The sequence below is a fragment of the Microbacterium sp. LMI1x-1-1.1 genome, from assembly GCF_040676205.1.
Classification (GTDB): domain Bacteria; phylum Actinomycetota; class Actinomycetes; order Actinomycetales; family Microbacteriaceae; genus Microbacterium; species Microbacterium aquilitoris.
This window is the reverse complement of record NZ_JBEGHM010000002.1, coordinates 1176011-1233681: the sequence shown is the minus strand read 5'-3', so window position 1 is coordinate 1233681 and position 57671 is coordinate 1176011. Positions and strand designations below refer to the sequence as shown.

Genomic DNA, 57671 nt, shown 5'->3' with positions numbered 1-57671 from the left:
GGAGTACGGCGCCATCCAGATGGCACGTCTGGTCGCGCAGGGCGTCAGCGCCCTCGACATCCCGCTTGCCGACGAGGTCACCGACACGGAGCCCCCGGCCGAGGTCCCCGAAGCCCCGCAGAGGCTCGTGGCCGGAGCCGTCAGCAACGCCGGGGCCACCCTGAAGTGGGACGCCGTGCCCACCGCGGACATCTACAAGGTGTTCCGTCAGACGGCCGGTGAGGACGCCTGGACCCTGGTGGGTACCGTGACTCAGCCGACGACAATCGTGCAGGGCTTGAACGAGGGCGCGACGGTCCGCTATCGCGTCGTCGCCGTCAACGGTCGCGGCGAATCCGAGCCGTCGGCGCCGGTGGAGTTCACCACCAAGCAGGCCGCGTACCGGTTCGACTTCCAGCTCGCCGGCAACCCCCTCGCCGCCGGGTACACCGAGGTCACGCCCAACCTCGCGTACACGAAGGACCGCGGGTACGGCTTCACGAACACCCTCCCCGCCAACGCGGGCCGAGACCGTGGAGCCGCCGAGGGATCGAACGACCTGCTCCGCGACTTCGTCCTGCCGGGCGACAGCTCGACCTTCGCCCTAGACGTGCCGAACGGCACCTACTCGGTCAAGACGTTCTCGGGCGACTGGATCGGATCGACCCGCACGAGCTTCCGCATCGAAGGGAAGGAAGCGGGCACGGGCAACGCCGGCCGCGGCTCGGTCGCGGCGGTCCTCCGCGGGCCCTTCCTCGTGACCGACGGCCAGCTGAACATCGAGGCCTACGGCGCCGCTGCCGGGACGCGTCTGAACGGACTCGAGATCACGCCGATCCTCCTCGGCCCCACGGGCCTGACGGTGACGGGTGTCGAAGCCGATCCGGCCGATCCCGAGATCGACCTGGCGTGGGATGCCGAATCCGGTCTCACCTGGAATGTGTACCGCTCGTCCGCCTTCGACACCGTCCCGACGCTCGTGGGAAGCAGCACCGAGCCGGCGTACACCGACCGCACGGCGCGCGTGGGACTCGACTACAGCTATCACGTGACCGCCGTGGACCGGACGGGCCTCGAGTCCGTGCCGTCGGCGAAGGTCGAGACGAGTCTGACCGACCCGGACGTCGCTGCCCCCGGCTCGCCGACGGATGTCGACGCCGTCCGCATCGACCCGCGCGAGGTGGAGCTCGCCTGGACCGCGGCGGAGGACAGCGTCTTCTTCCTCGTTTTCCGCTCGGAGGTCGAGGGGGAGCGCGGCGCGCTCGTGGGAACGAGCGACGTGCCGCGTTTCGTCGACGACGACGTGCTGACCACCGTGCCGTACTTCTACACGGTCGTTCCGGTCGGTGTGGGCGGTGCCGGTGCGGCATCCGACCCGTACGAGACGGCGGCGCCGACGGTGTTGCAGCGTCAGGCGGAGTACCTGGACCGTGGCGTCGCCGCGGTCCGGACCGATGGCGGCGTGCTCGTGTCGTGGCGACTGCTGGGCACGGACCCTGCCGACGCGGGTTTCCACGTGTACCGTGACGGCCGGCGCATCACGACGACGCCGATCACCGCCTCGACCAACCTGCTCGACACCGACGGGACGGATGCCTCGGAGTACTTCGTCACCCGGTTGAGCGGCTCGGGCGACGAGACCGTCGAGACGACCGAGTCCGAGCCGGTAGGAGTGCAGACCGCTGCATACCGCGCGCTTCCCCTGCAGAAGCCGGCGGACGCGTACACGAAGGACGGGCAGCCCTACTCGTACTCGGCCAACGACACCACCGTCGGCGACGTCGACGGGGACGGGCAGTACGAGCTCATCGTGAAGTGGTACCCGTCGAACGCGAAGGACAACTCGCAGGGCGGCTACACCGGCAACGTCTACGTCGACGCCTACCGGCTGGACGGCGAACGTCTCTGGCGCATCGACCTGGGCGTGAACGTCCGAGCGGGTGCCCACTACACCGACCTCATGGTCTACGACTTCGACGGCAACGGCCGTGCCGAGCTGATCACACGGACCGCGGACGGCACGGTCGACGGGGCCGGACGGGTGATCGGCGACGCGAGCGCAGACCACCGCAACAGCTCGGGGTACGTCCTGCAGGGCCCGGAGTTCCTGACGGTCTTCGACGGGCTGACGGGCGCGGCGGTCGACACGATCGACTACATCCCGCAGCGCGGCGACGTCGGATCGTGGGGCGACACGTACGGCAACCGGGTCGACCGGTTCCTCGCATCCGTCGCGTACCTCGACGGTGAGCACCCGAGCGCGATCTTCAGCCGCGGGTACTACACGCGTGCCGTCGTCGCGGCCGTCGACTTCGACGGCGGGGAGCTGACGACGCGCTGGGTCGCCGATTCGAACGAGGACGGTGCGGAGGCCCTCTACGGGCAGGGCAACCACTCCATGTCGGTCGCCGATGTGGACGGTGACGCGAAGGACGAGATCATCTTCGGCTCGGCCGCGATCGACGACGACGGGGAGCTGCTGTACTCGACCGGACTCGGCCACGGCGACGCCCTCCATGTCGGTGACTTCGACCCGTCGCGCCCCGGACTCGAAGCCTTCGCGGCTCACGAGAACATGGCGGCGTCCGGCAACCGCGGGGCGACGTTCCGCGACGCGAAGACCGGCGAGGTGCTCTGGAGCATCCCCGCCACCGTCGACACCGGACGTGCCGCCGTCGGAGACATCGACCCGCGGCATCCCGGCGCAGAGGGCTGGGCCGTCGGCGGTGACGCCGCGTGGAACTCTCGGACCGGCAGGCTCGTCGCCGCAGACGGTGAGGTCATCGGTGACACGATCCCGGCCGCGAACTTCCTCGCCTGGTTCGACGGCGATCCGTTGCGCGAGATCGTCGATCACGACTGGGATGCGGCGACCTCTCAAGGCACGCCGGTCGTCGCGAAGTGGGATTGGGGGGCGGGGGAGCAGAAGACGATCCTGTCGGATGCCGGAGCCCGGTCGAACAACGGCACGAAAGGCACGCCCAACCTCCAGGCCGACCTGTTCGGCGACTGGCGCGAGGAGATCGTGTGGCGCTCGGCGGACTCGTCGGAGCTGCGCATCTACTCGACCGGCGACGAGACCGACATCCGCATCCCGACGCTCATGCACGACATGCAGTACCGGGTCGCGGTCGCCTGGCAGAACACCGGCTACAACCAGCCGCCCCACCCGAGCTTCTTCATCGGCGACGGGATGGAGCCGGCTCCGATGCCGCGCATCGCGGTGACGGGTGGTCCCTCGGGCGGCGACGACGAGTCCGCTCCGGTGATCTCGGGTCTGCCGAAGGACGGTGCGCTCCTGGCCGACAGCGACGAGCTCGCGCTTGCGGTGACGGCGGCGGACACCGAGTCCGGCGTGCGGAACCTCGACGTCGCCCTGGACGGGGAGCCGGTCGCGGCCGACGCCGTCATCGACCTCACCGGCAAGGCGGGCGAGCACCTGCTGACCGTGCGGGCCGTCAACCACGACGGTCTCATCGCGACGGCGGAGCCCCGGTTCACGGTCTTCGCCGACGAGGGCGCGACGGCGGCGCCCGGTCGGGGGGCTCTCAGCAGCGACAGCGGCTGGGGCACTGGCCTCCGCGACGGATCGTTCACGGTCACCATGAACCTGTGGTGGGGCGTCAACGGCTCCGTGTTCCGGCTGTACGAGAACGGCGAGCTCCTCGACACCCGCCTTCTGACTCCCCAATCGCCGGGGGCGCAGCAGGTCGCCGTGCCCATCGCCGGCCGCTCGAACGGCACGTATGTCTACACGGGCGAGCTGGTCAATGCGGCGGGAGCAACGAAGACGACGTCGATCACCGTCACGGTGACGGATGCCGCTCCCGGTATGCCCGTGCTCTCGCACGACAACCACGACCGCGACGGTGCTTACACGGTCACCTCGAACCTCTGGTGGGGGACCAACGCGACCTCGTACGCGCTGTACGAGAACGGCAAGATCATCGACGAGCAGAGCCTCGAAGCGGCGTCGCCGAACGCGCAGCGCACCCGCACGGCGGTGACGGGTCGTGGCCCGGGTACATATGAGTACGTCGTGGAGTACCGCAACGGGGCGGGCGCGACCCGCTCGACTCCGCTGACGGTCGTCGTCCGCTGAGACGGATGCCGCGGGTCGCCCTCACGCGGGGTGCGACCTGCGGCATCCCTCCGCCACTGTCGGGCGATCGCGTCTGTGGGGACTCAGAGTTCCGCGACGCGGATGAGCACCTTGCCGACCGTTGCGGCCTCGACCGCGTCGTGAGCGGCGGCGGTCTCCTCGAGCGGGAACCAGGTCAGCGGGAGCCCGGCGTCTTCGCCCACCGGCAGCGCTCCGTCTTCGAGTGCGCGCGTGATGTCGGCGACGGCGGCATCGAGGGCAGGTTCTCCGACGGTGTAGAGCAGGACGCCCTGCACCCGGATGTTCTTCGCGAAGGTCGGACGGATCGGCATGCTGAAGGTGTCGCCGTTGTCGTCCGCGTAGAACGCGACGACCGCGTGCCCGGCGGCGACCTCCGCGTCTACCGCCGCGTTCGTGGCGAGAGACACCTCGACGATCTGATCGACGCCGTCGGGCGCGACCTCGCGGATGTTCTCGACGAGGTCACCCTGCGTGTAGTCGATGATGTGGTGCGCGCCGGCCGCCCGCGCGAGTGCCGCCTTCGCGTCGGAGCTGACGGTGGTGATGACCGTCGCGCCCGCCCAGCGGGCCAGCTGGATCGCGGCGTGACCGACGGCGCCGGCGCCTCCCGCGACGAGCACGGTGCGTCCGGTGAGCGCTCCGGGGGCCAGGCGAGCCGGCCCGTCCTCGTGGACCGTGAGGGCGCGGTGCGCCGTCACGGCGGGAACGCCGAGGCTCGCAGCGGTCGCGAAGTCGATGCCCTCGGGGAGTCGGATGGCGCGGGATGCCGGCACCACCGTGTACTCCTGCGCGGTGCCCGTGGGGCGCTGGTGCTGCGCGAGGTGCACCCACACGCGGTCGCCGACGGCGAGTCCCTCCACATCGTCGCCGAGCGCGTCGACGATTCCGCTGCCGTCCTGGTTCGGGACGGTCTCGGCGAACGTCGCCCGCGCCGTGCCGCCGGCGCGGCACTTCCAGTCGGTCGGGTTCACGCCCGACACGGCGATGCGCACGCGCACCTCGCCGGCGCCGGGGTCGGCGATTTCTCGCTCGACGACGGACAGGACGTCGGAGGCGCCCGGGGTGCGGTAGACGATGGCCTTCATGTGGAGCATGAACCGACCGTAGCGCGCGGGCATTCCGAGACCGGGGGATTGCCAGGCGCGCTGTGAGAGGCTCGACGCAGCGGCATGAGTTTCATGCCGCGTGCAGGAAGGGGGCCTCGTGCCCACCTGGCTCGAACATCTCTGTCACGCTCTCATCGGCCGGACGCGATCGCACGACGATCTCCCGGACCTCCGTGACCTCCCGACGTCGCGTGTGGACGTCGAACGGACCTACTACCTCGTCGACGACCCCGAACGCCGCACCCGGGACGATCGGCTGTACGTGCTGCGGATGGGGCGCGGGCGCACCCGTCGCGCTGCGGACATCTCCGTCCACTCGAACGGACGCGTCGTCGGCTACCTGCCGGCGGCAGCCTCGGCCGCGCTCGCCGCCCCCTTGGCGGGTCTGGGCGGCGCGGCGATCGTCAACGGGGCCGGTCCCCGTCCCGGGACCACTCGTCTGCGCGTCGATCTCCCCAGCGCGGACGCGATGCGGTCGCTCCGCGCGACGACGGAGCTCGCCGCGGCCTGACGGGCGTCACTGGGCGACGACGTCGCCCGATCCGTCGGCGTTCACCCGGAACGAGACGCTCTTGTATTCGGTCCGGAGCGAGATGAACATCTCGGGGTTCTCGACGGACGCTCCGAAGGTCTCGCTGTCGATGTCGCTGTCGGTGCCCCGCGAGACGACGGCGCTCGCGTCGCCGACGGGGAGGCCCGACTCCGCCGACGCCTTCTCCATCAGCGCCCACACGGTCGAGAGGGCGATGTCCTTCCAGGAGAACTGCTCGGCCGCGAGGTCGGGCTGTGACGGCGCCGGGCCCTCGTGATCGACGACACCGCCCCGGTACATCCACACATCGGTCTCGGTCCTGCCCGGGGTGAGGGGTGCCTCGACCCGGATGAAATCAGACGTGATGAGGACGGTGCTGACCCGGTCGTGCCCGATCTCGTCCTCGAGGGCCCGCACCGCGACGGCCAGTTCGTCGGGCCGCCGCAGGTCCACGCCGATGCGCCCCTCCTGCGCCGCCTGCGCGGTCATCACGACGGCGCGGCCGTATGGAGCGACGACGGCGGCCGCCACGGCGAGCGCGATGACGACGAAGAGGATGCCGCGGAGCACCCTCCCGCGCGGACCGATGCCGAGGAGCGGGCCGCGCCGCGCGCCGTTCACCACGCGCTGCGCCTTCGGCCAGGAGATCATCGGGACCGACCCCGGCGGTGGGACGACGAGCCCGTCGATCTCCTGCGGCGAGACCTGGCCGTCGACGAAGCCGAACTCGGGGCCGCCCTCGATCAGGATCGCGACCGGCCGGGTCGCGTCGGGCCTGAGGGCTCCGAGCTCGATCAGCGGGACGACACTGCGGAGGGTGGTGGCGTACGCGGCGCCCCGGCGCGGCTGCACCGTGACGTCGATCTCGCACACGGGCTGGTCGTTGATCTGCGTTCCCGTCTGACGGACGGCGTCGATGCGTGCCACGCCCAGGCGATCCTCGGCCCGCGCGCGGGTCAGATCCTCCTGAGAGACCGATGTCGAGGCGAGTCCCGACGCACCCAGCCGGAGGAAGACGACGCTGAGGATGCCGATGGGCAGCGCGACCGCGAGGACCCAGATGCCGGCTCCGGGAGGACCGACCACCGCGGCGACGGCACCGCCGACGAGAGCGCCCACAGCTGCGGAGAAGATCAGGCGAAGCACGATCCGGGAGCCTATCGGCAGGTGACGAACTGCCCGAAATCGGCCGCATCGACGGGGATGCTCTGACAGGCTTTCGGTGTGATCGAGACACTCCTGGGCCTCGTGGTCGCGCTCCTCGTCGTCGCCCTCACCACGGTCGTCGGCCGGTGGGCGGGGATCGCGGCGCCGATCCTCATGGTGGCCGTCGGGGTCGGGGGGAGCTTCCTGCCGGTGTTCGACGACTTCGTCCTCGACCCGGAGTGGATCCTCCTCGGCATCCTGCCGCCCTTGCTCTACTCGGCGGCGGTGTCGATGCCGGCCATGCACTTCCGCCGCGAGTTCGGCGCGATCGCCGGGCTGTCGGTCTTCCTCGTCATCGGGACCGCGCTCGCCCTCGGACTGTTCTTCATGATCGTGCTCCCCGACCTCGGTTTCGCGTGGGGCGTCGCGCTCGGCGCGATCGTCAGCCCGACCGACGCGGTCGCGACGTCGATCATCAAACGCACCCCGGTTTCCAAACGCGTCGTCGCGATCCTCGAGGGCGAGAGCCTGCTCAACGACGCCACGGCGCTCGTGCTGCTGCGGACGGCGATCGCGGCGGCCGCGGCATCCTTCTCGTTCTGGGGGGCGGTGGGAACGTTCGCCTACGCCGTCGTCGTCGCCGTACTCATCGGCGCGTTCGTCGGCTGGCTGAACCTGACCGTCCGTCGCCGCGCGACGGATCCGACCGTCAACACCGTCCTGTCCTTCACCGTCCCGTTCCTCGCCGCCATCCCCGCCGAGCTCCTCGGGGCCTCGGGGCTCGTCGCCGCCGTCGTCGCGGGCATCATCACGGGTGTCGGGGGCCCCCGCGTGTTCTCGGCGCGCAATCGGCTCTCGGACGCGCAGAACTGGCGCACGATCGAGCTCGTCCTCGAAGGTCTCGTGTTCCTGTTCATGGGACTGCAGCTCACGACGATCATCTCGGACGTGCAAGCCGTGCACGCCGGCGTGGCGCCCGCTCTCCTCATCGCGGCGGGGGCGTGGCTGCTCACCGTCGTCGTCCGCGCCGCGTACGTCGCACCGCTCCTGGCGCTCCTGTCCGCGAGCGCGCGCCGCGTGCGCCGACTGCAGCCACGACTCGAGACCATCGCCCAGCGGCTCGAGAGCGAAGAAGGCGAGAAGAAGCTCGTCGACGCCTTCGCGCGCCGGGGCAGAACGGTCTCGCGTGACACGGTCCGCCGCTTCGGCCCGCGCGTGACCCGTGGGCTCGCGGACATCCGCTACTTCCAAGAGGCTCCCCTCGGATGGCGGGAGGGCGCGCTCGTGGTGTGGGCGGGCATGCGGGGCGCGATCACGCTCGCTGCCGCGCAGACGCTGCCCGCGGACACACCGCAGCGCTCGGTCCTCATCCTCGTGGCCTTCGGGGTGGCCGTCCTCTCCCTCGTCGGGCAGGGCTCCACCGTCGCCCCCATGGTCACCGCCCTGACCGCCGCAGATTCCGAGGAGGAGACCCGTCAGCGCGAACGGGAGGAGCGCCGGCACATCCTCGACCTCCTCCGCGACAGCGCAGCGACCGTTCCGGCCGCCGAGCGCCCGGCGGACGCGGACCGCTCCCGGATCTTCGAGATCGAGAGCGCCCGACGACTCGAGGTGCTGGCGGTGCAACGGCGGGTGCTCCTCGATGCGCGCGACAGCGGGACCTTCGACGCCGACGTCCTCGCGCACGAGCTCGCCGTCATCGACGCGTCGCAGATCGCGATCGAGCTCCGCTCCGATCGGGGGTGACCCGGGTCAGCGGCCGAGCGCGCGGGCGATGTCGTCGACATCCCGCAGGTCGTTGAAGATGTGCAGGGCGACCCGGGCGTTGCCGGCGCGGCGGGATGCCACGATCCCCGCCGCTCGCAGGCGGTCGACGTCGTCCCCGTCCACATCCGGCCAGGTGACGATGGGCGTCGCGCGCTCGGGGGTCGGCAGGTCGAGACGCTCCCGGAGCGCGGCCGCCAGCCCCGTCACCTCATCGCGCAATGCGTCGGCGTCGGCGTCGGCGAACAGGGCCAGCGCGGGCTCCGCGCCGACGAACGCCTGCCACGCCGGCGACACGTCGAACCGTCGAGCGGATGCCGCCAGTGCCGCATCCGGGCCGTAGCACGAGGCCCACGGGTCCGATCCGGCGTACCAGCCCGCCTGGCGGGGTGCGATCGAGGCGGCGAAGTCCTCGTCGAGCGTGAGGAAGGCCACGCCGCGAGGGGCGCACAACCACTTGTAGGCGTGGCAGACGAGAGCATCGAACGAAGCGGCGGCCACCGGCATCCATCCGACGGCCTGCGTCGCGTCGCAGAGCGTCCGGACACCGTGGTCCCGAGCCGCTGCGACGATGGCGTCGGCGTCGGCCACGGCTCCCGTCGCGGACTGGACGATCGAGAAAGCGACCAGCGCGTCGCCGTCCCGGAGCGACTCGGCGAGCGCCGTCAGAGGGACGGTGCGCACGGTGATGCCGCGACCGGCGTGGACGAAGGGCAGGACGAGCGAGGAGAACTCGCCGTCGGGGCAGACGACGACCGCTCCGTCGGGCAGGGCTGCCGCGATGAGGCTGACCATCGCCGAGGTCTGCGCGCCGAGTGCGACGGCCCCGGGATCGACGCCCACCAGACGAGCGAAGGCGGCACGGCACCGTTCGGCGACCGCGGCGTAGCGGATCGGGTCGGGCAGGACGTCGAGGTCGGCGCGGACGGCGTCCCGCGTCGCGAGGGAGGGGATGCCGGAGGTGCACGCCGCAACGTAGCCGCGGGCGTCGGGGAAGGACGCCCGGACGGCAGCGGGGGAGAGGGCCATGCATCCATGGTCCCGGCCACCGGAGGATTGCACCACGGCAGGTATTGCATCGTGGACATGACGTCGCGTTATATGTCTTCGTGCCCACCTCTCTTCCCGACCTCTCCGTCGCCGAACTCCGGATCGTGAAAGCCATCGGAGACGCAGGGTCGGTGACCGCGGCCGCCGTCGCTCTCGGCTACAGCCAACCCGCCGTCAGCCAGCAGATCCGCCGCCTCGAATCCCGCCTCGGCATGCCCGTGGTGGAGCGGGTCGGCAGACGGATGCGGTTGACCGAGGCCGGGCGCATCCTCGCCCGGCACGCCGCCTCGATCACCACCGCCCTGGGCGCGGTGGCGGGGGAGCTCGCCGACCTCAGCGGTGGACGGAGCGGGACGGTGCGCCTGGTCGGCTTCCCCTCCGCATCCCCGACCGTCCTTCCCCGCCTCATGCGGCGCCTCGCCGAGACCGATCCCGGTGTCTCCCTGACCTACGTCGAGGCCGAGCCCCCCGAAGCGGTCGCCGCCGTCCGCGCCGATCGTGCGGACATCGCCCTCACCTTCAGCCACCCCGGCGACGGTACGGATGCCCACGGCGACAGCATCCGCGGGCTCGACGCTCGTCGCATCGGCGCAGAGGACCTGCTGCTGATCCTCCCCGAAGGGCATCGGCAGGCCTCCGACGACGTCGTCGAGCTCGAAGCGCTCGCGGGCGACGACTGGATCGCCGGCTGTCCGCGCTGCCGCAGCCATCTGCTCGACTCGTGCGCGCGGGCGGGGTTCCTTCCCCGCATCCGGTTCGAGACGGACAACGTCGCGGCCGTCGAGCAGCTCGTCGCGCAGCAGGTCGGCGTCGCGACCCTTCCGCGGTTGGCGGTGGCCTCCTTCCCGCTCGTGGCCGGCGTCCGCACGCGCCCTCTCGCCTCGGGCGACCGGCGGGAGCTCCACGCGGTGTCGGCGCGCGGCGCCGCACGGGTCCCCGCGGTCGCCACGGTGCTCGGCCACCTCGAAGCCGCTGTCGCCGAGATGACATCGGCTCCCCGCGCCGCCTCGCGGGCGAAGTAGGGTGAGCCCCATGCATCAGCGTCCCCTCGCCGCCACCGGTCGTTCCGTCTCCGCCATCGGCCTCGGTACCTGGCAATTGGGGGCGGACTGGGGCGATGTGTCCGAGGCCGACGCCCTCGGCGTGCTCGCGACGTCCGTCGAGGCCGGGGTCACCCTCTTCGATACCGCAGACGTCTACGGCGACGGGCGGAGTGAGACGCTGATCGGGCGCTTCCTGGCGGAGCATCCCGGCCACGGCGTGACGGTCGCGACCAAGATGGGGCGCCGACTGCCGCAGGAGCCCGGCAACTACACGGCCGAGAACTTCCGCGCCTGGACCGATCGGTCGCGCCGGAACCTCCGCGTCGACACCCTCGATCTCGTTCAGCTGCACTGTCCGCCGTCTGCGGTCATCGACGCCGATGAGACGTACGACGCCCTCGATGCGCTCGTCGCCGACGGGGCGATCGCCGCCTACGGCGTCTCGGTGGAGACCTGCGCGCAGGCGCTCTCGGCCATCTCGCGACCCGGCGTGACAAACGTGCAGATCATCTTCAACCCGTTCCGCCTCAAGCCGCTCGACGAGGTCCTGCCCGCCGCCGCCGCCGCGGGCGTCGCCGTGTTCGCTCGGGTCCCTCTCGCGTCCGGTCTCCTCAGCGGCCGGTACACGACGTCCACGTCCTTCGCCGGCGACGACCACCGGTCGTACAACCGCAACGGCGAGGCGTTCGACCGGGGCGAGACGTTCTCGGGGGTCGATTACGAGACCGGTCTCGTCGCGGCCGAAGAACTCGGCGCGGCCCTGCCCGACGGTGTCTCGCTGCCCGCGGCATCCCTCGCCTGGATCTCATCGCAGACCGGTGTCACCTCCGTGATCCCCGGAGCACGGACGACCGCTCAGGCGACATCCAACGCCGCGGCGGGACTCATCGACCCCGCAGTCCTCGACACCTTCGCCGCGGCGGTCGTCGACGTCTACGACCGCCGTCTCCGGGCGGACATCCACCCGCAGTGGTGACACCGGGGGTGGGGATGCCGCCCGCCGCCGCCCCGCTGCACTCGCTACCGTGAGCGCATGATCGTCGATGTCGCTGGGGTCCTGTTCCGCTGGGAATCGCGGAGGGACGACTGGTACTTCGTGCCGTTGCCCGAAGAGGTGAGCGCCGACATCCGCGAGGTCCCGCGTCCCGGGCGCGGTTTCGGTTCCGTGCCGGTGAGGGCCACGGTCGGCGCGACGAGCTGGCGGACGTCGATCTTCCCGGACGCCGGCCGCGGGGTCTACGTCCTTCCGCTCAAGCGGTCGGTGCGTGAGCGCGAGGGGATCTCCGACGGCGACACCGTCCGCGTCCGGCTCGACGTTCTCGACGGCTGAGAGCGCGTCCGCCGTGTTCGCAGGCACCACGGATCCACTCGCTGTCACCCTGATCACCCTCGCGTACCTCTGGGTGGCCGTGGCATCCGTCGCACTCACCGTCATCGACGTCAGGACGCACCGGCTCCCCAATGCGTGGGTTGTCCCGGGTTATCCCATCGTCGGCGGCCTGATGCTCCTCGCGTGCCTCGCCGGAGCGCCGTGGGCGTCACTCCTGCGCGCGGCGATCGGCGGCGCGGCACTGTTCGTGTTCTACCTCCTCCTGCGCGCGGCCGGCGGTGGCATGGGCGGTGGGGACGTCAAGCTCGCCGGGGTGCTCGGCATCGCGCTGGGATGGGTGGGCTGGTCCGCGCTCGCCGTCGGCGCCGTCGCGGGCTTCGTCTTCGGGGGGCTCTACGGCATGCTCCTGCTCGCGACGCGCCGCGCCGGCCGACGCACCGCCGTCGCCTTCGGCCCGTGGATGCTGCTGGGCGCGTGGACGGGCATCGTGTGGGGCGCGTCGCTCGTCGACCGCCTCGGTCTGTGACGCGTCGCCGCTGGCAGATCCTTGCCCCGTACGCAAGGGGAGGTCGGCCAGCGCGGGTGCCTCGGTAGCGTGAGGGGATGGCCGATAGTACGAAGACCCCGCTGATCCCGCGCCTCATCGCACGGGCGCTGTCCCTGCGGATCGTCCGTGCCTACCTGCGGTACAGCGAACGGCGGGGACCGATGCTCGCCGACAGCGTGACCTACCGCACCCTCTTCAGCGTGTTCGCGGGCGTCCTCCTCGGGTTCTCGGTCGCCGCGCTCTGGCTGTCGGGCAACCCGCAGGCGTGGCAGGGACTCCTCGACGCGGTCGACCGTGTGATCCCGGGACTCGTCGGCGAGGGCGGCCTCATCGACACCGAGAACCTCAGTCAGCCGGTCGCCTTCTCTCTGGCGGGCGTGCTGTCCCTCATCGGTCTGATCATGGCCGCGATCGGGGCCATCGGATCGCTCCGCACGGCCCTGCGGATCGTCGCCGACAAGGTGCACGACGACACGCTCTTCCTCATCGTCCTCGCGCGGAACCTCCTTCTCGCCATCGTCATCGGCGTCGGACTGGCGGCCGCGGCGGTGGCGACGGTGCTCGGCACGGCGGGAGTCGGCCTCGTGGCCGGCTTCGTCGGCGTCTCGCCCGAGAACCCGCTCACGGTCGGCGTGAGCGCCACGGTCGGCATCCTCGTCACGTTCCTCCTCGACACCGCCGTCGTCGCGCTGCTGTTCCGCACCCTCTCGGGCGTCCGTGCTCCGGCACGGGCACTGTGGACCGGGGCGCTCATCGGCGGCGTCGGACTCACCGTGCTGCAGCAGCTGTCGAGCCTCTTCGTCGGCGGTGCCGGGTCCAACCCGCTGCTCGCATCGTTCGCGTCGCTGATCGCCCTGCTTCTGTGGATCAACCTCTCGTGCCAGGTGATCCTCATCGCCTCGTCCTACATCGTGGCGGCCACACTCGAGAGCGAGGATCGCGTCCGCCGCGTCCACGGCGCGAGGACCCTGATCGAGCGACGGGTGCAGACCGCGGAAGACCAGGTGAAGGCGGCGGCCGACGAACTCCACGCCGCTCGCGCGGCGCTCGCCGAGGAACGCGACGACTGAGCGGCATCCGTCACATCCGGATCACCGCCGTGTGAACTCTGACGCATCCGCTCGGCGCTGCCGGGCGAGGGTGTGTACCGTCGAACCGTGAAGAACCCGCGCCTTCAACCGACTCACCCGATCGCCCTCGCGCCCGTGCAGGCACCCGAGCCCACCGTCGACGGCTTCGTGACCCAGTTCCTCCGGAACCTCAACAACGGGCGCGGCGTCGCGCTGTCGACGTCGACGGCCAACGATCGGTACTTCGCGCTCGCCGCGACGGTGCGCGACTACCTCATGGCACGGTGGCTCGAGGATGTCCGGCGTCAGCGCACGATCCAGTCGAAGGGTGTCGCGTACCTCTCGGCCGAGTACCTGCTCGGTCGGCAGCTCGACAACAACCTGCTCGCCACGGGCCTCACCGACATCGCCGACGAGGCGCTCGTGGCGTGCGGCCTCGACCTCGACGACGTCCGAGCGATGGAGGTCGAGCCGGGTCTCGGCAACGGCGGACTGGGACGGCTCGCGGCGTGCTTCATCGACTCTCTGGCGACCCTCGGTGTCCCGAGCGTCGGGTACGGCATCCGATACGAGTACGGCATCTTCCGGCAGACCTTCGTCGACGGGCAGCAGGTCGAGCAGGCCGACTCCTGGCTCGCGCTCGGCTCGCCCTGGGAGTTCCCGCACCCCGAGGCGGCGCGGACCGTCTCCTTCGGCGGCCACACCGAGACCTACGACGACGGGGGAGTGACGCGGACGCGCTGGGTCCCCGCGTGGAACGTCCTCGCCGTGCCTTACAACTACATGGTCCCCGGCTACCACAACGGCCGCGTCAACACGCTCCGGCTCTGGAGTGCGCAGGCGACGCAGGGCTTCGACCTCCGCGTCTTCAACGCCGGCGACTACCAGGAGGCGGTGCGGGCGCAGACCTACGCCGAGAACATCTCCAAGGTGCTCTACCCCGAGGACTCCACGCCGCAGGGCAAGGAACTGCGTCTGCAGCAGCAGTACTTCTTCGTCGCGGCATCCATCAGCGACTTCGTCAATCTCATCCTGCCGGCCGACTTCGACCTCGCGAATCTTCCCGACCGGGTCATCTTCCAGCTCAACGACACGCATCCCGTCATCGGTGTCCCCGAGCTCATGCGCGTGCTCGTCGACGAGAAGGGGCTCGAGTGGGATGCCGCGTGGCAGATCACCCAGCAGTGCTTCGCCTACACGTGCCACACCCTGCTGCCCGAGGCGCTCGAGGTGTGGCCGGCTGACCTGCTCGGTCGCCTGCTTCCGCGGCATCTGGAGATCATCTACCGGATCAACGACGAGTTCCTCGAGGCGGTCCGCGAGCGGTTCGGCGACGATTCGGAGCGGATCCGCCGCATGTCGATCGTCTCGCCCGACGGGGCGATCCGGATGGCCTACCTCGCCACCGTCGCCGGGTCGAAGGTCAACGGCGTCGCGGAGCTGCACTCCCAGCTGCTCCGCGAGAAGGTCCTGCCGGACTTCGACGAGTTCTACCCCGGCAAGTTCACGAACGTCACGAACGGCGTGACGCCTCGGCGCTTCGTGCGTCTCGCCAACCCGGGGCTCTCGCGCCTGATCACCGACACGATCGGAGCGGGCTGGCTCACCGACCTCGACCGTCTGCGCGAGCTCGAGGAGTACGCCGACGATGCCGAGTTCCGCTCCGCCTTCCGTGCGGTCAAGGCGGCGAACAAGCGAGTGCTCGCCCGCACGCTCGCCGAGCGCGACGGGCTCACGGTCGCCGACGACCACCTGCTCGACGTGATGGTGAAGAGGCTCCACGAGTACAAGCGTCAGACGCTCAAGCTCCTCCACATCATCACGGAGTACGACGCCATCGTCTCGGGCCGCGTGACGCCCGACCAGGTGACTCCGCGGACCTTCGTGTTCGGCGCGAAGGCGGCGCCCGGCTACGCGATGGCCAAGCGCATCATCCACCTCATCAACGCTGTGGGATCCGTCGTCAACGACGACCCGCGCGTCGAGGGTCGACTGAAGGTGCTGTTCCCGCCGAACTACAACGTGACCCTCGCGGAGCGCATCGTCCCGGCCGCCGACCTGTCCGAGCAGATCTCGCTCGCAGGCAAAGAGGCCTCCGGCACCGGCAACATGAAGTTCGCCCTCAACGGTGCCCTCACGATCGGCACGGACGACGGTGCGAACGTCGAGATCCGCGAGCTCGTCGGCGACGACAACTTCTTCCTCTTCGGCATGGCCGAGCCCGAGGTCGCCGACCTGCAGGCGCGGGGCTACCACCCCATCGACTTCGTCCGCGCCGACGAGAACCTGTCGCGCGCTCTCGAGCTGATCTCCTCCGGTGCGTTCTCCGGCGGGGACGCCTCGGTGTTCGAGCCGGTCGTGTCTAACCTGACGCACCACGATCCCTTCATGGCGCTCGCGGACTACACCGACTACATCGCCGCGCAGAAGCGCGTCGACGCCCTGTACGCCGACCAGGATGCGTGGACCCGCGCCGCGATCCTCAACGTCGCACGGTGCGGCTTCTTCTCGTCGGATCGGTCGATGCGCGATTACATCGACCGCATCTGGCACACCCCGCCGATCCTCTGAGTCGCCGGGATATCACCGCCTGGGCCCGCTGACAAGGCATCGGGTCGAGCTGCATCCGCCCGATTAGAGTCGGTAGCGGAGGTTCATCATGGCTATTGCACGACTTCACGGCGGTCCGCTCGACGGACAGGTCATCCCGCTCGAAGAGGACACGGATCGGCTGATCCTGCCCTACAGCGAGACGCAGATCACGTACGAGCGCTCGGGCGCCGACGAGAACACGGGAGAAGACGACGGACCCACGTCCGCCGACTTCCATTTCATCGCCGCTCAAGACGACATCGACCCGTCCGCGGACGAGCGCGACGACCGTTCGACCCTTGACGACTGAGCCGGAGCACTCGCTCGAGATCGAGCGGACCTACGACGTCGACGCCGGGACGCCGCTGCCCGATTGGGCACGGCTTCCCGGCGTCGCCGTCGTCGGCGCGCCCGAGCCCCGCGAACTCGACGCGCACTATCTCGACACGGCGGACGGAGCGCTCGGCCGCGCACGCGTCGCCCTGCGTCGCCGGAGCGGCGGCCCCGACGAGGGGTGGCACATCAAGCGCGTGACCCCCGAGGGCAAGGCCGAGTCGCGCTGGCCGCTCGACGACGGCGACCCGGAGCACATCGTCGTCCCGGCTGAGATCGAGAGCGTCCTTTCCGAGATCGCAGCGCCCCCGTTCGCGCCCCTCGCCCGGATCCGGAACTCGCGCACCGCTTACGCGCTCCTCGACGCCGGGGGAGGCCTCCTCGCCGAATTCGTCGACGACCGCGTCACCGCGACGGATGTCCGCCGGGGCGTCGAGACGGCCTGGCGCGAGTGGGAACTCGAGCTCGGGCCTGCGGCGCCCGCGGATGCCGCCGCCCGCGACGCGCTCTTCGATGCGGCCGACGAGTTGGTCCGTGCCGCCGGCGGAGACGTGTCGGCGTCGGGCTCCAAGCTCGAACGCGCACTCGGTCTCTGAGCCGCCGCACCCGTTAACGCACTGACGCCGCCCCCGGCTTCGTTCGGGGCGGCGTCAGTCGTGATCGTCAGGTTACTGAAGACCCCATCGATCCGATAGGTCTTCCCGCTGCGATCAGAGGTTGATCATGTGGCCCGCGAGGCCGTGGAACGCCTCCTGCAGGCCTTCCGAGAGGGTCGGGTGCGTGTGCACGTTGCGCGCGGCCTCGAGGGCGGTGAGGTCCCACTTCTGGGCGAGCGTGAGCTCGGGGAGGAGCTCGGACACGTCCGGACCGATGAGGTGGCCGCCGAGCAGCTCGAGGTGCTCGGCATCTGCGATCAGCTTCACGAAGCCGACCGGCTCTCCCAGGCCGTTGGCCTTGCCGTTGGCCGAGAAGGGGAACTTCGCGACCTTGATGTCGTAGCCGGCATCGCGGGCCTGCTGCTCGGTGAGGCCGAACGAGGCGACCTGCGGCGAGCAGAACGTGGCGCGGGGCATGTTGCGGTAGTCGCCCAGCGTCTGGGTCTCGGCCTTGCCGATCGTCTCGGCGGCGACGACGCCCTGCGCCTCGGCCACGTGCGCGAGCTGCAGCTTGGCGGTGACGTCGCCGATGGCGTAGACGCCGTCGACGTTCGTGCGCATGTAGTCGTCGATCTCGATCGCACCGCGCTCGGTGAGCTTCACGCCGGTCTTGTCGAGACCGAAGCCCTCGACGCGCGGAGCGAAGCCGATCGACATGAGCACCTTGTCGGCCTCGATCTGCCCCTTCGCGCCGTCGGCGTTCGCCGAGTACGACACGGTGACCTTGTCGCCGGAGTCGACGACGGACTCGACCTTGGTCGAGGTGAGGATGTCGATGCCGTACTTCTTGTACTGGCGCTGGATCTCCTTCGAGATCTCGACGTCTTCATTGGGCAGCGCGCGATCGAGGAACTCGATGATCGTCACCTTCACGCCGTAGTTGCTCATGAAGAACGCGAACTCCATGCCGATGGCGCCGGCGCCCACGATGACGATCGAGTTCGGCAGTTCACGGGTGAGGATCTGCTCCTCGTAGGTGACGACGTTCTCACTCAGGGTGACGCCGGGCAGGAGGCGCACGGTCGAGCCGGTCGAGATGATGACGTTGTCGGCGGTGACGGTCTCGGTGGAGCCGTCGGACTTCGCGACCTCGATGGTCTTCGCGTCGAGGAACGTGCCGCGACCGTCGTACTCGGTCACCTTGTTCTTCTTCATCAGGAAGTGGATGCCCTTGACGTGGGTGTCGGCGACCTTGCGGCTGCGGTCCCACGCGACGCCGAAGTCGAAGCTCACGTCACCGCTGATGCCGAACAGATCGGCTTTGTGGGTGAAGGTGTGCGCGAGGTCGGCGTTCTTCAGAAGAGCCTTCGAAGGGATGCAGCCCACGTTGAGGCAGACACCGCCCCAGTACTTCTCTTCGATGATGGCGGTGGACAGTCCGAGCTGTGCTGAGCGGACGGCCGCGACATAGCCGCCGGGGCCGGCACCGAGGATGACGACGTCGTAGTGAGGCATACGTCAAGCCTAGCCCGCTGCGGGTGCCGTCACTCCTTCGTGGCGCCCCGCCGTCCACGCACGATCGCGACGGCGAGGACCACGCCCACAGCCGCGAAGATGATGGCTCCGCCGACGGCGTAGGGCACGGCGTTGAAGCCTTCCGACGACCCTTCGGTCTGCTCGCCGACCGACTCGCCGCATTCCTCGGCGGCAGCCACCTTCCCGTCCTCTCCGACCGAGAAGGTGTACTCGTCGGAGATGGGGTGACCGTCGCTCGAGACCACCCGCCACTGCACGAGGACAGCGCCCTCGACCGGTCCGCGGATCGCTTGCGAGACGGTGTTGCCGTCTACGACGGGGTCGCCCTCGCCGATCGAGTCGCACTCCTCGTCGTAGACGGCGAACTCCGTCGAGCCCGTTTCGGTCGACGGCGCGTCGCTGAGCGTCAGCGTGATCGCGGCGGGAGTCGTCCCGAGCACCGTGTCGGGTGCGGGATCGGAGGAGAGCAGTTCGTCGTGGGCGGCGGCGGAGGCGGCCGGGGCGAACAAGAGGAGTGCGGCGATCGCCGCGCCGGCCATCGCGGTGACCGGGCGCCGAGCGGAAGCTGTCGTGATCGTGGACATGCGCGCGACGATAGTGGAAGAGGGAGGGGTGCCCACGACCCTGTTCTCGCGCGGGTCCCATCGCTACCATGCGACAGCCGACCACGGAGAGGCCGGCCGGTGCCATCTGCTCCTTGTGAGAAGGGGACGATGTGCGTCAGGCTACCCAGGCGGGGAGCGGCTCGTCGTGCCCGACGACATCCAGGACAACGCCCCTCCGCGCGCCCCGATCCGGGGTGCCCGGCAACCGGGAGCGTGACCGATCGGTTACTGTGGAAGAAGGAGGACATCGTGGACGACAATCAGCGACCGGGCGGCGACATCCATCGTGGTGCCGAGACCTCGGCGCACCCGCGTCTCGTGGATTCGACGCAGACGTTCGGGCACGACTCGGACCTTTCCTTCGTGCCCTTCGGCGCGGAGTTGACGGCGGCGGAGGTCGAGGCGATCAACGCCCTTCCGGCGCGTGCCGCGCTCCTGATCGTGCGTTCGGGCCCGACTGCGGGTGCCCGCTACCTGCTCGACACCGACGTCACGACCGTGGGTCGTCACCCCGAGGCCGACATCTTCTTCGACGACGTGACCGTGTCGCGTCGTCACGCCGAGATCACCCGCACGGGTGCAACGTTCGAGCTGATCGACCAGCGGTCGCTGAACGGCACCTACGTCAACGGTGAGCGCGTCGATCGCGCGACCCTGACGGACGGCGCGGAGGTCCGCGTGGGCAAGTTCCGTCTCAACTTCTTCGTGGCTCCTGCCGAGCGGGCGATCAGCGCGTGAGCCCGGCCGCCGCGACCCGGGGACGAGCAGCGTCCTCGGGCTCCTTGAGCATCGGTCAGGTCCTCGCCCGGTTGAGTCCCGAATTCCCCGCGCTCACGGCCAGCAAGCTCCGCTTCCTCGAAGTCCAGGGCATCGTCACGCCCGTACGCACCGACTCGGGGTACCGGAAGTTCTCCCCGGCTGACGTCGAGCGGCTGCGGACGGCTCTCACGATGCAGCGTGATTTCGGCCTCCCGCTCGCCCGCATCCGCGAGTACCTCGAAGAACACGGCGACGACGTCGCTCCCGCTCCTCCCGCCTCCATCGTGCAGACGTCGCGACGCTACCGACGCGACGAGCTCCTGAGCACGGCCGGCGCCTCCACGACACTGCTCAACGAAGCAGTCTCCGCGGGGATCATCGCTCCAGCCGACACCTTCGACGAGCGGGCACTGGGAGTCCTGCGGTCGCTTGTCGCGCTGAACGCTCACGGCATCCAGCCTCGCCACATCCGCACCATCCGTCAGAGCGCCGAGCGCGAGGTCTCGTTGATCGAGAGCGCCATCGCCCCGCTGCTGCGCCGGACGGATGCCGGTTCCCGCGCGCAGGCCAGTGAGGTGGCGCCCGAGCTGGCACGGCGTCTCGAAGAGATCCGGCAGGTGTTCGTCAGCGCCGCGCTCGAGCGCTTGACGCCGTGAGTCCCTTCCGCGACACGCCGAGGCCCGGGAGTCGGATGTCATTGCCCGAGGCCCCTCCCTCCTCTAGCGTTGAAGAACCGATCACCTGCAGGAGGCCTCGATGACTGCGCACGACGCGCTGGGCGAGCAGAAGTTCTCGACAGAGCTCCTGTTCACCGACGGCCTCCCCGAGATGGACGACGAAGTCGGTTACCGCGGTGCCCAAGCGGCTCGCGCAGCAGGTATCACCTACCGCCAGCTGGACTACTGGGCGCGCACCGAACTGGTGGAGCCCACGGTCCGTGGGGCGAGCGGGTCGGGATCGCAGCGACTGTACGGCTTCCGCGACATCCTCGTCCTGAAGCTCGTGAAGCGTCTTCTCGACACCGGTATCTCGCTGCAGCAGATCCGCATCGCCGTCGACCAGCTGCGCGCTGCCGGCATCCGCGACCTCGCCGGGACCACGCTCATGAGCGATGGAGCCTCTGTGTATCTGTGCACCTCGAACGACGAGGTCATCGATCTGGTCAGTCGGGGCCAGGGCGTCTTCGGCATCGCCGTCGGAAAGGTGCTCCGCGAGGTCGAGACCACGCTGGTCGACTTCGACGCTCAGCAGCCCGAGCAGATGGACGAGCTCGCGGCTCGTCGCTCAGCCCGCTCGGCCTGACACTTCGGCGACGCCGGCGCACGACGCGCGTCGCCCGTTGTCGTGCGCCCGGAGGTCAGGCGGGGGAGACGGCTCCGGAGACGGGGATCCTGCCGGTGCGGACGATCCGGTCGAGCAGCGAGTCGAAGTCCGCGGCGAGCTCCTGTGCGGAGTCGCCCGGCCAGATGTGCAGGGGCTTCGCCGCGCCCTGAGCCTGCTGCAGCGAGGTGCGCTCGGGCAGCTGAGGGGTGAGGACGAGCGGACCGAACATGTCGCGGAGTTCCTTGATGCGGAACTGGTGCTCGATCGACTGCGGGCGCACACGGTTGACGACGATCCCGAGGGGCTGCAGGCGCGGCGAGAGGCCGCGACGGATCTCCTCGATGGCGCGGAGCGCGCGGTCGGCGGCGGCGACCGAGAAGAGACCCGGTTCGGTCACGACGACGACGCGATCGGATGCCGCCCACGCCGTGCGGGTGAGGGCGTTCAGCGACGGCGCGCAGTCGATGAGGACCAGGTCGTAGTCCGCCTCGATGGTCGCGAGCGCTTCTTCGAGCTTCCAGACGTCGCGGACGCTCGGGTGCGGTCCGTCGAAGTTGATGGCGGAGGGGCTGCCGATCATGACGTCGATCGTCCCGGGGTGGACCTTCGCCCAGCCGCTCGAGGTGATCGCCTGTCGGACGACCTTCTCCTTGGGATTCGCGAGGACGTCGGCGACGTTGAGACGCCCCGCCACCTGGATGTCCATCCCCGTCGACACGTCGGACTGCGGGTCCAGGTCGACGACAAGGGTCCGCACCCCGCGCGCGAACGCCGCGGAGGCGAGGCCCAGGGTCACGGTCGTCTTGCCGACGCCACCTTTGAGGGAGCTGACGGAGAGTACGTGCACAAGCGACCACGTTACCGTCCCCTAGGCTGTGAGGGTACTCAGCCCGTACCTCGGCGGCCCCGACGCAGCGGCCCCGCACCCTGTAGAGGGGAAGAGCATGTTTCGGAAGATTCTGGTCGCAAACCGCGGAGAGATCGCCATCCGCGCATTCCGCGCGGCGTATGAGCTGGGGGCCCGCACGGTGGCGGTCTTCCCGTACGAGGATCGGTACTCGCTTCATCGGCTGAAAGCGGATGAGGCCTACCAGATCGGCGAGGTGGGGCATCCGGTCCGCGCGTACCTCGACGTCGACGAGATCATCCGCGTCGCCCTCGAGAGCGGTGCGGACGCGATCTACCCCGGCTACGGGTTCCTGTCGGAGAATCCCGAGCTGTCCGCGAAGGCCGCGGCCAACGGCATCGCGTTCATCGGCCCGTCCTCGACCGTCCTCGAGATGGCCGGGAACAAGGTCACCGCGAAGCAGCACGCCATCGCGGCAGGTGTGCCCGTCCTCCGCTCGACCGAGGCATCCGACGACATCGATCACCTGGTCGCGCAGGCGGGCGACATCGGCTTCCCCATCTTCGTGAAGGCCGTCGCCGGTGGCGGCGGGCGAGGGATGCGTCGCGTCGAGCACCCGGATGCGCTCCCGCCTGCACTGTCCGAGGCGATGCGTGAGGCGGGCAGCGCGTTCGGCGACGCCCGCGTCTTCCTCGAGCAGGCCGTCCAGCGCCCCCGTCACGTCGAGGTACAGATCCTCGCCGACAAGGCAGGCACCACCGTCCACCTCTTCGAGCGGGACTGCTCGGTGCAGCGCCGCCACCAGAAGGTCGTCGAGATCGCGCCGGCGCCCAACCTCGACGACGAGATCCGCCGGAGCCTGCACGCGTACGCCGTCGCCTTCGCCGAATCGATCGCCTACGAGAACGCCGGCACCGTCGAGTTCCTCCTCGAGACGGCGGGCCCGCGCACCGGCGAGGTCGTCTTCATCGAGATGAACCCTCGCATCCAGGTGGAGCACACCGTGACCGAGGAGGTCACGGATGTCGATCTCGTCCAATCTCAGATGCGCATCGCGTCGGGGGAGACCCTGGCCGACCTGGGGCTCCGTCAGGAGCAGATCCAGCTGCGCGGAGCCGCGCTGCAGTGCCGCATCACGACCGAGGACCCCGCGCACGGCTTCCGCCCCGACACCGGCAAGATCACGACCTATCGCTCGCCGGGTGGTGCCGGCATCCGTCTCGACGGCGGTACGACCGCAGCCGGGTCGCAGATCAGCCCGCACTTCGATTCGATGCTCTCGAAGCTGACCTGCCGTGGTCGCGACTTCGAGGCGGCCGTCATCCGGTCCCGGCGCGCCCTGGCGGAGTTCCGCATCCGCGGCGTCTCGACCAACATCCCTTTCCTGCAGCGCGTCCTCGACGACCCCGCCTTCGTCGCGGGCGACCTCAGCACGGCCTTCATCGACGAGCGCCCTGACCTCGTCCTCGGCCGCGAGTCGAAGGACCGGGGATCCAAGATCGTCTCGTGGCTCGCCGACGTCACGGTGAACCGACCGAACGGCGACAGCCCGGTCCACACCGACCCCGCCGCGAAGCTCCCCGCGGTCGATCTGGACGCGGAACCGGCACCGGGATCGCGGCAGCGGCTGCTCGAGCTGGGGCCGAAGCGGTTCGCCGAGGCGCTCCGTGCGCAGCCCGGCCTCGCCGTCACCGAGACGACGTTCCGCGACGCGCACCAGTCGCTCCTGGCGACCCGGGTGCGGACGAAGGACCTCGTCCGCGTGGCGCCGCACGTCGCCCGGCTGACGCCGCAGCTGCTGTCGGTGGAGGCGTGGGGCGGCGCGACGTACGACGTGGCACTCCGCTTCCTCGGCGAGGACCCGTGGGAGCGGCTCGACGCGTTGCGTACCGCGCTCCCGAACGTCGCGATCCAGATGCTCCTACGCGGTCGCAACACGGTGGGGTACACGCCGTACCCGACGAGCGTGACCGACGCGTTCGTGGCCGAAGCCGCCGCATCCGGGGTCGACATCTTCCGCATCTTCGACGCGCTGAACGACGTCAGTCAGATGCGCCCCGCGATCGAGGCCGTGCTGGCGACGGGGACGGCGGTCGCGGAGACGGCCGTCTGCTACACGGGAAACCTGCTCGACCCGGCGGAGGACCTCTACACGCTCGACTACTACCTCCGTCTCGCGGAGCAGATGGTCGAGGCCGGGGCCCACGTCCTCGCGATCAAGGACATGGCTGGTCTGCTCCGGCCCGCTGCCGCGACGAAGCTCGTGACGGCGCTCCGCGAGCGATTCGACCTTCCGGTTCACGTCCACACGCACGACACCGCCGGCGGACAGCTGGCGACGCTCCTGGCCGCCAGTGCGGCGGGGGCGGATGCCGTCGACGCCGCCGCCGCGCCGATGTCGGGCACCACGAGTCAGCCCTCCCTCTCGGCGCTCGTCGCCGCGATGGCCGACACCGAGCGCGACACGGGCCTCGACCTGCAGGCGGTCGCGGACCTGGAGCCGTACTGGGAGGCGGTGCGCAATCTGTACGCACCGTTCGAGTCCGGGCTGCCCGGCCCCACCGGACGCGTCTACCATCACGAGATCCCCGGCGGGCAGCTGTCGAACCTTCGTCAGCAGGCCATCGCACTGGGGCTGGCGGAGGACTTCGAGCTGATCGAGGACATGTACGCCGCGGCGGATCGCATGCTCGGCCGCATCCCCAAGGTGACGCCGTCGTCGAAGGTCGTGGGCGACCTCGCGCTGCACCTGACGGCGGTGAAGGCCGACCCCGCGGACTTCGAGGCGAACCCCGAGAAGTACGACGTCCCCGATTCGGTGGTCGCGTTCATGGCGGGCGAACTCGGTGACCTGCCGGGCGGGTGGCCGGAACCGTTCCGTTCGAAGGTTCTCGCCGGTCGGTCGAGGAGGGTGGGCGGGACGGAGATCTCGGCAGAGAACGCGGCGGCGTTGAACGCCGACTCGGCGACCCGACGTCATACGCTCAACCGGCTGTTGTTCCCTGCGCCGACGAAGGCCTACCACGAGGTGCGGGAGACCTTCGGCGACCTCAGCGTCCTCGACACGATCGACTACCTCTACGGCATGCGACCCGGCCAGGAGCACGTCGTCGAGATCGAGCGCGGCGTTCAGCTCTACGTGGGGCTCGAGGCGATCGGCGAGGTCGACGACAAGGGGATGCGGACGGTGATGGCGACCCTCAATGGTCAGCTCCGTCCGGTCACCGTGCGCGATCGCGCCGTCTCGGTCGAGGCCCGGCAGGCCGAGAAGGCCGACACGTCGAAGCCTGGCCAGGTGGCAGCACCCTTCTCGGGCGTCGTCACCGTCAAGGCCGAGGAGGGGACGAAGGTCCGGGCGGGTGAGCCCGTGGCATCCATCGAGGCCATGAAGATGGAGGCGGCGATCGCCGCCCCCGTCGACGGCGTCGTGGAGCGGATCGTCATCGCGACGACGGCGCAGGTCGAGGCCGGCGACCTTTTGCTCGTGGTCCGTCCCGCGGACTAACCTGGTGCGTCGGGCTTTTCGAGCCCCGAGAACCACCAGGAGTGACCCCCGTGATGCGCGAGCACGACAACGAAACGTCGGACGACGTCGACAACGGTGTGCTCGAGCGCACCGACAACCTCGAGACCACCGGCATCGGCATCGTCGAGGGGGCGACGGCGCAGATCGATCTCGCGCTGCCGCCGCTCTCCGACGATGACGACGACTACGTCGACGACGAGGATGTCGCGACCACGACGATGTCCACCGATCAGGGCGACCTCACGGCTCAGGAGACGACACCCGAGGAGCCGGCCCCGGTCGAAGAACCCGCCGCCGACGGATTGCCCGCCGAGGTGACCGAAGACGTGGTCGACGCCGAGGTGGTGCCCCCCACGACGACCGCCGTGTCGACGCAGACGGGCACCACCCGCCGCGCGGCTCACCACGCAGTCGCGACGGACAAGCACGCCCTCGAACGCGTGCGCGGTGCCCGCATCGACGAGGAGCCGCTGCAGTCGCGCCGCCTCGACCAGCTCGGTGCCGATCGCGAGAGTCCGGACCTCCTCACCGCCGACCGGCTCATCGACCGCGCGCGCGTCGCTCCGTCCGAGCCCGAGGGCCTGTGGCAGCGATTGGTCTACACCGCCACGGGCCGCCGGGTCGTCCTGGCGGACAATCCTCGCGTCCGCGCGCGGAAGGAACTCGGCCGTCGTATCGCGGCTCCCCTCGTCGGCGGTGCGAAGTTCGTGCCCGTCCTGTCCCGGAAGGGCGGTGTGGGCAAGACCAGCGTCACCACCCTCCTCGGCATGGCCCTCGCAGACGCCCGCGAGGACCGGGTGATCGCGATCGACGCCAACCCTGATCGCGGCACGCTCGCCGAACGGATCGAGCGTTCCAGCGGCAAGACGGTGCGCGACCTGGTGCGCTCGCGTGCCGAGGTGCACGGCTTCAACGACCTGTCCGCCCTCGTGGCCCGCGACGAGACCCGCCTCGACATCCTCGCGTCCGACGCCGACCCGCACCTCTCCGAAGCGTTCAGCGATCGGGACTATCACGATGTGGCGGCCATCGCGGCTCACTACTACTCCATCGTCCTGACCGACAGCGGGACCGGCATCGTTCACTCCGTGATGGATGCCACGCTCGAGTTGGCGGACCAGCTTCTCATCGTCGCGGGGCGGAGCGTCGACGAGGCGAAGCTCGCCTCCGAGACGCTGTCGTGGCTCGAGTCCAACGGCTACGCCGACCTCGCCCGCGATGCCGTCGTCGTGCTGAACACCTCGCGTCCCGGCGCGAGCCTCATCCGACCCAGCGAGCTGGAAGCCCACTTCCGGTCGCGGGTGCGCGCGGTCGTGACGATCCCGTACGACTCGCACATCGCCACGGGGGGACCGATCACCTTCCGCGACCTCGACCCCGCCACGCGACTCGCTGCGCGGGAGCTTGCTGCGGTCGTCGTCGAAGGGCTCCGTGCGGCGGGGACGGTCCGCTGATGGCCGTCCGTCCCATCCGCATCTTCGGCGACCCCGTGCTCCGAGGAACATGTGCACCCATCGACGACATCGACGACGGTGTCCGGAGTCTGGTCACCGATCTCGTCGATTCGGTCGCCGAGCCGGGCCGCGCCGGCGTGGCGGCGCCGCAGATCGGAGTCGCGCTCCGGGCCTTCAGCTACAACGTCGACGGAGTGATCGGGTACGTCCTCAACCCCGTGCTCGAGGTGTCCGGTGATCCGGAGCCGACGGGGGAGGGATGCCTCTCCGTTCCGGGCCTCTGGCACGACGCCCTCCGGCACCCGTGGGCGCGTGTGACGGGGCTCGGCCTCGACGGCGCAGAGATCGTCATCGAGGGCGAGGGCCTGCTCGCCCAGGCGCTGCAGCATGAATGCGATCACCTCGACGGCATCCTCTACTTGGATCGTCTGCCGAAGGATGTCCGCCGGCAGGCGATGCGCGAGGTGCGGGAGTCGGACTGGTTCTGACCCGCCGATGACGAAAGGCCCCGGATCTCCGGGGCCTTTCGTCGTGGTGCTCAGTTGCCGAGCGAGATGTTCGTCGTCGAGACGTTGGCCTGATAGAGCTCGTCGATGTCGGCGGCGAAGTCCGAGAGGATGACGTTGCGCTTGATGCTCATCTTCGGCGTGAGGTGGCCGGATGCCTCGGTCCACTCGGTGTCGAGGATCACGAACTTGCGGATCGACTCCGCTCGGGAGACCGACGAGTTGGCGCGGTCGACGGCGGTCTGGACCTCGGCGAGGACCTTCGGGTGCGTGATCACCTGCGACATCGGCATGTCGGCCGCCAGCCCGTTGTTGCCCATCCACGTCGGAAGCATCTCGCGGTCCAGGGTGACCAGGGCGCCGATGAACGGCTTCTGGTCGCCGACGACGACGACCTGACCGACGATCGGGTTGGCGCGGATCGGGTCTTCCAGGACGGCGGGGGCGACGTTCTTGCCGCCGGCGGTGACGATGATCTCCTTCTTGCGACCGGTGATCGTCAGATAGCCCTCCGAGTCGAAGGAACCGATGTCGCCGGTGCGGAACCACCCATCGTCGAACGCGGCCGCGGTGGCCTCGGGGTTCCGCCAGTACTCCTTGAAGACGTTGACCCCGCGCACCTCGATCTCGCCGTCGTCGGCGAGGCGGACGCCGACGCCCGGGAGGGCGGGTCCGACCGTGCCGATCTTGGACTTCGTCGCGAGGTTCACGGTCGCGGGCGCCGTGGTCTCGGTCAGGCCGTACCCCTCGAGGATCTGCACGCCGAGGCTGTGGAAGAAGTGCCCGAGGCGCGAGCCGAGCGGGGCGGACCCCGAGACGGCGTGGGCGACCCGGCCCCCCATCGCGGTGCGCAGCTTGCTGTACACGAGACGGTCGAAGAGGGCGAATTTCACCTTCATCGCGAGCGGGATCTTCTCCCCGTCCTGCAGTCGACGCGAGTGCTCGACGGCGACGGCGGCCGCCGCTCGGAAGATCTTGCCCTTCCCGCCTGCCTCCGCCTTCTGCTCGGCCGAGTTGTAGACCTTCTCGAACACCCGCGGCACGGCGAGCAGGTAGGTCGGCTTGAACGACCCCAGACCCGCGAGGAGCTTCGTCGTGTCGGGCTCGTGCCCCGTCTTCACCCCGCCGTGGATGTTGAGGATCGAGATGAAACGCGCGAAGACGTGCGCGAGGGGGAGGAAGAGGAGGGTCGCGGCGCCCGGCTGCTGCACGACCTCGCTGAGCGCGACGGCGGAGTTCCGCGACAGCTCGACGAAGTTCTTGTGGGTGAGGACGCACCCCTTGGGGCGGCCCGTCGAGCCGGACGTGTAGATGAGCGTGGCGATGTCGTCCGCATCTGCGAGCGAGCGACGGCGTTCGATCTCGTCGTCGGTGACGTCGGTGCCGCGCGAGCGCAGCACGTCGAGGTCACCCGCCTGCATCGTCCACACCTCCCGCAGGAGCGGGACGTCCGAACGGATCTCGGCGACGCGCTCCGCATGCACGGTGCTCTCGACGATCATGGCGACGGCGCCCGAGTCGCTGAGGATCCACTCGATCTGCGACGGCGAGCTGGTCTCGTACACGGGCACCATGACGGCGCCGGTGAAGAAGAGCGCGAAGTCGACGAGGGTCCAGTCGTAGGTCGTTCGCGCCAGGAAGGCGACCTTGTCGCCGGGCTGGATGCCGCTGGCCGCGAGGCCCTTGGCCAGCGCCAGGACTTCGCGGTGGAACTCCGCCGCGGTGATGTCGCGCCAGCCGCCTCCGTCGGGGACGGCGAACAGGGCGAGCGACGGAGTCGCCTTCACCCGCTCGACGAGGATGTCCGAGGTGTTCGCGGTCGGATCCGCGGCGACGACGGCGGGGACGTCGAATTGTACGGCGCTCATGGGCGGCAACTCCTTTGGTACCGGGTGGCGTCAGGTGCGACCGAGTCTAGGGCATGGTGATCCTCGGTCCCGTGGCGACTGTCCGGATTCGCCCGCCCCATTAGACTCACGGATGCCGTGCGACCGCGCACGCGCGGAGGGGAGTGGCGTGCTCAACGTCGGCATCGACATCGGTGGGACCAAGATCGCCGGCGGCGTCGTCGATCCTGACGGGACGATCGTCGATCGGCGCCGCGTGCCCACGCCGACGGACCCCGATGCCCTTGCGGACGCGGTCGCGGCCATGGTCGACGAGCTGGTCGCCGATCGCGTCGTCCACGCCGTCGGTGTGGCGGCCGCGGGCTTCATCGATGCCAGCCGCTCGGTCATCCTGCACGCTCCCAACATCGATTGGGCGGACGAACCGCTCCGCGACGAGCTCGAGCGGCGCATCGGCCGCCCCGTCACACTCGAGAACGACGCGAACGCCGCGGGGTGGGGCGAGTTCCGCTTCGGTGCGGGGCGAGACGTCAGCGACATGGTGATGATCACCCTCGGCACGGGTGTCGGCGGAGCCGCGATCATCGACGGCGAACTCCTGGTCGGCGGCAACGGCATCGGGGCCGAGCTCGGCCACATCCGCTTCGAACGGGGCGGGCGCGCGTGCGGATGCGGTCAGAACGGATGCCTCGAGCAGTACGCCTCGGGACGGGCGCTGCAGCGGGAGGCCGCGGATATCGCGGCATCCGGCGCACTCGGAGCCGGCCTCGCCGCCGCCCGGACGGCCGAGGGTATCGTCCCTGCCGCGGCGATGGAGGCCCTCATCGCCGCGGGTGACGAGGGCGCGCTCGAGGCGGTCCATCGGGTCGCGACCGCACTGGGTGAGGCGTGCGGTGGGTTCCAGGCGGTTCTGGACCCCGCGCTCTTCGTCATCGGCGGCGGCGTCGCCGACCTCGGCGAACGTCTCCTGCATCCCGTGCGCGAAGCGTATGCGACGGCGCTTCCCGGCTACGGCGAGCGGCCCATCGCCTCGTTCTCGATCGCCACCCTGGGCAACGACGCCGGTCTCATCGGTGTCGCCGACCTCGCGGGCGGCCGGGTCTGACATGATCTACTGGGTCCTGAAATACCTGATCATCGGGCCGATCGTGAAGGCGATCTTCCGTCCGTGGATCGTGGGACGCAGCAACATCCCGGCATCCGGCGCGGCGATCATCGCCAGCAACCACCTGTCCGTCAGCGACTCGATCTTCCTGCCGCTGATGATCGACCGGCCCATGTCCTTCCTCGCCAAGAGCGACTACTTCACGGGCAAGGGCCTCAAAGGGTGGGCGACCCGCGTCTTCATGCAGGGGACGGGCCAGATCCCGATCGACCGCACCGGCGGCAAGGCCTCGGAGGCATCCCTCAACACCGGACTCCAGGTGCTCGGACGAGGCGACATCCTGGGGATCTATCCCGAGGGGACCCGGAGCCCCGACGGCAAGCTGTACCGGGGCCGGACCGGTCTGGCGCGCATGGCGCTCACGGCGCGCGTCCCCGTCATCCCCGTGGTCATGATCGGCACCGACGACGTCATGCCGATCGGACGTTCCATCCCGCGTGTCGGGCGCGTCGGCATGGTGATCGGCGAACCGCTCGACTTCAGCCGGTTCTACGGCATGGAGTCCGACCGCTTCGTGCTGCGATCGGTGACCGACGAGATCATGGTCGCGCTACAGCGGATGGGGGAGCAGGAGTACGAGGACGTCTACGCGTCCACGGTCAAGGACCGCCGCCCCGCCGCAGCCTGAGGCGCCGATCGAGCCGGCGTCACACGACCGGCGGCCCCCTCCCTCGTCGGTAGAATGAGCGGATGCCCACTCCTCTCGACCACTGGCGCTCGCTCCCGATCAAGCAGCAGCCGCTGTGGCCCGACGCGGATGCGGTCGCTGCCGTCTCCGCCGAGATCGCGACCCTCCCGCCGCTCGTCTTCGCCGGTGAGGTCGACAACCTCCGCGCGCGTCTGGCCAAGGCGGCATCCGGTCAGGCGTTCCTGCTTCAGGGCGGCGACTGCGCCGAGACGTTCGCCGGTGCGACGGCCCAGCAGATCCGCGACCGCATCAAGACGGTCCTGCAGATGGCGGTCGTGCTGACCTATGGCGCATCGATGCCCGTCGTGAAGATGGGTCGCATGGCCGGCCAGTTCGCCAAGCCTCGGTCGAGCGACACCGAGACCCGCGGCGACGTCACGCTCCCGGCCTACCGCGGCGACATCGTCAACGGCTACGACTTCACCGAAGCGTCGCGGACGGCGGACCCCCAGCGACTGCTGAAGGGGTACCACACAGCGGCATCCACCCTGAACCTCATCCGGGCCTTCACGCAGGGCGGCTTCGCCGACCTTCGCGAGGTGCACAGTTGGAACCAGGGCTTCGCGAAGAACCCGGCCAACCAGCGCTACGAGCGCCTCGCGGGTGAGATCGACCGCGCCATCAAGTTCATGGAGGCCGCAGGAGCGAACTTCGATGAGCTGCGCGGCGTCGAGTTCTACACGGGCCACGAGGGCCTGCTCATGGACTACGAGCACCCGATGACCCGCATCGACTCGCGGACGGGCACGCCGTACAACACGTCCGCCCACTTCCTCTGGGTGGGGGAGCGCACGCGCGAGCTCGACGGCGCGCACGTCGACTACTTCTCGAAGATCCGCAACCCCATCGGGGTCAAGCTGGGTCCGACGACGACGCCCGAGACCGCGTTGGCGCTCATCGACAAGCTGGACCCTGAGCGCGAGCCCGGCCGTCTCACGTTCATCACGCGCATGGGAGCGGGCAAGATCCGCGACGCCCTGCCCCCGCTCCTGCAGGCCGTCAAGGATTCCGGTGCCACCCCGCTCTGGGTCACCGACCCGATGCACGGCAACGGGATCACGACGCCGACCGGCTACAAGACGCGTCGCTTCGACGACGTCGTCGACGAGGTGCGCGGCTTCTTCGAGGCGCACCGGTCCGTCGGCACCTTCCCGGGCGGCATCCACGTCGAGCTCACGGGCGACGACGTGACGGAGTGCCTGGGTGGCTCGGAGATGATCGACGAGGCGACGCTGGCGACGCGGTACGAGTCGCTCTGCGACCCGCGTCTGAACCACATGCAGTCTCTCGAGCTGGCGTTCCTCGTCGCCGAGGAGCTCGGCAACCGCTGATCCACGACGAAGGCCCGACGGTTCTCACCGTCGGGCCTTCGTCGTCTCCGGATGCCGACGGTCCGGCGTCAGCCGAACGGCTGGAACTGCGGCGTCAGACTGATCGTCGTGCCCGGACGCTGCAGGCTTCCGCCGTCGGGCGTCATGGACCTCACGCGGTAGACGTCCCAGTATCGACCGCCCAGCGGGATCTCGGCATCCTCGATGTTCGGGTTGACCTTGAACCCGGCTGCCTGTAGGCGGTCGACGGCGGTCCGCACCGTCTCGCCGACCACATTGGGCACCTCGACCGGCTGGGGACCGTTTGAGACGACGATGGTCAGGGTCTCGCCCTGCTGCCACGAGCCCCCGCCGGGACGGTCCTCGACCCGGATGACGAGGTCGTCGGCGACGCTGCTGCTGTACTCCCGGTCCTCCTCGACCTTCATGCCGGCCTTCTCGAGGATGTCCGTGGCCTCGTCGCCGGTCTCGCCGGTGACGTCGGGGAGGGGGCCGAGCGACACGCGCAGCTCCGCGGTCGAGCCCTGCAGAACCGAGCAGCCGTCGGTGCACTCCACCGGCTCGGCCGATCCGGCTTGGGTCACGTACACGCGCACGATCCGGTCGGCGGCGAAGCTCGTGAAGTACTTCTTGGTGGTCGAGACCTGGATGCTGTTGTCCTTCAGCAGCGTCTCGACCTCGGCGCTCGTCCGATCCTGGAGCTTCGGGAGATCAGCCGTCGCCGGCCCGGCGGAGATCTCCACCGTGACCGTGGTGTCGCGGTCGAGGAAGGTCCCGGTGCCGGGCTTCGTTCCGATCGCCTCGCCCGCGGGAACCTCCAGGCTGTGCACGTCGCTCCGACGCGCGACGAGGGCGCTGTCGGCGAGCAGGCTCTGCGCGCTGTCGAAGCTCATGCCCTCGACGGCCGGGACCGCCACGAGCGAGCCCGGACCCGACCCGAACCACCAGCCCAGTCCGCCTGCCGCGGCGGCGAGCACCAGCACCACGGCGAGGAGCCAGCCCCCCTTGACGGAGTTGCGGTGCGATCGACGGCGGAGCCGGGTCGCGTTGTCGATCTCGGTGGTGACGCTGGGGGCCGTGAAGGTGCCCGGCATGACACGCGTGACCTCGTCCGAGTCGAGCGAATCATCGACGACGACGGTGGCGCCCGCGGGCGTGGAGCGGACGACCTGCGGGAACACGCCGAGGTCCTTCTCGATCTCACGGAGACGCTCGAGCATCTCCCGCGCGTCCGTGGGGCGATCCTCCGGTGAGCGCTCGGTCGCCCAGAGGACGAGTTCGTCGAGCTGCTCCGGCACGCCGGCGTTCTTCACGCTCGGGCGTGGCACCGAATGCGTCGCGTGCTGGTAGGCGATCTGCATCGGCTGCTCGCCCTTGTAGGGCTGTTCGCCGGAGAGCATCTCGTAGAGCATGATCCCGAGGGCGTAGATGTCGCTTCGGGCGTCGGCCGTCCCCCGCGTGACGAGCTCGGGCGCGAGGTAGGCGATCGTGCCGAGGAGCATCTGGCCGGTCGCCGTGTTCGCGCTCGTCGCGCGCGCCAGGCCGAAGTCGCCGATCTTGATGCGACCGTCCTCGGCCAGCAGGACGTTCTCGGGCTTCACATCGCGGTGGACGATGCCCGCGCGGTGCGCGGCCGAGAGTCCCGAGAGGATCGCATCCATGATGGTGATCGTCTGGGGGAGCGTCAGCCGCTTCTGCTCGCGCAGCAGTTCTCGCAGAGTGATCCCGGGCAGGTACTCCATGACGAGATAGGCCATCTCGCCGTCCTGGCCCTGGTCGAAGACGTTGACGACGTGCGGGTCGGCGAGACGTGCGGCCGATCGGGCCTCTTGGATGAACCTGTTCTGGAAGACGGTGTCGTCCGACAGGTGACCGTGCATGACCTTGAGCGCGACCCGCCGCTCGAGGCGCAGGTCGGTGGCGACGTAGACCGTCGCCATCCCGCCGCGCGCGATGCGCCCGCGGACCCGGTACCGGCCGTCGACCAGGCGGCCGATCAGCGGGTCGGTCTGCGGGTTGGCGTTCACGTCAGAAGTCTACGGAGCCGACCCTGCGAGCCCGGGTAACGGCGCACCCTCGCTCGGGTGCCGGTCCGGACTCACCCATACAGTTCGAGCCAGCGGTACGCCTCGGCCTTCCACGGACCGTACCGCTCGGGGTAGGCCGAGATCTGCACCGCCTGCGCGGCGTCCCCGAACGCCATGTCCTCCCAGCCGTCGATGTCCAGCAGGCCGCGCGTGCGGTCGCCGTTCGGGTCAGACGAACCGCCGAAGAACGCGGCGGCGGATCGGCGGGGGTCGCGGATCTGCGTCTGCGTTCCCCAGCCGGCGCTCGGACGCTGCTGGAACAGTCCCAGCGAGTCCCGGTCTCCGCCGTCGAGGTTGCGGATCCACGACTCGACCATCGCGGTGGCGAGGGCGATCGCGATGCCGTCCCGGGAGACGCCGCGTTCCCGCCCGACGGAGATGATCGTCTTGATGTTCGCGATCTGCTCGCCGTCGAGGGCGGCGCGTGCCTTCCCGGCGGCCGCGGGTGCCGGCTTCGCGGTCGGGATGCGGAGCTTCTGCCCCGGGTAGATGATGGACCCCTCGTCCAGGCCGTTGGCCGCGAGGAGCCGCGCGAGACTGATGCCGCTTCGCGTCGCGATCGCCCACATCGTCTCCCCGGCGGACACCTCGTGCACGGGTCCGGCGGCCGGCGCGGCGACCACAGCGACGCGCGGCGCGGCGAGGGCGCGGACGATCAGCTTCTGCCCGGGGTGGATGGTCGTCGAGCCCCCCAGACCGTTCGCGCGGGACAGCGTCGACACGCTGACGTCGTGACGAGCCGCGATGGACCAGAGCGTGTCGCCGCGACGCACGGTGTAGGTGGACGCCGCGGCAGGAGCCTTCGCTGGGGGCGCGGCATCCGTTCGGGCGGCCTTGGGGCCTAGCCGCAGCACGTCGCCGGGATGGATCACCGAACGCCAGCTGATCCCGTTCCACGTGAGCACGTCGGCGGTCCGGACTCCGTGCGCTGCGGCGATGGCGCTGACGGTGTCGCCTCGCGCGACGACGTGCGTCTTGACGGATCGCGCAGCTGCCGCGGTCCCGACGACGTCGACCTTCGCGGTCGCGGAGGTCGGGCCGGCGTAGGCCCGAGCCGTCAGCGGTTCCGGAGCGGAGACCCGCCGCTCGTCGGCAGACGCAGCATCGAGGGGGAGGAGAGACAGTGAGAGGGCGATGGACCCGATCACCGCCGGGGCGCTTCTCTGAATCAGAGCAGCGGGAAGTACGTCGTTCCGGCGCACAGACATTCCTTCGTTCGGTCCCAGATCGGTGGATCCCCCCGCTGAAACCGTGACACGCCGATGTGACTGGTGTCAATCCATGAGACGGATGTGACTGGTGTTATGAGCGAGTGCGGGGTGGGAATGCGATAGTGGAGGGGTGAGTTCTGAGTCGCCCGTGTCCACTGACTGGCTGAGCCTTCCCGAATTGGTCGAGCTGACGGGAGAGCCGCTCGGGCGCGTCCGTCGCATGCTCGACGAGCACCAGCTCGTCGCGTCCCGCCGCTTCGGGGCGCCGCGCGTCCCGTCCGTCTTCCTCGTCGACGGCGCGCCCCTCTCGTCGCTCCGCGGCACGATCATCGTGCTGCACGACGCCGGTTTCTCGGACGACGAGGCGATCGACTGGCTGCTCGCCCCCGAGGAGTCCATCGGCTTCCCGCCGATCGAGGCACTCCGTCAGGGCCGTAAGAGCGAGGTCCGGCGCGTCGCGCAGTCGCTCGCCTGACGAGCGGATGCCGCGGCTCAGGCCGCGCGCACCGTCGCGGCCCGTGCGAGGTCGCGCAGTTCGCTGACCGCGCCGTTGCCGAGGCGTGCGCCGCGGAGGGCGCGATCGGCCTCGGCCGCCCACGCGGAGATCCGTTCCTCGACGAGGGCGAGCGCTCCGGTGTCGACGATGGTCCGCTGCAGATGGCCGACCTGTTCGGGTGACAGCTCGCGATCGCCGATGAGCTCGTCGAACACCCGGAGAGCGCCCGGCGCGAGCGAGGCCCGCGCGTACGCGATGAGGAGCGTCCGCTTCCCCTCGCGGAGGTCGTCGCCGACCGGCTTGCCCGTCACCGCGCTGTCCCCGAACACGCCGAGGACGTCGTCGCGCAGTTGGAAGGCGAGCCCGATGGGATGCCCGAAGTCGCCGAGAGCGCGGTACTGCTCGGCATCCGCTCCAGCGAGCGTGGCGCCGAGCTGCAGCGGATGCTGGACGCTGTACCGCGCCGACTTCAACGAGGCGACCCGGAGCGCGCGATCGGCGTGGGTCTCGACGGGGGCGGTGACGTACGCCGATTCCTCGGCGACGTCGAGGAACTGTCCGATCGTCACTTCGCGGCGCATGCGGGCGAACTCGCCGCGGGCGCGGTGGGCCCGGTCGGGATCGGCTTCGACCAGACCCTCCTCGAGCAGGTCGTCGCTCCACGCCACGAGCAGATCGCCCAGGAGGATCGCGGCCGACCGCCCGAACTCCTCGCCGTCGCCGGCCCACGCCTCCGATCGGTGCGCCGCCTCCCACGCGCGGTGCGACGCGGGTCGCCCGCGGCGGGTGTCGGAGCGGTCGATGACGTCGTCGTGGACGAGGGCGGCCGCGTGGAAGATCTCGAGGGCAGCGGATGCCGCGGTCACGACCTCGGGGATGTCGGGCGTGCCGCTCGTCCCGGCCGTCGCGACGGCCCGCCAGCCGGCGAGGCAGAACTTGGCGCGGAACCCTTTGCCGCCGGTGGCGGCGGACGCGCCGGACTCCACGAAGGCGCTGGCCTCTGCGCCGAAGTCGGCGGCGGCGTCGCGCTGTGCCTGCAGGAACCTCTCGACTCGCTGGGAAACGACGACGATCGGGTCGGGGAAGTGTGGCACGGGCCTAGCCTAGTGATCGCGCGCACGCGTACACTTGACTGACCGACCCGAGGGGGATGCATGCCACTGTCAGAGCAGGAGCAGCGTCTGCTGGACGAGATGGAACGCCATCTCATGCGCAACGATGCCGACGTAGTCAGCGCGGACCGGGGTACGGGTCCCCTCAGCTACCGGAACATCGTCTACGGCTCCGTTCTCGTGCTCCTCGGCATCGCCGGTCTGGTCGTCGGAGTCGCCACCTCGCTCATCGTGATCGGCGTCCTGGCTTTCGTCGTCATGGTCGTCGGCGTGGTCCTGGCCTTCACCCCCGCGAAGGGCGCCGCGGCGTCGCGCGCCGCCACGGGGACGCGGAAGCCGCGCGCCGCGCGTGCCCCCGCTTCCGCGTCGTTCATGGATCGGATGAACGATCGATGGGATCGCCGGAACGACGACCGATGAGCATCAGCCACCGATGAGCTGAGGCACTCCACCTCCCTCCACTTCAGAAGCACCGACCTCCGGGTCGGTGCTTTTTTTGTGTTCGCGCGACGGATGCCGGGGAGCCACTCGGCCCCGCCGTGGCGGATTTCCTGGCGCTGCGGCGGAAAGCAGTCGCAGAGTGGAGGGAAGTGGAGTAAAGTGGTGTCATCCTGGAGCGGGCCGGACGAAGGGGGTGACCGAGCGATGTTGTTGGGCACCCACACCCCCAAGCTGGACGACAAAGGTCGGGTCATCCTTCCGGCGAAGTTCCGCGACGACCTCGGCCCCGGCGTCGTGATCACCCGTGGCCAGGAGCGGTGCCTCTACGTGTTCAGCTCGGTCGAGTTCGAGCGCGTCTACGAGCGCATCCGTGAAGCTCCGCTGACGAACAAGCAGGCGCGCGACTTCCAGCGCATGTTCCTCTCGGGCGCGAGCGCCGAGAAGCCCGACTCGCAGAACCGCATCACCATCCCGCCCCACCTCCGCACCTACGCGGGGCTCGAGCGGGAACTGATCGTGACGGGTGTCGGCGCGCACGCCGAGATCTGGAACTCGGACGCGTGGAACGCCTACGCCGACAGCAACGAAGACACCTACTCGGACATGGAGCAGGAGGTGATCCCGGGACTCTTCTGATCCTCGACTGCGACTCCCAGCCGCACGCCCTGACGCACTTCCCCGGCGCCAGGTCGGAGCGGATGGGGATCGGGGTCGAGGACCTCTCGGAACCCGAAGGCACCATGGCACACGACGACATCCACACCCCCGTCCTGCTCGACCGCTGCGTCGAGCTGCTCGCTCCCGCCCTCCAGCGCGACGGCGCCGTCGTCGTCGATGCGACCCTCGGCATGGGCGGACACTCCGAGGCGCTCCTCGAGCGCTTCCCCGCCGTTCACCTCATCGGTCTGGACCGCGACACGGACGCTCTCCGCATCGCGGGGGAGAGGCTCGCCCGCTTCGGCGACCGAGTCACCCTCGTGCACACCGTCTACGACGGCATCGCCGACGCCGTTCGCGGTGCCGGTTTCTCGCATGCGGACGGCATCCTCTTCGACCTCGGCGTCTCCTCACTGCAGCTGGACGAGGCAGACCGCGGATTCGCGTACTCGAAGGACGCACCGCTCGACATGCGGATGGACCAGACTGCCGGCACGACGGCGGCGGACATCGTCGCGACCTACGGCGAGGGCGACCTGCGACGGATCTTCGAACGCTACGGCGACGAGAAGCTCGCCGGTCGCTACGCCAGGGCGATCATCGCCGCTCGGCAGGAGGCTCCGATCGAGCGCTCCGCGCACCTCGTCGACATCCTCATCGCGGCAACCCCGATGGCTGTCCAGCGCGAGCGCAGCGGTCACCCCGCCAAGCGCGTCTTCCAGGCGCTGCGCATCGAGGTCAACGGCGAGCTGGCGGTGCTCGAGCGCGCCCTGCCGGCGGCCCTCGGCATCCTGCCCGTCTCAGGTCGGATCGTCGTCATGTCGTACCAGTCCCTCGAAGACCGACTCGTCAAGCGCGTGTTCGCCGAGTCGACCCGCTCCACCGCTCCTGCCGGGCTGCCGATCGAACCCCCCGAGCATGCCCCCCGTTTCCGACTCCTCACCAAGGGTGCAGAGCTGGCGTCCGACGAAGAGAAGATCCGCAACCCGCGTGCCACCCCGGTGCGGCTGCGTGCGGCCGAGAGAGTGAGGGAGGCGTCATGAGCGCTTCTGCCCTGGCCACCACCGCCATCGACACCGCGCCCGACGAGATCCTCCTCGGGTCGGCGGCGCCGTCCCTCCGACCGGTCGGTCGGTCGGGCGTCGGCATCGCCCCCCAGCCTCGCCGTCGTCCCCGTCGGGCGTTCGGCGTGATCGCCGTCGTCGGTGCTCTCGCGATCGCCGGCGTGCAGATGGGGCTCTCGATCGTGACGACCCAGGGCGCGTTCGAGGTCAAGGACCTCACCTCGCAGCAGCGCGACGCCAACTACCAGAAGCAGATCCTCGAGGACGAGGTGGCCGGACTCAGCTCGCCGCAGTACCTCGCCGCCAACGCGTCCGCGCTCGGCCTCGTCGCCGGCGGGGAGCCGAGCTACATCCGCCTGAGCGACGGCAAGACCCTCGGCCCGACGAAGGGTGCCTCGGACACCTCGTCGGTCCAGGCGCTGTCCCGCGCCGCCGTCTCGAACGCCCTCGTCGCAGGGGTCCCTCTCGTCACCGATCCGGAGGCGAGCCTCGACTCCGGCGCATCCCTCGACAAGGAGCTGCTGGCCAATACGCCGACACCCCCGTCGATCACCGACGGACTGCCGACCCCCGCCACACACTGAGAACATGACGACCCGAGCAACCCGAAGCCCGCGCCGTCGCACCGTCGTCGCCCTCGCCGTCGTCCTCGTCGTCCTCGTCGCGTTCGTCGTCCGCCTGGTGGACATCCAGATCGTCAACGCCAGCCAGCACGTTGCGGACGCGTTCAGCAAGGGGATGCAGAAGACCTCCGAGCTGGAAGGTGCGCGCGGCTCGATCGTCGACACGAACGGTAAGCCGCTCGCGACGAGCATGCTGCGTTACAACGTGGCGATCGACCCGATGCTCGCAGCCAAGGGCATGTCGCTCCGCGACGAGAACGGTGCCGTCGTCAAGAACGATGCCAACGAACCCGAGACCGTCACCTGGCCCGAGATCGCGGCCCGGATCGCCGACGTCACGGGTCAGGACGTCGACGACGTGCGGGCGATCGTCGACGACGCCTACGCGAAAGACCCCAAGAACCGGTACCAGGTGGTCAAGCGGCTCGTCTCGACGGCGGAGTTCCGCAAGCTCGCAGATCTGCAGATCCCCTTCCTCTCCTTCGAGCCCGTCGCCTCCCGGTCCTACCCGGACGGTGCGGTCGGCGGGAACATCATCGGCTTCGTCGGCTCGGACGGACAGCCCCTCGAGGGCGTGGAGAAGCTCCAGGACTCGTGCCTCGAACCCACGAGCGGCAGCATCAAGTACCAGCTGGGCGCCAACGGGGTCACCATCCCCGGCACAGCGGTCGAGAAGCCCGCGGTCGACGGCGGCACCCTCAAGCTGACGATCGACTCCGATCTGCAGTGGTACATGCAGCAGCTCATCGCCGAGGAGACCCAGCGGTACCAGGCCAACTGGGGCGGCATCCTCGTGATGGAGGTCGCCACGGGCAAGATCCGTGCGCTGGCCGAGACCGACACCGTGGACCCCAACGATCCCGGTGCCAGCGACTCCGCCGACCGCGGTTCGCGCCTCCTCCGGTTCTCGTTCGAGCCGGGCTCGACCTTCAAGCCCGTGACCGCGGCGACCGCGATCGAACAGGCCGGTGTGACCCCGGAGACGACGGTCACCGTCCCCGACCGGATGGTCTTCGACAACGGCGCCGTCGTCAACGACTCCGAGAACCACGCCACCCAGAACCTCACCCTCAACGGAGGACTGGTCACCTCGTCCAACGTCGCGATGTCGCAGTTCGGCGCGATGGTCGACCCGCAGACGCGGTACGACTACCTGAAGAAGTTCGGTGCCGGTCAGCAGGACGGTCTGGGCTGGTCCGGGGAACCCGAACGCATCCTCAACCCCGCCGACACGTGGGACAACCAGACGAAGTACGCCACCACCTTCGGTCAGGCGTTCACCGTCACGGCCGTCCAGGTCGCCAACGCGTACCAGACCTTCGCCAACGGCGGTGTCCGGATGCCGGCATCCCTCGTCGAGTCGTGCACGAAGCCGGACGGCCACGTCGTGACGCCGAAGCTGGCGAAGCCCGAACGGGTCATCAAGGAGGAGACGGCGAAGGAGGTGTCTCTCATGCTCGAGAACGTGTTCGCGCAGGGAACGCTGGCCGACGACGTCGCCCTCCCCGGCTACCGGATGGGCGGCAAGACCGGCACCGCCCAGATCTCCGACGGCCACGGCGGCTACAAGAAGAACCTCTACTTCACGTCTCTCGTCGGCTTCGCCCCGGCGGAGGATCCGAAGTATGTTGTCCTGACGGTCTTCGACGAGCCCAAGAAGCAGCGCATGTCGTCGGCCAACCGCTCGGTGTTCAAGAAGGCGATGGCGCAGGTGCTCACGCACTACCGCGTCATGCCGTCGGGCTCGGAGACCCCCCTCCTGCCCGTCACAGGCTGAACCCGAGCGCACGAGGAGAACACCCCAGCATGATCCGCATGACGCTCGCCGAGGTGACGCACGCCGTCGGCGGCACACTGCACGTCCACGGCACCGACACTCCCGAGACGGTCGTCTCAGGCAACGTCGACACCGACTCGCGCGAGATGGGGCCGGGATCGGTCTTCGTCGCCAAGCCGGGTGACGTCACCGACGGCCACCTGTTCGTCGACGCAGCCGTCGCCTCCGGTGCGACCCTCGCCATCGTCGAACGTCCCGTGACGGCCGCCGTCTCGCAGATCGTCGTCGGCGACGCCGTGGCCGCCCTCGGCTCCTTGGCGCGCGAGGTGGTGGCGCGCGTGCGCGCCGGGGGAGACCTGCGCGTCGTGGGCATCACAGGCTCCAACGGCAAGACAACGACGAAGAACCTCCTCGCCCGCATCCTCGAGGACGAAGGTCCCACCGTCGCGCCCCGCGCGTCGTTCAACAACGAGGTGGGCGCCCCCGTCACGATGCTCCGCGTCACCGACGACACCCGCTTCCTCGTGAGCGAGCTGGGCGCCTCCCGTCCGGGTCGCATCGCCGAGCTCGCCGGACTCATCACCCCCGACATCGGCGCCGTCCTGATGGTGGGCCTCGCGCACGCCGGCGGGTTCGGCGGTGTCGAAGCCACGCAGAAGGCGAAGACCGAACTGGTCCAGGCCTTGCGACCCGGCGGCACCGCCGTCCTCAACGCCGATGACGCCCGCGTCGCCGCGATGGCGACGGCGGCCGACGAGCGCGGCGCCGCGGTTCGCTGGTTCGGCCGCGGGCCCGCCGCCGACGTCCGCGCCGAGGACGTCGAGGTCACGGCATCCGGGACCACTGCCACCGTCCACGTCGACGGCCGCAGCATCCCGCTCCACCTGCGCGTCCTCGGCGAGCACCACGTGATGAACGCGCTGGCCGCCATCACGGTCGCCCAGCTGCTCGGAGTCGACCCCGCCGACGCGATCGCCCGCATCGGGACGGTCGAGATCGCGGAGCGTTGGCGGATGCAGCCGCTCGGCACGGACAGCGTCCGCATCATCAACGACGCCTACAACGCGAGCCCCGACTCGATGGCCGCGGCGCTGCGGACGGTCGCACAGATCACCGCGCCCGGCCAGCGGAAGGTCGCGGTGCTGGGGGCCATGTCCGAGCTCGGCGAGCAGGCGGGCGAGGAGCACGATCGCATCGGGCTCCAGGCCGTGCGCCTGCGCTACGAGCGCATCGTCGTGATCGGCACCGCCGCGCGACGCCTCTTCCTGGCAGCGATCAGCGAAGGCTCGTGGGACGGCGAAGCCGTCTTCTTCGAGACCGCCGACGACGCCTACGACTACCTGACGGCCGAGCTGCGCGACGGTGATCGCGTGCTGGTGAAGTCTTCCAACTCCGCCGGGCTCAGGTTCCTCGGCGACCGTCTGGGAGAATTCTTCTCGTGAGATCCCTGCTGGCCGCCGCGACGATCTCGTTGGCCTTCACCCTGTTCCTGACCCCGCTGTTCATCCGGCTCTTCCGGAAGATCGGCTGGGGGCAGGTCATCCGCACCCCCGAGGACGCCCACAACCCGAGCCACCACACGAAGCGCGGGACGCCGACGATGGGCGGCATCGTCTTCATCCTGGGCACGATCGTCGGTTTCTTCGTCGGCAGCTACACCGGCGGCACCGAACCCACGATCTCGGGCCTGCTCGTCCTCTGGATGATGGTCGGTCTCGGCATCATCGGCTTCATCGACGACTACATGAAGGTCCGTTCGCAGCGGAGCCTCGGTCTGTCGGGGTGGCGGAAGATCGTCGGTCAGATCGCCGTCGCCGTGCCGTTCGCCATCATGGCGCTCAACTTCAAGAACCAGTACGGCGAGACGCCCGGATCCGCGTACATCTCGTTCTTCCGCGACATCCCGACGCTCTCGTTCATGGCTCTCGGCGCGGTGGCGGGCTGGATCCTCTACCTCCTGTGGATCTCGTTCATGTCGGTCGCCTGGTCGAATGCGACGAACCTCACGGACGGGCTCGACGGCCTGGCGACGGGTGCCGGCATCTTCACGGTGTCCGCCTACAGCCTCGTGACGTTCTGGCAGCTGCAGCAGCGCTGCCATTCGGCCGCCCTCGTGACGGAGTACACCGCAGCCTGTTACGACACGCGCGATCCCATGGGGCTCACGATCGTCGCCGCCTCGTTCGTCGGCGCCCTCGTCGGCTTCCTCTGGTGGAACGCTCCGAAGGCGAAGATGTTCATGGGTGATGTCGGGTCGATGGCGATCGGCGGCGTCATCGTCGCGATGGCCGTCCTCAGCCGCACCGAGATCCTCTCCATCATCCTCGCCGGCGTCTTCATCATCGCTCCCGCATCGGTCATCCTGCAGCGGTACTACTTCAAGGCGACCGGCGGCAAGCGTCTCTTCCTCATGAGCCCGTTCCACCACCATCTCGAGATGCGCGGCTGGCCCGAGATCACGATCGTCGTACGGATGTGGGTCATCGCCGGCATCCTGGCGATCTTCGGCGTGGCCCTGTTCTACGCGGGCTGGCTGGCTGCACTGTGACCGCGGATCTCGACCGCCTCACCAGTTGGCACGCCGACTGGTCGGGCCTGCGCGTCGCCGTCCTCGGCCTGTCGATGACGGGCTTCTCGGTCGCCGACACCCTGGCGGAGCTGGGATCGGACGTCCTCGTGGTCACGGAGGACGCCGGCGAGGAGTACGCCCGTCTCCTCCCGGTGATCGGCGCACGGCTGTGGGAGGGTCCCCTCGACTCCGTCCCTGACGAACTCGTCGCTCACCGTCCCGATGTCGTCATCGCCTCGCCGGGATTCCCGCCGCACCACCCTGTGGTGGCGTGGGCGCAGAACGCGGGTGTCGCCGTCTGGGGCGACATCGAGCTCGCCTGGCGCGTCCGCGACAAGGTCCTGCGGCCCGACGGAACCCCCGCCGAATGGGTGCTCATCACGGGCACGAACGGCAAGACCACGACCACCCAGCTCACCGCCACGATGCTCGTGGCCGGCGGCCTCCGCGCTGCGCCCTGCGGCAACATCGGGGTCCCCGTCCTCGACGCGGTGCGTGACCCGGCCGGGTTCGACGTCCTCGTGGTCGAGGTGTCGAGCCATCAGCTCTGGTACCTCGGTCTGCAGGACGGCGACGGTCGGGTGTCCCCGCACGCGAGCGTCTGTCTGAACCTGGCAGCCGACCACCTCGAGTGGCACGGCTCCTTCGACGCCTATCGGGATGCGAAGGCCGTCGTCTACCAGCGCACCCGCGTGGCCTGCGTCTACAACAAGAGCGACGTCGCGACGCGCGAGATGGTCGAGGATGCGGAGGTCGTCGAGGGATGCCGCGCCATCGGCTTCGACCTCGGCGTCCCGGGGCCGAGCGACCTCGGCGTCGTCGACGGCATCCTCGTCGACCGGGCGTTCCTCGAGGAGCGTCGCACGAACGCCCTCGAGCTCACGACGGTTGACGAGCTGGCGGAGGCGGGGCTCGCCGCACCGCACGTCGTCGCGAACATCCTGGCCGCCGCAGCCATCGCCCGCTCTTTCGACGTCCCGCCGGCCGCCATCCGCGACGCCCTCCGCGGCTTCCGCCTCGATCCGCACCGGATCGAGGTCGTGGCGGTCGCGGGCGGTGTTACGTGGATCGACGACTCGAAGGCCACGAACCCGCACGCGGCGGCATCCTCGCTCCAGGCGTACCCCGGTGCCGTCTGGATCATCGGCGGTCTGCTGAAGGGCGTCGACATCGACGATCTGGTCGCCTCTCGCGGCCCCTCGGTGAAAGCCGCGATCGTCATCGGAGTCGAACGGTCCGAGATCGTCGCGGCTTTCGGGCGACACGCCCCGACGGTGCCGCTGTTCGAGGTCGACCACGCTCAGACTGAGGACGTCATGACCGAGGTCGTCGCCCGTGCGGCGGACGTCGCGCACGACGGAGACGTGGTCCTCCTCGCTCCGGCAGCGGCATCCTTCGACCAGTTCGCCTCGTACTCGGATCGCGGCCGGCGCTTCGCCGCCGCGGTGAACGCACGGATCGGAAAGGACGCCGGTGACAACCACGACCGACCGTCCGGCCCCGTCGGATCCGGCTGACCGCGGCTCGTCCGCCTTCACGGCGCGCGTCGCCCTCGGCAAGGTCTTCGCACCGGTCCCGAGCGAGTTCCTGCTCATCGCCTCGACGGCGCTGATCCTGACGATCTTCGGACTCGTGATGGTGTTGTCTGCGACCATGGCGACAGGGGCCGAGGGCGGGCCGTTCCAGACGGTGCTCCGACAGGCGATGTTCGCGGTCCTCGGCGTCCCGCTCATGTTCGTGTTCAGCCGGCTGCCGGTGCTGTTCTGGAAGCGGATCTCCTGGATCGCCCTGGGCGTCGCGCAGGCTTTCCAGCTGCTGGTGTTCACGGGCCTCGGCTACGACTTCGACGGCAACCGCAACTGGATCTCGATCGCGGGGGTCCAGGCGCAGCCGTCCGAGTTCCTGAAGCTCGCCTTCGCCCTCTGGCTCGGCTACGTCCTCTACCGGAAGCACACGCTTCTCGGCCTCTGGCGCCACGTCTTCATCCCAGTCGTTCCGGTCTCGATCATGGTGATCGGCTCGGTCCTGGCCGGCAAGGACCTCGGTACGGCCATGATCCTCGTGCTGATCCTGCTCGGCGCGCTCTTCTTCTCGGGCGTCAAGCTCCGGGTGTTCGTCATCCCCGTGGTCGCCGCCGTCGTGATCGTCGGATTCCTGGCGCTGACGAGCGCCAACCGCATGGCGCGCATCACGAGCTTCCTCAACCCGAACTGCCTCGACGACTACTACAACGGCTGCTATCAACCGCTCCACGGCATCTGGGGGCTCGCCAGCGGCGGCGTCTTCGGCCTCGGCCTCGGGAACTCGCGTGAGAAGTACGCGTGGTTGCCCGCGGCATCCCACGACTACATCTTCGCGATCGTCGGTGAGGAACTCGGTCTCATCGGCTGCATCGTCGTGCTCGCCCTGTTCACCCTGTTCGCCGTCGGCGCGTTCCACGTCATCCGCAAGACGAACGACCCGTTCATCCGCATCGCCGCGGGCGGGATCACGGTGTGGGTCGTCGGACAGGCCCTCATCAACATCGGCGTCGTGCTCCGGGTGTTCCCGGTGCTCGGCGTCCCGCTGCCGTTCATGTCGCAGGGAGGCACGTCGCTCGTGTCCGTGCTCATGGCCTGCGGCGCACTGCTGGCGTTCGCGCGCACGCTGCCGGCGGCCCCGCCGGTGGCGCCGGCACCCCGCCGGTAGGCTCGATCCGGTGACCACGTACCTTCTGGCCGGCGGCGGGACCGCGGGCCACGTCAATCCGCTGCTCGCCGTCGCCGACGCTCTGACCGCGCGCGAGCCCGGCGCGACCGTCCTCGTCCTCGGGACGCGCGAGGGACTCGAGGCGCGGCTGGTGCCGCAGCGCGGTTACGAGCTGCTCTTCGTCGACAAGGTGCCGTTCCCGCGTCGACCGGATGCCGCGGCCCTCCGCTTCCCGGCGCGTTTCGCGCGCGCGGTGCGCCAGGTCCGATCGCACATCCGCGAGCGCGGGGTGGACGTCGTCGTCGGCTTCGGCGGGTACGCCTCGGCCCCCGCCTACGTCGCCGCGGGGCGCGCCGGCGTTCCCGTCGTCGTGCACGAGGCCAACGCCAAGCCGGGGCTCGCCAACGTGCTGGGCGCGCGGCGAGCCGCGGCATCCGGGGTCGCCTTCGAGGGGACGCCCCTGCGGGGAGCGGAAGTCGTCGGGATGCCGCTGCGGCCCGAAATCGTGCATCTCGACCGAGCCGCCCTGCGGGATGAGGCGGCAACCGCGTTCGGACTCGACGCGGACCGGCCGGTCCTCCTCGTCTTCGGCGGGTCGCTGGGCGCCGTCCGCATCAACCGTGCCCTCGCCGATTCCTGGCAGGACGTCGTCGCCGCGGGATGGCAGATCCTCCACGCGGCGGGGGAGCGCAACGACATCGCCGACCCGGGCGATCCGGCCTACCGCGTCGTCCCGTACATCGACCGGATGGACCTCGCCTTCGCCCTGGCAGATGCGATCGTGTCGCGATCCGGAGCGGCGACCGTCAGCGAGATCAGCGCCCTCGGCGTCCCGGCCGTCTACGTCCCGTACGCGGTCGGTAACGGCGAACAGGCCCTCAACGCCGCGTCCGCCGTCGCGGCCGGGGCGGCCGTCCTCGTCCCCGACGCGGAGCTGAGCGGGGATCGCATCCGTTCGTCGGTGGTGCCGCTCCTCACGGATGCCGCAGCGCTCGACCGGATGCGCGCGGCCGCGACCGCGGTCGGAACGCGCACCGGCAGCGAGAACGTCGTCGCGCTCATTGATCGCGCCCTGGCCCGCTGACGCGGCGCCGGCTCCAGCGCGCCGCAGCATCCTCCCGGCGGGCCCGACCTAGACTTGACGGGCCATGATTCGCCCCGATCTCTCGCTCCCCATCCCCACGGACATCACCGCCGCGCACTTCATCGGGATCGGCGGTTCCGGGATGTCGGGACTCGCCGGGATGTTCCTCGACCGCGGCATCCGCGTGTCGGGGTCCGACCGTTCCGACAGTGACGCGATGCGCGCTCTCGCGTCCCGCGGCGCCGACGTCCACGTCGGTCACGACGTGGCGAACCTGCCAGAAGACGTCGACGCGGTGGTCTTCACGGGCGCGATCTGGCCCGAGAACCCCGAGTACCTCCGGGCCAAGGAGCGCGGCGTCGCCGTCATCCACCGTTCGCAGGCGCTCCACTGGCTCGTCGGCGGCCGCCGGCTGGTGAGCGTCGCCGGGGCGCACGGCAAGACGACGTCGACGGGCATGATCGTGACGGCGCTCCGGGCGATCGGAGCCGATCCGACCTTCGTGAACGGCGGCGTCATCTCCTCGATCGGCGTCTCGAGTGGCACCGGGTCCGACGACCTCTTCGTCATCGAGGCGGATGAATCCGACGGATCCTTCCTGCTCTACGACACGGCCGTCGCGCTCATCACGAACGTCGACCCCGACCACCTCGACCACTGGGGGTCGCGCGAGGCGTTCTACGAGGGTTTCGTCCGGTTCGCGGATGCCGCCTCCCAGGCCGTCGTCATCTCCTCCGACGACCCCGGTGCCCGCGAGGTCGCGGCCTCGCTCTCGCACCCGAACGTCGTGTCGTTCGGAACGTCTGCCGACGCCGACGTCCGTGTGACCGACATCGTCACCGAGGGGCCGGTGTCCTTCACCGTCCATCACGGGGGACAGGCGGCATCCGGTGCCCTCGCTGTTCCGGGTGCGCACAACGCCATCAACGCCGCCGGCGCCGTCGCCGTCCTGCTCACGCTGGGGTACGACCTCGGATCGGCGCTCCGTGCGGTCGAGGAGTTCGGCGGCACGGTCCGGCGGTTCGAGCTCCACGGCATCCGCGCGGGCGTGTCGGTCTACGACGACTACGCGCACCACCCGACCGAGGTCGACGCCGCATTGTCCGCGGCGCGCACGGTCGTCGGCGAGGGGCGCATCATCGCGCTCCACCAGCCCCACACCTACTCCCGCACGCAGGCGATGTACCGCGAGTTCGCCGAGGTGCTCGAATCCCGCGCCGACCACACGGTCGTCCTCGACGTCTACGGCGCGCGCGAGGACCCCGTGCCGGGCGTCACCGGCGAACTGGTGAGCGGCGCGTTCGCCGATCAGGACCGGGTGCACTTCGTATCGGACTGGCAGCAGGCGGCGGAGTACACCGCATCCATCGTTCAGCCGGGGGATTACGTCATCACCCTCGGATGCGGCGACGTGTACCGCATCATCCCGCAGGTGCTCGACGCCCTCGGGCAAGGGCAGGACTGACGATGCGGCGGCCGTCCCCGCTCCCGTCGACGCCGCCGGCAGGTCAGCGACGCGAGGCGCTCCCGGAGCGGCCGCGGCGGCGTGAGGCCATCCCTGAGCCGCCCGCGGTCGAGGCTCCCGCCGCCGAGCCGACGCCATCCGAGCCCGCTGCCGCCGAACCGCCCGTCGCGACGGGGCGTCTGGCTCCCGTCGTCCCGTTCGACGCCTCCCCGACCCCCGCCGACGACGCGCAGGCAGAAGCGGATGCCGAGACGGAGCGTCCGCTCGGCGTCCGCGACGTCTGGGCTGCGGCTCGGGCTCGCCGCCGCGCGCTGCGCCGCGAGGTCCGGCGCTTCACGGTGCGCCAGCGCCGCCGACGGTACGCCTGGCTCGGAGCGCTCGCTGCCGTCGTCCTGGTCGGGCTCGGCGCTGTCGCGACGGCCTACAGTCCGCTTTTCGCGGTGTCGAAGATCACGGTGCTGGGCACGGATCGCCTGGCCCCCGCCGCCGTCGAGCAGGCGCTCTCGGGGGAGATGGGGACTCCGCTCGCCCTCGTCGACTCGAGCGCCGTGAAGGCGGCGCTCGTCGCGTTCCCTCTCGTGGAGAGTTACTCCATCGAGGCGAGGCCGCCCCAGGAACTCGTCGTCCGCATCGTCGAGCGGACGCCTGTCGGTGTCGTGAAGACGAAAGCGGGTGCCTCTCTCGTCGACGCGGCCGGAGTCGTGCTGGGCACCACGAAGGACGCACCCGAGGGGTATCCCGTCATCGATGCCGCAGGCGGCGCCGGGTCGCGCACCTTCCGTGCCGTCGGAGCCGTCTACCGGTCCCTGCCGGCGGATCTGAAGGCCGCGGTCACGGCGATGTCGGCGACCACTCCGGATGACGTCACACTCACGATCGACGGCGCGGACGTCGTCTGGGGGAGCGTCGAGGATGCCGTCGAGAAGGCGCGCGTGCTGAAGGCGGCGATGGCGGCTCGGCCGCCGTCCAAGGTCGAGGAGTACGACATCTCCTCGCCCGATGCGGTCGTCATCCGCTGACTCGAGAATCCGATCCGACGACACGCCGCCACGGTGCGGGCGGCCGCCCCGTCGCCGCATACCTTCGGAATCAGGAATTGCATACTCGGCAATTCTTTAAACCTCTGGTTGAGGTTGAAGGTTTGCACTCGAGGTTCAGGACGATACGGAGGCCGGCGTGAGCCAGAACCAGAACTACCTTGCTGTGATCAAGGTCGTTGGCGTGGGTGGTGGCGGTGTCAACGCCGTCAACCGAATGATCGAGCTCGGCCTTCGCGGCGTCGAGTTCATCGCCGTCAACACGGACGCACAGGCGCTGCTCATGAGCGACGCCGACATCAAGCTCGACGTGGGACGTGAGCTCACCCGCGGTCTCGGCGCCGGCGCCGACCCGGAGGTGGGCCGTCGCGCCGCCGAGGATCACGCCGAGGAGATCGAAGAGGCCCTCGCCGGCGCCGACATGGTCTTCGTGACCGCGGGCGAGGGTGGTGGCACCGGTACCGGTGGCGCACCCGTCGTCGCACGGATCGCGAAGTCGATCGGCGCCCTCACGATCGGTGTCGTCACGAAGCCCTTCTCGTTCGAGGGTCGTCGCCGTCAGACCCAGGCCGAGTCCGGCGTCTCGAAGCTGAAGGAAGAGGTCGACACCCTCATCGTCGTCCCGAACGACCGCCTCCTCGAGATCAGCGACCGCGGCATCTCGATGATCGAGGCGTTCGCCACGGCCGACCAGGTGCTCCTCGCCGGTGTGCAGGGCATCACCGACCTGATCACCACCCCGGGTCTCATCAACCTCGACTTCGCCGACGTCAAGTCGGTCATGCAGGGCGCGGGCTCCGCGCTCATGGGCATCGGCTCGGCGCGCGGCGCCGACCGTGCGATCAAGGCCGCCGAGCTCGCGGTCGAATCCCCTCTCCTCGAGGCGTCGATCGAGGGCGCCCACGGTGTGCTCCTCTCGATCCAGGGCGGCTCGAACCTCGGCATCTTCGAGATCAACGACGCAGCCCAGTTGGTGAAGGAGGCCGCGCACCCCGAGGCCAACATCATCTTCGGTACGGTCATCGACGACACCCTCGGCGACGAGGTGCGGGTGACCGTCATCGCCGCCGGCTTCGACGGTGGCGAGCCCCAGGTGAAGGTCGAGCCGATCACGGCCAGCCGCCCGGCATCCGCCCCGGTCCTGCCGCCGCTGCCGGCCGACACGGTGGCTCGCGACCTCGCAGCCGCCGAGAACGCCGGTTCGCGTGAGTCGGTGTCGGTCTCCGCGCCGTCCTCGTCGAGTGACTACGACTCGGCGTTCGGCGACGACGACCTCGACATCCCCGACTTCCTGAAGTAACCGGATCGTGGATCTGCGTTCGCGGCTCGCCGACATCGACGCGCGCATCTCGGATGCCGCTCGGTCGGCGGGCCGCGATCCATCGGGGATCACCCGGATCGTCGTCACGAAGTTCCACCCCGTCGAGCTCGTCCAAGAGCTCGCCGGGCTCGGCGTGACCGACGTCGGGGAGAACCGCCAGCAGGAGCTCAGCGCGAAGCGCGAGACCTACGACGGCGTGCCGCTCCGCTGGCACTTCATCGGGCAGGCGCAGACCAACAAGGCGAAGGCCGTCCGGAGGGATGCCGACGCCGTGCACTCGCTCGATCGGGCCCGCCTCGCCGACGCGCTGCACGCGGCACGCCCCGACGACGACGGCGACAGGCTCGACGTCCTCATCCAGGTCAATCTGACCGAGGATCCCGCCCGAGGGGGAGTCGCGCCCTCGGGCGTTACGGAACTCGCCGAGCACATCGCCGCGACGTGTCCGTCGCTGCGCCTCCGCGGCATCATGGCCGTCGCGCCGCTGGACGAAGAGCCGGCTCCGGCCTTCGCGCGGCTGGCCACCTATGCCGACCGCATCCGCACCGTGGTGCCGGATGCCGACTGGATTTCCGCCGGCATGACCGGCGATTTCGCCGAGGCGATCGCAGCGGGTGCGACACACCTGCGGATCGGTTCGGCAATCACGGGCCCGAGGCCCGTGCACGGATAGCCTCGTCACAGACGAGCAATACGGAGGATGCGATGTCGAACCCGCTCAAGAAGACCATGGTGTACCTGGGCCTCGCCGACGAGGAAGAGGTCTACGAGGAGCCGGCTCCCCGCCGCGAGAGTCGGGAGAAGCAGGTCGAGAACAAGACGGCGCCGGTGACGCCCATCCACCGCCCCGCGGTCGTCCGTCAGCCCGCTCCGGCGACGGTGAGCGAGATCGTCACGGTCCACCCCAAGCAGTACCGCGACGCGCAGGCGATCGCCGAGAACTTCCGCGACGGCATCCCGATCATCATCAACCTCTCGCAGATGAGCGACGCCGACGCGCGACGCCTGATCGACTTCGCGAGCGGTCTTTCGCTGGGTCTGTACGGACGTATCGAGCGCGTGACGAGCAAGGTCTTCCTGCTGTCGCCCGAGAACGTCGCAGTGTCCGGCGAAGGCGCGATCGCTCAGGGCGACGCGGACTCCGCCCCCTTCACGCACTAACGCCGTGTCGGTCATCGGCCTCATCGCCGGGATCCTCAACGCGCTCCTGCTCATCTACGTGCTGTTCCTCCTGGCACGTCTGGTTCTGGAGTACATCCCGATGTTCAATCGGGAGTGGCGTCCGCGCGGCGGCTGGCTCGTCGTTGCGGAAGTCGTGTTCACTGTGACGGACCCGCCCATCAAGTTCTTCCGCCGCTTCATCCCCCCGCTGCGCATCGGTCCGATCGCACTGGATCTCGCGTTCCCCCTCACGATGCTCTGCTGCTTCGTGCTGCTGTCCATCACGCAGGTCCTGAGCCGCGTCTGACCGACCTGTCGTCGCACCCGTGACAGCCGCGGACTATGCTGTCGGGGTACGGCTCGCGCCTCGCGGGTCTTCGTTGACCGGCCCGCTTCCTGAGCCCCGAAAGAGGAAAGACACATGCCTTTGACTCCCGAAGACGTCGTCACCAAGCAGTTCCAGCATGTTCGCTTCAAAGAGGGTTTCGACCCCGATGAGGTCGACGACTTCCTCGACGAGATCGTCGTCGAGTGGCGCAAGACGATCGCTGAGAACGAAGAACTGAAGGCGAAGCTCGCCGCGTTCGAGTCCGGTGAGACGTCCGCCCCGCAGACCGAGTCCGCACCGCAGGCCGAGGCCGCACCGCAGACCGAACTCCTCGAAGAGGTTCCCGCTGCCGAGCCCGCCGCGGAGGCTCCCGCCTCGTCCGGCTCCGCTCCCGTCGCCGCGTCGGCCGGCATCATCGAGCTGGCCCAGCGCCTGCACGACGAGCACGTCGCCGAGGGCAAGGCGCAGAAGGAGAAGCTCATCTCCGAGGCGCAGGCCGAAGCCGACGCCATCCTCAACGACGCACGCTCGAAGGCGCGCGACGAGATCACCCGCCTCGAGAGCGAGCGCGGCACCCTCGAGAGCCGTATCAGCGAGCTTCGTCAGTTCGAGCGCGACTACCGCGTTCAGCTGCGCGGGTTCATCGAAGAGAAGCTGCGCGACCTCGACGTCGCCGGCACCTCGGGTTCGACGCCCATCTCCGCGTCCTGACCACTCGCACGTTGTCGAGCCGAACGTCCGCGAAGCGGACGACACTGCGCGCCGCAGCGGCCGGCACCACCATCGCGATCCTCGCGGTGCTGGTGCTGGCCGCTGATCAGTTCACCAAGTACCTCGCCCTCCAGAACCTGCCCGAGCGGCAGGCCGTGCCAGTCCTCGGGGACTTCCTCCAGCTCTATCTGACGTTCAACCCCGGTGCGGCGTTCTCCCTGGGGGAGGGCGTGACCTGGGTGTTCACCCTCGTCCTCGCCGCCGCGGCCCTGACGATCGTCGCTCTCGCGGCGACCCGTGTGCGCTCCCGCGCCTGGGCCATCGTGCTCGGCCTTCTCCTCGGCGGCATCCTCGGGAACCTCACCGATCGGCTGCTGCGTGCACCGGGTTTCCTCGTCGGGCACGTCGTGGACTTCATCCACACCCCCTGGCTGTGGCTGTGGTTCCCGTCGGCCATCTACAACATCGCCGACATGTTCATCGTCACGATGATGATCGCTGTCGCCGTTCTGGTGCTGCTCGGCCGTCGGTTCGACGGCACCCGTGAGAAGGATGCCGCGACCGCGGACGCCGCCGACGCGGACGTCCCGGCACGCGCGGACCCTCATGCCCAGCCGTAGTCTCCCCGTCCCCGACGGGCTCGACGGCACGCGGGTGGATGCCGCCCTCGCCAAGCTCCTCGGATTCTCGCGGACCTTCGCGGCCGAGGTCGCCGAGGGCGGCGGTGTCCAGCAGGACATGCGTCCCGTCGGCAAGTCCGACAAGCTCGTCGCCGGCGCCTGGCTGCAGGTCGACTGGGAGGACAAGCGCGGACCCGAGATCGTCCCGATCGCGGTCCCCGACCTCGGCATCGTCCACGACGACGACGAGATCGTCGTCGTCGACAAGCCCGCCGGTGTCGCTGCCCACCCGTCGCTTGGCTGGGAGGGTCCGACGGTCGTCGGCGCCCTCGCCGCATCCGGTTTCCGCATCGCCACCTCCGGGGCTTCCGAGCGCCAGGGCGTGGTCCATCGGCTGGACGTGGGGACGAGCGGCTTGATGGTGGTGGCGAAGACCGAGCGCGCCTACACGGCGCTCAAGCGCGCCTTCAAAGAGCGGGAGGTCGACAAGATCTACCACACGGTGGTGCAGGGGCATCCCGACCCCCTCGTCGGCACGATCGACGCTCCGATAGGCCGGCATCCGAACCACTCGTGGAAGTTCGCGGTCGTCCCCGACGGCAAGGACTCGGTGACCCACTACGAGACGCTCGAGGCGTTCCCGCGGGCCTCGCTGCTCGAGGTGCATCTCGAGACCGGCCGCACGCACCAGATCCGCGTGCACATGGCCGCGCACCGGCATCCCTGCGTCGGCGATCCGCTCTACGGCGGTGACCCGACTCTGGCCCAGCGTCTGGGACTCACCCGTCAGTGGCTCCACGCCCACGAGCTCGCGTTCGCCCACCCGGCGACGGGGGACTGGGCGACCTTCCGCTCGGACTACCCGGCCGATCTGGCCGGGGCGCTGGAGCTTCTCCGCGACCAGTGAGGGCCTGCGAGTGAACGCCCCGCGAGTGATGAGGGCTCAGCGGCCGCCGGTGAACGACGCAGGGTCGTCCTCGGCGATCGCGAGCGCGATCTTGCGCACGTGGGTCTGATCGACCTCGACGAGTTCACCGAGCCCGTACCAGCCGACCTCGGTCAGCTCGCCGTCGGCGGGATGCGGATCGCCCGAGACCCAGTCGCACCGGAAGACGAGATCGAGGTAGTCGACCTCGTCGCCGTTCGCGTAGACGATGCGGGGGATCTGTTGCACAGCCGCCAGCCGCGTCGCCCGGACGACCACTCCCGCCTCTTCGAGGCATTCGCGGACGGCGGTGTCGGCGGGCTCCTCGCCGGGTTCGACGATCCCCGAGACAGCCTGCCATTCGCCGTTGTCGGCGCGTTTGCCGAGCAGGACCTTCTCGTCGCGGAAGACGATCGCTGTCACCCCGACGAGGGGGAGCGGAGCGGTGCCGATCTTCTCGCGCAGCGCGAGGACGAACTCGGGGGTGGTCATGTGGACCAGCCTAGGCGCCGTGTCAGAACCGGAACGTAGACTCGATGGGTGGCATCCGACTCCTTCGTTCACCTGCACGTCCACAGCGAATACTCGATGCTCGACGGGGCCGCGAAGATCGGCGCGATGACGCAGGCGGCAGCCGATTACGGGATGCCGGCCATCGCCGTCACCGACCACGGCAACACGTTCGCGGCCTTCGAGTTCTACCGAGCCGCCCAGGCCGCCGGTGTCAAGCCGATCGTCGGCCTCGAGGCCTACGTCACCCCCGGCACGCACCGCAGCGACAAGTCGCGCGTGGCGTGGGGATCGCCCGACCAGAAGAGCGACGACGTCTCCGGTTCGGGCGCCTACACCCACATGACGATGTGGAGCCAGAGCACGGAGGGCATGCACAACCTCTTCCGACTCAGCTCGTTGTCGAGCATCGAGGGCTACTACTTCAAGCCCCGCATGGACCGCGAGCTCCTGCAGACCTACGGCAAGGGCCTCATCGCGACGACCGGGTGCCCCTCCGGCGAGGTGCAGACCCGCCTGCGGCTCGGCCAGTACGAGGCCGCCCGCGCGGCCGCGGCCGAGTTCCAGGACATCTTCGGCAAGGAGAACTACTTCGCCGAGATCATGGACCACGGCCTCTCGATCGAGCGCCGGGTGATGACCGACCTCATCCGACTGTCGAAGGATCTCGACATCCCGCTCGTCGCGACGAACGACTCGCACTACACGCACCAGCACGAGGCCGACGCGCACGAGGCGCTGCTGTGCGTCCAGTCCGGCTCGACCCTCGACGACCCGAACCGCTTCAAATTCGACGGCGACGGCTACTACATCAAGACGGCGCAGGAGATGCGTCAGCTCTTCCGTGACCACCCCGAGGCGTGCGACAACACCCTGCTGATCGCCGAGCGGTGCGAGGTGGAGTTCAACACCTCCGCCAACTACATGCCGCGCTTCCCCGTGCCCGAGGGGGAGACCGAGGACAGCTGGCTCATCAAGGAGGTCGA

General features: G+C 69.7%; 52 protein-coding genes (2 of these 52 running past the window's edge). 41 read left to right on the top strand and 11 right to left on the bottom strand.

Features of this window, described 5'->3' with window-relative positions; translation table 11 throughout:
* Nucleotides 1-4081: the 3' portion of a GDSL-type esterase/lipase family protein gene (locus tag MRBLMI1x_RS13740; RefSeq protein ID WP_363459352.1), read on the top strand. Its footprint begins 1157 nt before the window's first position; 4081 of the gene's 5238 nt are visible here — the last part of the coding sequence; the start codon falls outside the window, past its left edge; the stop codon is at nt 4079-4081.
* Between the two features lie 83 nt (nt 4082-4164).
* Here MRBLMI1x_RS13740 and MRBLMI1x_RS13735 read toward each other — a convergent pair whose 3' ends face one another.
* The gene (locus tag MRBLMI1x_RS13735) at nt 4165-5187 is read right to left on the bottom strand and encodes an NADPH:quinone reductase (protein WP_363459425.1); all 1023 of its coding nucleotides are present in this window, start codon (nt 5185-5187) and stop codon (nt 4165-4167) included.
* A 118-nt stretch (nt 5188-5305) separates the two neighbouring features.
* Between MRBLMI1x_RS13735 and MRBLMI1x_RS13730 the strand changes: the two genes are divergently transcribed.
* On the top strand, nt 5306-5719 hold the full coding sequence (locus MRBLMI1x_RS13730) for a hypothetical protein (protein ID WP_116229290.1): 414 nt from the start codon (nt 5306-5308) through the stop codon (nt 5717-5719).
* A gap of 6 nt (nt 5720-5725) precedes the next feature.
* Here MRBLMI1x_RS13730 and MRBLMI1x_RS13725 read toward each other — a convergent pair whose 3' ends face one another.
* The gene (locus MRBLMI1x_RS13725) at nt 5726-6886 is read right to left on the bottom strand and encodes a hypothetical protein (protein WP_363459350.1); all 1161 of its coding nucleotides are present in this window, start codon (nt 6884-6886) and stop codon (nt 5726-5728) included.
* A 78-nt stretch (nt 6887-6964) separates the two neighbouring features.
* Between MRBLMI1x_RS13725 and MRBLMI1x_RS13720 the strand changes: the two genes are divergently transcribed.
* A complete protein-coding gene (locus MRBLMI1x_RS13720; protein WP_018186422.1) occupies nt 6965-8632 on the top strand; it encodes a cation:proton antiporter in 1668 nt (555 codons plus the stop codon).
* 6 nt (nt 8633-8638) lie between these two features.
* Here the strand turns inward: MRBLMI1x_RS13720 and MRBLMI1x_RS13715 are convergent, their stop codons facing one another.
* Complete coding sequence (locus MRBLMI1x_RS13715; RefSeq protein WP_116229287.1) at nt 8639-9679, bottom strand: aminotransferase class V-fold PLP-dependent enzyme; 1041 nt, start codon at nt 9677-9679, stop codon at nt 8639-8641.
* Nucleotides 9680-9759: 80 nt separating this feature from the next.
* Between MRBLMI1x_RS13715 and MRBLMI1x_RS13710 the strand changes: the two genes are divergently transcribed.
* The 8 genes from MRBLMI1x_RS13710 (at nt 9760) to MRBLMI1x_RS13675 (ending at nt 17211) form a co-directional block, all read left to right on the top strand.
* Entirely contained in the window at nt 9760-10722 is a 963-nt protein-coding gene (locus MRBLMI1x_RS13710; protein ID WP_018186424.1) for a LysR family transcriptional regulator, read from the top strand.
* Between the two features lie 10 nt (nt 10723-10732).
* Nucleotides 10733-11719 (top strand): aldo/keto reductase, encoded by a 987-nt coding sequence (locus MRBLMI1x_RS13705; RefSeq protein ID WP_336123434.1) that lies wholly within the window; start codon nt 10733-10735, stop codon nt 11717-11719.
* Nucleotides 11720-11776: 57 nt separating this feature from the next.
* On the top strand, nt 11777-12073 hold the full coding sequence (locus tag MRBLMI1x_RS13700; RefSeq protein ID WP_018186426.1) for a DUF1905 domain-containing protein: 297 nt from the start codon (nt 11777-11779) through the stop codon (nt 12071-12073).
* 13 nt (nt 12074-12086) lie between these two features.
* Nucleotides 12087-12599 carry an A24 family peptidase gene (locus tag MRBLMI1x_RS13695; RefSeq protein ID WP_363459346.1) on the top strand — a complete coding sequence of 171 codons (513 nt, stop codon included), beginning with the start codon at nt 12087-12089 and terminating at the stop codon, nt 12597-12599.
* A 77-nt stretch (nt 12600-12676) separates the two neighbouring features.
* The gene (locus MRBLMI1x_RS13690; RefSeq protein ID WP_363459344.1) at nt 12677-13690 is read left to right on the top strand and encodes a YihY/virulence factor BrkB family protein; all 1014 of its coding nucleotides are present in this window, start codon (nt 12677-12679) and stop codon (nt 13688-13690) included.
* Nucleotides 13691-13777: 87 nt separating this feature from the next.
* Nucleotides 13778-16261: a glycogen/starch/alpha-glucan phosphorylase gene (locus tag MRBLMI1x_RS13685; RefSeq protein ID WP_363459342.1), complete on the top strand. Its 2484-nt coding sequence runs from the start codon at nt 13778-13780 to the stop codon at nt 16259-16261.
* An 88-nt stretch (nt 16262-16349) separates the two neighbouring features.
* Nucleotides 16350-16592 carry a hypothetical protein gene (locus MRBLMI1x_RS13680; RefSeq protein ID WP_018186430.1) on the top strand — a complete coding sequence of 81 codons (243 nt, stop codon included), beginning with the start codon at nt 16350-16352 and terminating at the stop codon, nt 16590-16592.
* A complete protein-coding gene (locus tag MRBLMI1x_RS13675) occupies nt 16582-17211 on the top strand; it encodes a CYTH domain-containing protein (RefSeq protein ID WP_363459340.1) in 630 nt (209 codons plus the stop codon). Before MRBLMI1x_RS13680 ends, MRBLMI1x_RS13675 begins: the two co-directional genes overlap by 11 nt.
* Before the next feature lie 114 nt (nt 17212-17325).
* Here the strand turns inward: MRBLMI1x_RS13675 and lpdA are convergent, their stop codons facing one another.
* Both lpdA and MRBLMI1x_RS13665 read right to left on the bottom strand, forming a co-directional pair.
* Complete coding sequence (gene lpdA / locus MRBLMI1x_RS13670) at nt 17326-18726, bottom strand: dihydrolipoyl dehydrogenase (RefSeq protein ID WP_020097551.1); 1401 nt, start codon at nt 18724-18726, stop codon at nt 17326-17328.
* 29 nt (nt 18727-18755) lie between these two features.
* Nucleotides 18756-19331: a copper resistance CopC family protein gene (locus MRBLMI1x_RS13665; RefSeq protein ID WP_116229284.1), complete on the bottom strand. Its 576-nt coding sequence runs from the start codon at nt 19329-19331 to the stop codon at nt 18756-18758.
* Between the two features lie 270 nt (nt 19332-19601).
* Here MRBLMI1x_RS13665 and MRBLMI1x_RS13660 point away from each other — a divergent pair, with 270 nt between their 5' ends.
* The 3 genes from MRBLMI1x_RS13660 (at nt 19602) to MRBLMI1x_RS13650 (ending at nt 21413) form a co-directional block, all read left to right on the top strand.
* On the top strand, nt 19602-20090 hold the full coding sequence (locus MRBLMI1x_RS13660; RefSeq protein WP_018186434.1) for an FHA domain-containing protein: 489 nt from the start codon (nt 19602-19604) through the stop codon (nt 20088-20090).
* Nucleotides 20091-20134: 44 nt separating this feature from the next.
* The gene (locus tag MRBLMI1x_RS13655; RefSeq protein ID WP_363459338.1) at nt 20135-20767 is read left to right on the top strand and encodes a MerR family transcriptional regulator; all 633 of its coding nucleotides are present in this window, start codon (nt 20135-20137) and stop codon (nt 20765-20767) included.
* Nucleotides 20768-20867: 100 nt separating this feature from the next.
* Nucleotides 20868-21413: a MerR family transcriptional regulator gene (locus MRBLMI1x_RS13650; protein ID WP_018186436.1), complete on the top strand. Its 546-nt coding sequence runs from the start codon at nt 20868-20870 to the stop codon at nt 21411-21413.
* A 55-nt stretch (nt 21414-21468) separates the two neighbouring features.
* On the opposite strand, the gene MRBLMI1x_RS13645 is transcribed toward MRBLMI1x_RS13650, so the two are convergent.
* Nucleotides 21469-22281, bottom strand: coding sequence for a ParA family protein (locus MRBLMI1x_RS13645; RefSeq protein WP_018186437.1), 813 nt, complete (start codon nt 22279-22281; stop codon nt 21469-21471).
* A gap of 97 nt (nt 22282-22378) precedes the next feature.
* Here MRBLMI1x_RS13645 and MRBLMI1x_RS13640 point away from each other — a divergent pair, with 97 nt between their 5' ends.
* From MRBLMI1x_RS13640 to MRBLMI1x_RS13630, 3 genes are read left to right on the top strand one after another with little or no spacing between them, the layout of a single operon-like run.
* The gene (locus MRBLMI1x_RS13640) at nt 22379-25786 is read left to right on the top strand and encodes a pyruvate carboxylase (RefSeq protein ID WP_363459335.1); all 3408 of its coding nucleotides are present in this window, start codon (nt 22379-22381) and stop codon (nt 25784-25786) included.
* 41 nt (nt 25787-25827) lie between these two features.
* Nucleotides 25828-27261 carry a MinD/ParA family ATP-binding protein gene (locus MRBLMI1x_RS13635; RefSeq protein ID WP_414685636.1) on the top strand — a complete coding sequence of 478 codons (1434 nt, stop codon included), beginning with the start codon at nt 25828-25830 and terminating at the stop codon, nt 27259-27261.
* The gene (locus MRBLMI1x_RS13630; RefSeq protein WP_018186440.1) at nt 27261-27749 is read left to right on the top strand and encodes a peptide deformylase; all 489 of its coding nucleotides are present in this window, start codon (nt 27261-27263) and stop codon (nt 27747-27749) included. Before MRBLMI1x_RS13635 ends, MRBLMI1x_RS13630 begins: the two co-directional genes overlap by 1 nt.
* Nucleotides 27750-27799: 50 nt before the next feature.
* Here the strand turns inward: MRBLMI1x_RS13630 and MRBLMI1x_RS13625 are convergent, their stop codons facing one another.
* Nucleotides 27800-29635: an AMP-dependent synthetase/ligase gene (locus MRBLMI1x_RS13625; protein WP_018186441.1), complete on the bottom strand. Its 1836-nt coding sequence runs from the start codon at nt 29633-29635 to the stop codon at nt 27800-27802.
* A 148-nt stretch (nt 29636-29783) separates the two neighbouring features.
* On the opposite strand from MRBLMI1x_RS13625, the gene MRBLMI1x_RS13620 reads away from it, so the two are divergent.
* From MRBLMI1x_RS13620 to MRBLMI1x_RS13610, 3 genes are all read left to right on the top strand, one after another.
* Nucleotides 29784-30719, top strand: coding sequence for an ROK family glucokinase (locus MRBLMI1x_RS13620; RefSeq protein ID WP_018186442.1), 936 nt, complete (start codon nt 29784-29786; stop codon nt 30717-30719).
* A gap of 1 nt (nt 30720) precedes the next feature.
* The gene (locus MRBLMI1x_RS13615; protein ID WP_036324138.1) at nt 30721-31407 is read left to right on the top strand and encodes a lysophospholipid acyltransferase family protein; all 687 of its coding nucleotides are present in this window, start codon (nt 30721-30723) and stop codon (nt 31405-31407) included.
* A gap of 62 nt (nt 31408-31469) precedes the next feature.
* Complete coding sequence (locus tag MRBLMI1x_RS13610) at nt 31470-32798, top strand: class II 3-deoxy-7-phosphoheptulonate synthase (RefSeq protein ID WP_018186444.1); 1329 nt, start codon at nt 31470-31472, stop codon at nt 32796-32798.
* Between the two features lie 68 nt (nt 32799-32866).
* On the opposite strand, the gene pknB is transcribed toward MRBLMI1x_RS13610, so the two are convergent.
* Complete coding sequence (gene pknB, locus MRBLMI1x_RS13605; protein WP_363459331.1) at nt 32867-34825, bottom strand: Stk1 family PASTA domain-containing Ser/Thr kinase; 1959 nt, start codon at nt 34823-34825, stop codon at nt 32867-32869.
* A 71-nt stretch (nt 34826-34896) separates the two neighbouring features.
* A complete protein-coding gene (locus tag MRBLMI1x_RS13600) occupies nt 34897-36033 on the bottom strand; it encodes a LysM peptidoglycan-binding domain-containing protein (protein WP_363459329.1) in 1137 nt (378 codons plus the stop codon).
* A 211-nt stretch (nt 36034-36244) separates the two neighbouring features.
* Between MRBLMI1x_RS13600 and MRBLMI1x_RS13595 the strand changes: the two genes are divergently transcribed.
* Nucleotides 36245-36571: an Rv2175c family DNA-binding protein gene (locus MRBLMI1x_RS13595; protein ID WP_018186447.1), complete on the top strand. Its 327-nt coding sequence runs from the start codon at nt 36245-36247 to the stop codon at nt 36569-36571.
* A gap of 17 nt (nt 36572-36588) precedes the next feature.
* Here the strand turns inward: MRBLMI1x_RS13595 and MRBLMI1x_RS13590 are convergent, their stop codons facing one another.
* Nucleotides 36589-37686, bottom strand: coding sequence for a polyprenyl synthetase family protein (locus MRBLMI1x_RS13590; protein ID WP_363459327.1), 1098 nt, complete (start codon nt 37684-37686; stop codon nt 36589-36591).
* Nucleotides 37687-37746: 60 nt separating this feature from the next.
* Between MRBLMI1x_RS13590 and MRBLMI1x_RS13585 the strand changes: the two genes are divergently transcribed.
* The 19 genes from MRBLMI1x_RS13585 to MRBLMI1x_RS13495 all read left to right on the top strand — a co-directional run bounded on the left by MRBLMI1x_RS13585 (nt 37747) and on the right by MRBLMI1x_RS13495 (nt 56157).
* On the top strand, nt 37747-38124 hold the full coding sequence (locus MRBLMI1x_RS13585) for a DUF3040 domain-containing protein (protein WP_018186449.1): 378 nt from the start codon (nt 37747-37749) through the stop codon (nt 38122-38124).
* Nucleotides 38125-38349: 225 nt separating this feature from the next.
* Nucleotides 38350-38781 (top strand): division/cell wall cluster transcriptional repressor MraZ, encoded by a 432-nt coding sequence (mraZ, locus tag MRBLMI1x_RS13580; RefSeq protein ID WP_018186450.1) that lies wholly within the window; start codon nt 38350-38352, stop codon nt 38779-38781.
* Between the two features lie 62 nt (nt 38782-38843).
* The gene (gene rsmH, locus MRBLMI1x_RS13575) at nt 38844-39845 is read left to right on the top strand and encodes a 16S rRNA (cytosine(1402)-N(4))-methyltransferase RsmH (protein WP_414685635.1); all 1002 of its coding nucleotides are present in this window, start codon (nt 38844-38846) and stop codon (nt 39843-39845) included.
* Nucleotides 39842-40450, top strand: a complete 609-nt coding sequence (locus MRBLMI1x_RS13570; RefSeq protein WP_363459324.1) for a hypothetical protein — start codon at nt 39842-39844, stop codon at nt 40448-40450. Before rsmH ends, MRBLMI1x_RS13570 begins: the two co-directional genes overlap by 4 nt.
* A gap of 4 nt (nt 40451-40454) precedes the next feature.
* Nucleotides 40455-42266 carry a peptidoglycan D,D-transpeptidase FtsI family protein gene (locus MRBLMI1x_RS13565; RefSeq protein WP_363459322.1) on the top strand — a complete coding sequence of 604 codons (1812 nt, stop codon included), beginning with the start codon at nt 40455-40457 and terminating at the stop codon, nt 42264-42266.
* A gap of 29 nt (nt 42267-42295) precedes the next feature.
* The gene (locus MRBLMI1x_RS13560) at nt 42296-43708 is read left to right on the top strand and encodes a UDP-N-acetylmuramoyl-tripeptide--D-alanyl-D-alanine ligase (protein ID WP_018186454.1); all 1413 of its coding nucleotides are present in this window, start codon (nt 42296-42298) and stop codon (nt 43706-43708) included.
* Nucleotides 43705-44814, top strand: coding sequence for a phospho-N-acetylmuramoyl-pentapeptide-transferase (gene mraY, locus MRBLMI1x_RS13555; protein WP_018186455.1), 1110 nt, complete (start codon nt 43705-43707; stop codon nt 44812-44814). The genes MRBLMI1x_RS13560 and mraY overlap by 4 nt, the downstream gene beginning before the upstream one ends.
* Entirely contained in the window at nt 44811-46352 is a 1542-nt protein-coding gene (gene murD, locus MRBLMI1x_RS13550) for a UDP-N-acetylmuramoyl-L-alanine--D-glutamate ligase (RefSeq protein ID WP_363459320.1), read from the top strand. Before mraY ends, murD begins: the two co-directional genes overlap by 4 nt.
* Entirely contained in the window at nt 46309-47523 is a 1215-nt protein-coding gene (gene ftsW, locus MRBLMI1x_RS13545) for a putative lipid II flippase FtsW (RefSeq protein ID WP_018186457.1), read from the top strand. The genes murD and ftsW overlap by 44 nt, the downstream gene beginning before the upstream one ends.
* 10 nt (nt 47524-47533) lie before the next feature.
* Complete coding sequence (locus tag MRBLMI1x_RS13540) at nt 47534-48607, top strand: UDP-N-acetylglucosamine--N-acetylmuramyl-(pentapeptide) pyrophosphoryl-undecaprenol N-acetylglucosamine transferase (RefSeq protein ID WP_363459317.1); 1074 nt, start codon at nt 47534-47536, stop codon at nt 48605-48607.
* Nucleotides 48608-48671: 64 nt separating this feature from the next.
* Complete coding sequence (murC, locus tag MRBLMI1x_RS13535) at nt 48672-50072, top strand: UDP-N-acetylmuramate--L-alanine ligase (RefSeq protein ID WP_363459315.1); 1401 nt, start codon at nt 48672-48674, stop codon at nt 50070-50072.
* Between the two features lie 2 nt (nt 50073-50074).
* Nucleotides 50075-51091: an FtsQ-type POTRA domain-containing protein gene (locus MRBLMI1x_RS13530; RefSeq protein ID WP_363459313.1), complete on the top strand. Its 1017-nt coding sequence runs from the start codon at nt 50075-50077 to the stop codon at nt 51089-51091.
* A 157-nt stretch (nt 51092-51248) separates the two neighbouring features.
* Nucleotides 51249-52409 carry a cell division protein FtsZ gene (gene ftsZ, locus MRBLMI1x_RS13525; protein WP_020097536.1) on the top strand — a complete coding sequence of 387 codons (1161 nt, stop codon included), beginning with the start codon at nt 51249-51251 and terminating at the stop codon, nt 52407-52409.
* Nucleotides 52410-52416: 7 nt separating this feature from the next.
* A complete protein-coding gene (locus tag MRBLMI1x_RS13520) occupies nt 52417-53103 on the top strand; it encodes a YggS family pyridoxal phosphate-dependent enzyme (RefSeq protein ID WP_363459311.1) in 687 nt (228 codons plus the stop codon).
* A 32-nt stretch (nt 53104-53135) separates the two neighbouring features.
* Nucleotides 53136-53591 carry a cell division protein SepF gene (locus MRBLMI1x_RS13515; protein ID WP_018186463.1) on the top strand — a complete coding sequence of 152 codons (456 nt, stop codon included), beginning with the start codon at nt 53136-53138 and terminating at the stop codon, nt 53589-53591.
* A 4-nt stretch (nt 53592-53595) separates the two neighbouring features.
* The gene (locus MRBLMI1x_RS13510; protein ID WP_018186464.1) at nt 53596-53898 is read left to right on the top strand and encodes a YggT family protein; all 303 of its coding nucleotides are present in this window, start codon (nt 53596-53598) and stop codon (nt 53896-53898) included.
* Nucleotides 53899-54012: 114 nt separating this feature from the next.
* Nucleotides 54013-54630 carry a DivIVA domain-containing protein gene (locus MRBLMI1x_RS13505; protein ID WP_018186465.1) on the top strand — a complete coding sequence of 206 codons (618 nt, stop codon included), beginning with the start codon at nt 54013-54015 and terminating at the stop codon, nt 54628-54630.
* 11 nt (nt 54631-54641) lie between these two features.
* Entirely contained in the window at nt 54642-55250 is a 609-nt protein-coding gene (gene lspA, locus MRBLMI1x_RS13500) for a signal peptidase II (RefSeq protein WP_018186466.1), read from the top strand.
* Entirely contained in the window at nt 55237-56157 is a 921-nt protein-coding gene (locus MRBLMI1x_RS13495) for an RluA family pseudouridine synthase (protein ID WP_363459308.1), read from the top strand. Before lspA ends, MRBLMI1x_RS13495 begins: the two co-directional genes overlap by 14 nt.
* Nucleotides 56158-56193: 36 nt before the next feature.
* Here the strand turns inward: MRBLMI1x_RS13495 and MRBLMI1x_RS13490 are convergent, their stop codons facing one another.
* Entirely contained in the window at nt 56194-56667 is a 474-nt protein-coding gene (locus MRBLMI1x_RS13490) for an NUDIX hydrolase (protein ID WP_018186468.1), read from the bottom strand.
* Between the two features lie 48 nt (nt 56668-56715).
* Between MRBLMI1x_RS13490 and dnaE the strand changes: the two genes are divergently transcribed.
* On the top strand, nt 56716-57671 hold the 5' end (the start) of the coding sequence (dnaE, locus tag MRBLMI1x_RS13485; RefSeq protein WP_018186469.1) for a DNA polymerase III subunit alpha. It continues 2563 nt past the right edge of the window; 956 of the gene's 3519 nt are visible here — the first part of the coding sequence; the start codon lies at nt 56716-56718; its stop codon lies off the right edge, out of view.

Coding starts and splice junctions, on each gene's coding strand:
- MRBLMI1x_RS13705 (WP_336123434.1), top strand. CDS start 10,733: ATGCATCAGCGTCCCCTCGCCGCCACCGGTCGTTCCGTCTCCGCCATC.
- MRBLMI1x_RS13700 (WP_018186426.1), top strand. CDS start 11,777: ATGATCGTCGATGTCGCTGGGGTCCTGTTCCGCTGGGAATCGCGGAGG.
- MRBLMI1x_RS13680 (WP_018186430.1), top strand. CDS start 16,350: ATGGCTATTGCACGACTTCACGGCGGTCCGCTCGACGGACAGGTCATC.
- MRBLMI1x_RS13665 (WP_116229284.1), bottom strand. CDS start 19,331: ATGTCCACGATCACGACAGCTTCCGCTCGGCGCCCGGTCACCGCGATG.
- MRBLMI1x_RS13505 (WP_018186465.1), top strand. CDS start 54,013: ATGCCTTTGACTCCCGAAGACGTCGTCACCAAGCAGTTCCAGCATGTT.
- MRBLMI1x_RS13715 (WP_116229287.1), bottom strand. CDS start 9,679: ATGGCCCTCTCCCCCGCTGCCGTCCGGGCGTCCTTCCCCGACGCCCGC.
- rsmH (WP_414685635.1), top strand. CDS start 38,844: ATGGGGATCGGGGTCGAGGACCTCTCGGAACCCGAAGGCACCATGGCA.
- MRBLMI1x_RS13560 (WP_018186454.1), top strand. CDS start 42,296: ATGATCCGCATGACGCTCGCCGAGGTGACGCACGCCGTCGGCGGCACA.
- mraZ (WP_018186450.1), top strand. CDS start 38,350: ATGTTGTTGGGCACCCACACCCCCAAGCTGGACGACAAAGGTCGGGTC.
- MRBLMI1x_RS13650 (WP_018186436.1), top strand. CDS start 20,868: ATGACTGCGCACGACGCGCTGGGCGAGCAGAAGTTCTCGACAGAGCTC.
- MRBLMI1x_RS13515 (WP_018186463.1), top strand. CDS start 53,136: ATGTCGAACCCGCTCAAGAAGACCATGGTGTACCTGGGCCTCGCCGAC.
- MRBLMI1x_RS13615 (WP_036324138.1), top strand. CDS start 30,721: ATGATCTACTGGGTCCTGAAATACCTGATCATCGGGCCGATCGTGAAG.
- MRBLMI1x_RS13630 (WP_018186440.1), top strand. CDS start 27,261: ATGGCCGTCCGTCCCATCCGCATCTTCGGCGACCCCGTGCTCCGAGGA.
- MRBLMI1x_RS13735 (WP_363459425.1), bottom strand. CDS start 5,187: ATGAAGGCCATCGTCTACCGCACCCCGGGCGCCTCCGACGTCCTGTCC.
- MRBLMI1x_RS13690 (WP_363459344.1), top strand. CDS start 12,677: ATGGCCGATAGTACGAAGACCCCGCTGATCCCGCGCCTCATCGCACGG.
- MRBLMI1x_RS13610 (WP_018186444.1), top strand. CDS start 31,470: ATGCCCACTCCTCTCGACCACTGGCGCTCGCTCCCGATCAAGCAGCAG.
- lpdA (WP_020097551.1), bottom strand. CDS start 18,726: ATGCCTCACTACGACGTCGTCATCCTCGGTGCCGGCCCCGGCGGCTAT.
- murC (WP_363459315.1), top strand. CDS start 48,672: ATGATTCGCCCCGATCTCTCGCTCCCCATCCCCACGGACATCACCGCC.
- MRBLMI1x_RS13640 (WP_363459335.1), top strand. CDS start 22,379: ATGTTTCGGAAGATTCTGGTCGCAAACCGCGGAGAGATCGCCATCCGC.
- MRBLMI1x_RS13625 (WP_018186441.1), bottom strand. CDS start 29,635: ATGAGCGCCGTACAATTCGACGTCCCCGCCGTCGTCGCCGCGGATCCG.
- MRBLMI1x_RS13565 (WP_363459322.1), top strand. CDS start 40,455: ATGACGACCCGAGCAACCCGAAGCCCGCGCCGTCGCACCGTCGTCGCC.
- MRBLMI1x_RS13530 (WP_363459313.1), top strand. CDS start 50,075: ATGCGGCGGCCGTCCCCGCTCCCGTCGACGCCGCCGGCAGGTCAGCGA.
- MRBLMI1x_RS13490 (WP_018186468.1), bottom strand. CDS start 56,667: ATGACCACCCCCGAGTTCGTCCTCGCGCTGCGCGAGAAGATCGGCACC.
- MRBLMI1x_RS13585 (WP_018186449.1), top strand. CDS start 37,747: ATGCCACTGTCAGAGCAGGAGCAGCGTCTGCTGGACGAGATGGAACGC.
- MRBLMI1x_RS13495 (WP_363459308.1), top strand. CDS start 55,237: ATGCCCAGCCGTAGTCTCCCCGTCCCCGACGGGCTCGACGGCACGCGG.
- MRBLMI1x_RS13570 (WP_363459324.1), top strand. CDS start 39,842: ATGAGCGCTTCTGCCCTGGCCACCACCGCCATCGACACCGCGCCCGAC.